Source organism: Sphingomonas aracearum (assembly GCF_003345355.1).
GTDB classification, from domain to species: domain Bacteria; phylum Pseudomonadota; class Alphaproteobacteria; order Sphingomonadales; family Sphingomonadaceae; genus Sphingomonas; species Sphingomonas aracearum.
Genome location: NZ_QQNB01000003.1, coordinates 55,031 through 107,517 on the forward strand (window position 1 = coordinate 55,031; position 52,487 = coordinate 107,517).

At 68.0% G+C, this 52,487-nt stretch carries 66 protein-coding genes (2 of these 66 running past the window's edge); 32 read left to right on the top strand and 34 right to left on the bottom strand.

Features of this window, described 5'->3' with window-relative positions; all coding sequences use genetic code 11:
* Positions 1-1,244, top strand: the end of a protein-coding gene (gene topA, locus DVW87_RS13155) for a type I DNA topoisomerase (protein ID WP_114688287.1). It extends 1,321 nt beyond the left edge of the window; the window shows 1,244 of its 2,565 coding nt (coding positions 1,322-2,565); the start codon falls outside the window, past its left edge; it ends in the stop codon at positions 1,242-1,244.
* Between the two features lie 4 nt (positions 1,245-1,248).
* Here the strand turns inward: topA and DVW87_RS13160 are convergent, their stop codons facing one another.
* The 4 genes from DVW87_RS13160 to DVW87_RS13175 form a co-directional block, all read right to left on the bottom strand.
* On the bottom strand, positions 1,249-2,781 hold the full coding sequence (locus DVW87_RS13160; protein WP_114688288.1) for a hypothetical protein: 1,533 nt from the start codon (positions 2,779-2,781) through the stop codon (positions 1,249-1,251).
* Positions 2,781-3,422, bottom strand: coding sequence for a methyltransferase domain-containing protein (locus tag DVW87_RS13165; RefSeq protein ID WP_114688739.1), 642 nt, complete (start codon positions 3,420-3,422; stop codon positions 2,781-2,783). The genes DVW87_RS13160 and DVW87_RS13165 overlap by 1 nt, the downstream gene beginning before the upstream one ends.
* Positions 3,419-4,360 (bottom strand): glycosyltransferase, encoded by a 942-nt coding sequence (locus tag DVW87_RS13170; protein ID WP_239017910.1) that lies wholly within the window; start codon positions 4,358-4,360, stop codon positions 3,419-3,421. The genes DVW87_RS13165 and DVW87_RS13170 overlap by 4 nt, the downstream gene beginning before the upstream one ends.
* 134 nt (positions 4,361-4,494) lie before the next feature.
* Complete coding sequence (locus DVW87_RS13175) at positions 4,495-4,791, bottom strand: hypothetical protein (protein WP_114688290.1); 297 nt, start codon at positions 4,789-4,791, stop codon at positions 4,495-4,497.
* Between the two features lie 131 nt (positions 4,792-4,922).
* On the opposite strand from DVW87_RS13175, the gene DVW87_RS13180 reads away from it, so the two are divergent.
* From DVW87_RS13180 to DVW87_RS13195, 4 genes are read left to right on the top strand one after another with little or no spacing between them, the layout of a single operon-like run.
* Positions 4,923-5,714, top strand: a complete 792-nt coding sequence (locus DVW87_RS13180) for a division plane positioning ATPase MipZ (protein WP_114688291.1) — start codon at positions 4,923-4,925, stop codon at positions 5,712-5,714.
* 12 nt (positions 5,715-5,726) lie between these two features.
* A complete protein-coding gene (locus DVW87_RS13185; RefSeq protein ID WP_114688292.1) occupies positions 5,727-5,984 on the top strand; it encodes a DnaJ domain-containing protein in 258 nt (85 codons plus the stop codon).
* A gap of 43 nt (positions 5,985-6,027) precedes the next feature.
* Complete coding sequence (gene pgmG, locus DVW87_RS13190) at positions 6,028-7,410, top strand: phosphoglucomutase/phosphomannomutase PgmG (protein WP_114688293.1); 1,383 nt, start codon at positions 6,028-6,030, stop codon at positions 7,408-7,410.
* A 31-nt stretch (positions 7,411-7,441) separates the two neighbouring features.
* Positions 7,442-7,903: a PH domain-containing protein gene (locus DVW87_RS13195; protein WP_114688294.1), complete on the top strand. Its 462-nt coding sequence runs from the start codon at positions 7,442-7,444 to the stop codon at positions 7,901-7,903.
* 20 nt (positions 7,904-7,923) lie between these two features.
* Here DVW87_RS13195 and DVW87_RS13200 read toward each other — a convergent pair whose 3' ends face one another.
* The gene (locus DVW87_RS13200; protein WP_114688295.1) at positions 7,924-8,736 is read right to left on the bottom strand and encodes a shikimate 5-dehydrogenase; all 813 of its coding nucleotides are present in this window, start codon (positions 8,734-8,736) and stop codon (positions 7,924-7,926) included.
* A 55-nt stretch (positions 8,737-8,791) separates the two neighbouring features.
* On the opposite strand from DVW87_RS13200, the gene DVW87_RS13205 reads away from it, so the two are divergent.
* The 4 genes from DVW87_RS13205 to DVW87_RS13220 all read left to right on the top strand — a co-directional run bounded on the left by DVW87_RS13205 (position 8,792) and on the right by DVW87_RS13220 (position 12,843).
* Positions 8,792-9,553 carry an exonuclease domain-containing protein gene (locus DVW87_RS13205; protein WP_114688296.1) on the top strand — a complete coding sequence of 254 codons (762 nt, stop codon included), beginning with the start codon at positions 8,792-8,794 and terminating at the stop codon, positions 9,551-9,553.
* A gap of 300 nt (positions 9,554-9,853) precedes the next feature.
* Positions 9,854-11,359, top strand: a complete 1,506-nt coding sequence (locus DVW87_RS13210) for a sensor histidine kinase (RefSeq protein WP_114688297.1) — start codon at positions 9,854-9,856, stop codon at positions 11,357-11,359.
* Positions 11,356-11,802: a response regulator gene (locus DVW87_RS13215; RefSeq protein WP_114688298.1), complete on the top strand. Its 447-nt coding sequence runs from the start codon at positions 11,356-11,358 to the stop codon at positions 11,800-11,802. The genes DVW87_RS13210 and DVW87_RS13215 overlap by 4 nt, the downstream gene beginning before the upstream one ends.
* Before the next feature lie 6 nt (positions 11,803-11,808).
* On the top strand, positions 11,809-12,843 hold the full coding sequence (locus tag DVW87_RS13220) for a sensor histidine kinase (RefSeq protein WP_114688299.1): 1,035 nt from the start codon (positions 11,809-11,811) through the stop codon (positions 12,841-12,843).
* Positions 12,844-12,883: 40 nt separating this feature from the next.
* Here the strand turns inward: DVW87_RS13220 and DVW87_RS13225 are convergent, their stop codons facing one another.
* From DVW87_RS13225 to DVW87_RS13240, 4 genes are all read right to left on the bottom strand, one after another.
* The gene (locus DVW87_RS13225) at positions 12,884-13,366 is read right to left on the bottom strand and encodes a DUF1440 domain-containing protein (protein WP_239017911.1); all 483 of its coding nucleotides are present in this window, start codon (positions 13,364-13,366) and stop codon (positions 12,884-12,886) included.
* Between the two features lie 31 nt (positions 13,367-13,397).
* A complete protein-coding gene (locus DVW87_RS13230; protein WP_220149828.1) occupies positions 13,398-14,150 on the bottom strand; it encodes a class I SAM-dependent methyltransferase in 753 nt (250 codons plus the stop codon).
* A 73-nt stretch (positions 14,151-14,223) separates the two neighbouring features.
* Entirely contained in the window at positions 14,224-15,342 is a 1,119-nt protein-coding gene (locus DVW87_RS13235) for a M14 family metallopeptidase (protein WP_114688300.1), read from the bottom strand.
* Positions 15,339-15,959, bottom strand: a complete 621-nt coding sequence (locus DVW87_RS13240) for a hypothetical protein (protein WP_114688742.1) — start codon at positions 15,957-15,959, stop codon at positions 15,339-15,341. The genes DVW87_RS13235 and DVW87_RS13240 overlap by 4 nt, the downstream gene beginning before the upstream one ends.
* Positions 15,960-16,116: 157 nt before the next feature.
* Here DVW87_RS13240 and ykgO point away from each other — a divergent pair, with 157 nt between their 5' ends.
* Positions 16,117-16,242 carry a type B 50S ribosomal protein L36 gene (gene ykgO, locus DVW87_RS13245; RefSeq protein WP_003046794.1) on the top strand — a complete coding sequence of 42 codons (126 nt, stop codon included), beginning with the start codon at positions 16,117-16,119 and terminating at the stop codon, positions 16,240-16,242.
* Between the two features lie 5 nt (positions 16,243-16,247).
* The gene (locus DVW87_RS13250) at positions 16,248-16,865 is read left to right on the top strand and encodes an HAD family hydrolase (protein WP_114688301.1); all 618 of its coding nucleotides are present in this window, start codon (positions 16,248-16,250) and stop codon (positions 16,863-16,865) included.
* Positions 16,866-17,087: 222 nt separating this feature from the next.
* On the opposite strand, the gene pyk is transcribed toward DVW87_RS13250, so the two are convergent.
* Entirely contained in the window at positions 17,088-18,560 is a 1,473-nt protein-coding gene (pyk, locus tag DVW87_RS13255) for a pyruvate kinase (RefSeq protein WP_114688302.1), read from the bottom strand.
* A gap of 76 nt (positions 18,561-18,636) precedes the next feature.
* Between pyk and DVW87_RS13260 the strand changes: the two genes are divergently transcribed.
* The 5 genes from DVW87_RS13260 to DVW87_RS13280 all read left to right on the top strand — a co-directional run bounded on the left by DVW87_RS13260 (position 18,637) and on the right by DVW87_RS13280 (position 21,290).
* Positions 18,637-19,026 (top strand): DUF1244 domain-containing protein, encoded by a 390-nt coding sequence (locus tag DVW87_RS13260; protein WP_114688303.1) that lies wholly within the window; start codon positions 18,637-18,639, stop codon positions 19,024-19,026.
* 155 nt (positions 19,027-19,181) lie between these two features.
* Positions 19,182-19,424, top strand: a complete 243-nt coding sequence (locus DVW87_RS13265) for a DUF2312 domain-containing protein (protein ID WP_220149832.1) — start codon at positions 19,182-19,184, stop codon at positions 19,422-19,424.
* Between the two features lie 44 nt (positions 19,425-19,468).
* Positions 19,469-19,741 (top strand): DUF1294 domain-containing protein, encoded by a 273-nt coding sequence (locus DVW87_RS13270; protein ID WP_114688305.1) that lies wholly within the window; start codon positions 19,469-19,471, stop codon positions 19,739-19,741.
* Positions 19,742-19,803: 62 nt separating this feature from the next.
* Positions 19,804-20,475: an HAD family hydrolase gene (locus DVW87_RS13275; RefSeq protein ID WP_114688306.1), complete on the top strand. Its 672-nt coding sequence runs from the start codon at positions 19,804-19,806 to the stop codon at positions 20,473-20,475.
* Between the two features lie 83 nt (positions 20,476-20,558).
* The gene (locus tag DVW87_RS13280; RefSeq protein ID WP_114688307.1) at positions 20,559-21,290 is read left to right on the top strand and encodes a TonB family protein; all 732 of its coding nucleotides are present in this window, start codon (positions 20,559-20,561) and stop codon (positions 21,288-21,290) included.
* Between the two features lie 3 nt (positions 21,291-21,293).
* Here DVW87_RS13280 and DVW87_RS13285 read toward each other — a convergent pair whose 3' ends face one another.
* A complete protein-coding gene (locus DVW87_RS13285; RefSeq protein ID WP_114688308.1) occupies positions 21,294-22,757 on the bottom strand; it encodes a helicase HerA domain-containing protein in 1,464 nt (487 codons plus the stop codon).
* A gap of 117 nt (positions 22,758-22,874) precedes the next feature.
* Here DVW87_RS13285 and DVW87_RS13290 point away from each other — a divergent pair, with 117 nt between their 5' ends.
* The 4 genes from DVW87_RS13290 to DVW87_RS13305 are packed head-to-tail and all read left to right on the top strand — an operon-like array spanning position 22,875 to position 25,476.
* Positions 22,875-23,618: a YebC/PmpR family DNA-binding transcriptional regulator gene (locus DVW87_RS13290; RefSeq protein WP_114688309.1), complete on the top strand. Its 744-nt coding sequence runs from the start codon at positions 22,875-22,877 to the stop codon at positions 23,616-23,618.
* A 1-nt stretch (position 23,619) separates the two neighbouring features.
* Entirely contained in the window at positions 23,620-24,135 is a 516-nt protein-coding gene (ruvC, locus tag DVW87_RS13295; protein WP_114688310.1) for a crossover junction endodeoxyribonuclease RuvC, read from the top strand.
* A 1-nt stretch (position 24,136) separates the two neighbouring features.
* Entirely contained in the window at positions 24,137-24,733 is a 597-nt protein-coding gene (gene ruvA / locus DVW87_RS13300; RefSeq protein WP_114688311.1) for a Holliday junction branch migration protein RuvA, read from the top strand.
* Positions 24,730-25,476: a ParA family protein gene (locus DVW87_RS13305; protein WP_114688312.1), complete on the top strand. Its 747-nt coding sequence runs from the start codon at positions 24,730-24,732 to the stop codon at positions 25,474-25,476. The genes ruvA and DVW87_RS13305 overlap by 4 nt, the downstream gene beginning before the upstream one ends.
* 15 nt (positions 25,477-25,491) lie before the next feature.
* Here the strand turns inward: DVW87_RS13305 and DVW87_RS13310 are convergent, their stop codons facing one another.
* The 10 genes from DVW87_RS13310 to DVW87_RS13355 form a co-directional block, all read right to left on the bottom strand.
* Positions 25,492-25,977: an MmcB family DNA repair protein gene (locus DVW87_RS13310; RefSeq protein WP_114688313.1), complete on the bottom strand. Its 486-nt coding sequence runs from the start codon at positions 25,975-25,977 to the stop codon at positions 25,492-25,494.
* Between the two features lie 57 nt (positions 25,978-26,034).
* Positions 26,035-26,712 (bottom strand): cell wall hydrolase, encoded by a 678-nt coding sequence (locus tag DVW87_RS13315; protein ID WP_114688314.1) that lies wholly within the window; start codon positions 26,710-26,712, stop codon positions 26,035-26,037.
* Between the two features lie 168 nt (positions 26,713-26,880).
* Entirely contained in the window at positions 26,881-27,213 is a 333-nt protein-coding gene (locus DVW87_RS13320) for a DUF1491 family protein (RefSeq protein WP_114688315.1), read from the bottom strand.
* A complete protein-coding gene (locus DVW87_RS13325; protein ID WP_114688316.1) occupies positions 27,210-27,665 on the bottom strand; it encodes a PTS sugar transporter subunit IIA in 456 nt (151 codons plus the stop codon). Before DVW87_RS13325 ends, DVW87_RS13320 begins: the two co-directional genes overlap by 4 nt.
* Positions 27,666-27,728: 63 nt before the next feature.
* The gene (gene hpf, locus DVW87_RS13330) at positions 27,729-28,331 is read right to left on the bottom strand and encodes a ribosome hibernation-promoting factor, HPF/YfiA family (RefSeq protein WP_114688317.1); all 603 of its coding nucleotides are present in this window, start codon (positions 28,329-28,331) and stop codon (positions 27,729-27,731) included.
* Positions 28,332-28,389: 58 nt separating this feature from the next.
* The gene (gene dnaQ / locus DVW87_RS13335) at positions 28,390-29,082 is read right to left on the bottom strand and encodes a DNA polymerase III subunit epsilon (RefSeq protein ID WP_114688318.1); all 693 of its coding nucleotides are present in this window, start codon (positions 29,080-29,082) and stop codon (positions 28,390-28,392) included.
* Positions 29,083-29,090: 8 nt separating this feature from the next.
* Positions 29,091-29,684, bottom strand: coding sequence for a dephospho-CoA kinase (coaE, locus tag DVW87_RS13340; protein WP_114688319.1), 594 nt, complete (start codon positions 29,682-29,684; stop codon positions 29,091-29,093).
* Positions 29,681-30,544 (bottom strand): shikimate dehydrogenase family protein, encoded by an 864-nt coding sequence (locus DVW87_RS13345; protein ID WP_114688320.1) that lies wholly within the window; start codon positions 30,542-30,544, stop codon positions 29,681-29,683. Before DVW87_RS13345 ends, coaE begins: the two co-directional genes overlap by 4 nt.
* Complete coding sequence (locus DVW87_RS13350; RefSeq protein WP_114688321.1) at positions 30,541-31,140, bottom strand: Maf family protein; 600 nt, start codon at positions 31,138-31,140, stop codon at positions 30,541-30,543. Before DVW87_RS13350 ends, DVW87_RS13345 begins: the two co-directional genes overlap by 4 nt.
* On the bottom strand, positions 31,137-31,952 hold the full coding sequence (locus DVW87_RS13355; RefSeq protein ID WP_114688322.1) for a pyruvate, water dikinase regulatory protein: 816 nt from the start codon (positions 31,950-31,952) through the stop codon (positions 31,137-31,139). The genes DVW87_RS13350 and DVW87_RS13355 overlap by 4 nt, the downstream gene beginning before the upstream one ends.
* 277 nt (positions 31,953-32,229) lie before the next feature.
* Between DVW87_RS13355 and hemE the strand changes: the two genes are divergently transcribed.
* The 4 genes from hemE to DVW87_RS13375 all read left to right on the top strand — a co-directional run bounded on the left by hemE (position 32,230) and on the right by DVW87_RS13375 (position 36,140).
* On the top strand, positions 32,230-33,285 hold the full coding sequence (hemE, locus tag DVW87_RS13360; RefSeq protein ID WP_114688323.1) for a uroporphyrinogen decarboxylase: 1,056 nt from the start codon (positions 32,230-32,232) through the stop codon (positions 33,283-33,285).
* Between the two features lie 12 nt (positions 33,286-33,297).
* Positions 33,298-33,747 carry a CopD family protein gene (locus DVW87_RS13365; protein WP_114688324.1) on the top strand — a complete coding sequence of 150 codons (450 nt, stop codon included), beginning with the start codon at positions 33,298-33,300 and terminating at the stop codon, positions 33,745-33,747.
* A 196-nt stretch (positions 33,748-33,943) separates the two neighbouring features.
* On the top strand, positions 33,944-35,200 hold the full coding sequence (gene rho, locus DVW87_RS13370) for a transcription termination factor Rho (protein WP_114688325.1): 1,257 nt from the start codon (positions 33,944-33,946) through the stop codon (positions 35,198-35,200).
* A gap of 208 nt (positions 35,201-35,408) precedes the next feature.
* Positions 35,409-36,140: a TerC family protein gene (locus tag DVW87_RS13375; protein WP_114688743.1), complete on the top strand. Its 732-nt coding sequence runs from the start codon at positions 35,409-35,411 to the stop codon at positions 36,138-36,140.
* A gap of 47 nt (positions 36,141-36,187) precedes the next feature.
* Here the strand turns inward: DVW87_RS13375 and DVW87_RS13380 are convergent, their stop codons facing one another.
* Positions 36,188-36,889 (bottom strand): dienelactone hydrolase family protein, encoded by a 702-nt coding sequence (locus DVW87_RS13380; RefSeq protein WP_114688326.1) that lies wholly within the window; start codon positions 36,887-36,889, stop codon positions 36,188-36,190.
* A gap of 137 nt (positions 36,890-37,026) precedes the next feature.
* Between DVW87_RS13380 and DVW87_RS13385 the strand changes: the two genes are divergently transcribed.
* Genes DVW87_RS13385 through DVW87_RS13410 form a run of 6 tightly spaced genes read left to right on the top strand, consistent with a single transcriptional unit; the run spans position 37,027 to position 42,717 of the window.
* Positions 37,027-37,263 carry a DUF6489 family protein gene (locus DVW87_RS13385; RefSeq protein WP_114688327.1) on the top strand — a complete coding sequence of 79 codons (237 nt, stop codon included), beginning with the start codon at positions 37,027-37,029 and terminating at the stop codon, positions 37,261-37,263.
* 7 nt (positions 37,264-37,270) lie between these two features.
* Positions 37,271-38,551 (top strand): tRNA uridine-5-carboxymethylaminomethyl(34) synthesis GTPase MnmE, encoded by a 1,281-nt coding sequence (mnmE, locus tag DVW87_RS13390; protein ID WP_114688328.1) that lies wholly within the window; start codon positions 37,271-37,273, stop codon positions 38,549-38,551.
* Positions 38,552-38,607: 56 nt separating this feature from the next.
* Entirely contained in the window at positions 38,608-40,425 is a 1,818-nt protein-coding gene (mnmG, locus tag DVW87_RS13395) for a tRNA uridine-5-carboxymethylaminomethyl(34) synthesis enzyme MnmG (protein ID WP_114688329.1), read from the top strand.
* Entirely contained in the window at positions 40,422-41,033 is a 612-nt protein-coding gene (gene rsmG / locus DVW87_RS13400) for a 16S rRNA (guanine(527)-N(7))-methyltransferase RsmG (RefSeq protein WP_114688330.1), read from the top strand. The genes mnmG and rsmG overlap by 4 nt, the downstream gene beginning before the upstream one ends.
* The gene (locus tag DVW87_RS13405; protein WP_114688331.1) at positions 41,030-41,815 is read left to right on the top strand and encodes a ParA family protein; all 786 of its coding nucleotides are present in this window, start codon (positions 41,030-41,032) and stop codon (positions 41,813-41,815) included. The genes rsmG and DVW87_RS13405 overlap by 4 nt, the downstream gene beginning before the upstream one ends.
* The gene (locus DVW87_RS13410; protein ID WP_114688332.1) at positions 41,812-42,717 is read left to right on the top strand and encodes a ParB/RepB/Spo0J family partition protein; all 906 of its coding nucleotides are present in this window, start codon (positions 41,812-41,814) and stop codon (positions 42,715-42,717) included. Before DVW87_RS13405 ends, DVW87_RS13410 begins: the two co-directional genes overlap by 4 nt.
* A gap of 13 nt (positions 42,718-42,730) precedes the next feature.
* On the opposite strand, the gene DVW87_RS13415 is transcribed toward DVW87_RS13410, so the two are convergent.
* The 6 genes from DVW87_RS13415 to DVW87_RS13440 are packed head-to-tail and all read right to left on the bottom strand — an operon-like array spanning position 42,731 to position 46,941.
* Positions 42,731-44,266, bottom strand: a complete 1,536-nt coding sequence (locus DVW87_RS13415; protein WP_114688333.1) for an ABC transporter permease/substrate-binding protein — start codon at positions 44,264-44,266, stop codon at positions 42,731-42,733.
* Entirely contained in the window at positions 44,263-45,021 is a 759-nt protein-coding gene (locus DVW87_RS13420) for an ATP-binding cassette domain-containing protein (protein ID WP_114688334.1), read from the bottom strand. The genes DVW87_RS13415 and DVW87_RS13420 overlap by 4 nt, the downstream gene beginning before the upstream one ends.
* A 54-nt stretch (positions 45,022-45,075) precedes the next feature.
* Entirely contained in the window at positions 45,076-45,342 is a 267-nt protein-coding gene (locus DVW87_RS13425; protein ID WP_114688335.1) for a hypothetical protein, read from the bottom strand.
* Positions 45,339-45,545 carry a type II toxin-antitoxin system antitoxin gene (locus DVW87_RS13430; RefSeq protein ID WP_114688336.1) on the bottom strand — a complete coding sequence of 69 codons (207 nt, stop codon included), beginning with the start codon at positions 45,543-45,545 and terminating at the stop codon, positions 45,339-45,341. Before DVW87_RS13430 ends, DVW87_RS13425 begins: the two co-directional genes overlap by 4 nt.
* A 1-nt stretch (position 45,546) precedes the next feature.
* A complete protein-coding gene (locus DVW87_RS13435) occupies positions 45,547-46,449 on the bottom strand; it encodes an SPFH domain-containing protein (RefSeq protein ID WP_114688337.1) in 903 nt (300 codons plus the stop codon).
* Between the two features lie 33 nt (positions 46,450-46,482).
* The gene (locus DVW87_RS13440) at positions 46,483-46,941 is read right to left on the bottom strand and encodes a MarR family winged helix-turn-helix transcriptional regulator (RefSeq protein ID WP_114688338.1); all 459 of its coding nucleotides are present in this window, start codon (positions 46,939-46,941) and stop codon (positions 46,483-46,485) included.
* A 126-nt stretch (positions 46,942-47,067) separates the two neighbouring features.
* On the opposite strand from DVW87_RS13440, the gene DVW87_RS13445 reads away from it, so the two are divergent.
* A complete protein-coding gene (locus DVW87_RS13445; protein WP_114688339.1) occupies positions 47,068-47,493 on the top strand; it encodes an organic hydroperoxide resistance protein in 426 nt (141 codons plus the stop codon).
* Between the two features lie 65 nt (positions 47,494-47,558).
* Here the strand turns inward: DVW87_RS13445 and pal are convergent, their stop codons facing one another.
* From pal to ybgC, 6 genes are all read right to left on the bottom strand, one after another.
* Complete coding sequence (pal, locus tag DVW87_RS13450) at positions 47,559-48,077, bottom strand: peptidoglycan-associated lipoprotein Pal (protein ID WP_114688340.1); 519 nt, start codon at positions 48,075-48,077, stop codon at positions 47,559-47,561.
* Positions 48,078-48,160: 83 nt separating this feature from the next.
* Positions 48,161-49,558, bottom strand: coding sequence for a Tol-Pal system beta propeller repeat protein TolB (gene tolB, locus DVW87_RS13455; protein WP_114688341.1), 1,398 nt, complete (start codon positions 49,556-49,558; stop codon positions 48,161-48,163).
* A 22-nt stretch (positions 49,559-49,580) separates the two neighbouring features.
* Positions 49,581-50,567 carry a cell envelope biogenesis protein TolA gene (locus DVW87_RS13460; protein ID WP_338056385.1) on the bottom strand — a complete coding sequence of 329 codons (987 nt, stop codon included), beginning with the start codon at positions 50,565-50,567 and terminating at the stop codon, positions 49,581-49,583.
* Position 50,568: 1 nt separating this feature from the next.
* A complete protein-coding gene (tolR, locus tag DVW87_RS13465) occupies positions 50,569-51,006 on the bottom strand; it encodes a protein TolR (RefSeq protein WP_114688342.1) in 438 nt (145 codons plus the stop codon).
* Positions 51,007-51,010: 4 nt separating this feature from the next.
* Complete coding sequence (tolQ, locus tag DVW87_RS13470) at positions 51,011-51,709, bottom strand: protein TolQ (protein ID WP_114688343.1); 699 nt, start codon at positions 51,707-51,709, stop codon at positions 51,011-51,013.
* A complete protein-coding gene (gene ybgC, locus DVW87_RS13475; RefSeq protein ID WP_114688344.1) occupies positions 51,706-52,188 on the bottom strand; it encodes a tol-pal system-associated acyl-CoA thioesterase in 483 nt (160 codons plus the stop codon). Before ybgC ends, tolQ begins: the two co-directional genes overlap by 4 nt.
* A gap of 98 nt (positions 52,189-52,286) precedes the next feature.
* On the opposite strand from ybgC, the gene DVW87_RS13480 reads away from it, so the two are divergent.
* On the top strand, positions 52,287-52,487 hold the beginning of the coding sequence (locus DVW87_RS13480) for a hypothetical protein (protein ID WP_114688345.1). It continues 228 nt past the right edge of the window; only the first 201 of its 429 coding nucleotides appear in the window; its start codon is at positions 52,287-52,289; the stop codon falls past the right edge of the window.

Sequence of the window (52,487 nt, forward strand, 5' to 3'; positions counted from 1 at the left end):
ACGCCGAACAGCATTTCACCCAGCCGCCGCCGCGCTTTTCCGAAGCCTCGCTGGTCAAGCGGCTGGAGGAGCTGGGCATCGGCCGGCCTTCCACCTACGCCTCGATCATCAAGACGCTGAAGGACCGCGCCTATGTGCGCGTGGAGAAGAACCGCTTCTTCGCCGAGGAAAGCGGACGGCTGGTGACGGCGTTCCTGGAGCGCTTCTTCGAGAAATATGTCGGCTACGATTTCACCGCCGAGCTGGAGGAGGAGCTGGACGACGTCTCCGGCGGCCGCGCCGAATGGCAGGCGGTGCTGGAGGCGTTCTGGCGCGACTTCAAGCCGCGCACGTCGGAGGTGATGGACTACAAGCCGAGCGAGGTGACCGAGCAGCTCGACACCTTCCTGGAGCCGTACCTGTTTCCGAAAAAAGCGGACGATTCGGACCCGCGGCTGTGCCCGCAATGCGGGGACGGGCGGCTGGCGCTGCGCGGCGGCAAGTTCGGCGCGTTCGTCGCCTGCTCCAATTATCCCGACTGCAAGTTCACCCGCCGCTTCGGCCAGCCCGGCAGCGACGGCGAGGCGGCGCAGGACGAGAGCCTGGGCAACGATCCCGAGACCGGCCTGCCGGTGGAGCGCAAGACCGGGCGCTTCGGGCCGTACATCCAGCTCGGCGAAGGCAAGGAAGCCAAGCGCGCCTCCATCCCCAAGGACGTGCTCGAGCTGGACCTGGAAATGGCGCTGAAGCTGCTCAGCCTGCCGCGCACCGTGGGCATGCATCCGGAGACGGGCAACCCGATCACCGCCTCGATCGGCCGCTATGGCCCGTATCTCGCGCATGACGGCAAATATGCGCGGCTCCAGTCCACCGCCGACGTGTTCGAGACGGGCATGAACGCGGCGGTCGTAAAGCTCGCCGAGGCTGCGGCCGGCGGCGGCCGGCCCCAGCGGGGTGCTGCCCGCGCGCCGCTCAAGGAACTGGGCAAGCACCCGCGCACGGAGGCCGAGATCAAGCTGATGGAGGGCCGCTACGGCCCGTACGTCACCGATGGCGAAACCAACGCCACGCTGCCCAAGTCGATCACGCCGGACCAGCTGACGCTGGAGGAAGCCGCGCAACTGATCGACGCGCGCGCCGCCGCCGCACCGGCCAAGGGCAAGAAGAAGGCCGCGCCGAAGAAAGCGGCCGCGAAGAAGGCGCCGGCCAAGACGGGCGCGAAGAAAGCTCCGGCGAAGAAGAAGGCGACGGCAGCGGCTGAATAACAACCTAAGGCCGCGATCCCCGCGCAGGGGGCAGGTGCAGCACGTAGTTGCCCACATGCTCCTTGCGCGGCAAGGTCGCGTCCATGGCGTCGGCGATCGCCGGGCTGAACTGCTCGTCGAACCATTTGTAGCCGCGGTCCCCATCGGACAACACGGCGGCGATATGGCCATCGCGGATCCGCTTCACCAGCGTGCGTTCGTCCCAAAGTCCGGCAAAGGCCAGCTCCCGGAAGATCGCAGGCTCCCACACGACACGATGTCCCGTACGCAGCAGGAGCACCATGTCGTTGGACAGGATCGGCTCATCGAGGGGGCGGACGAGTGCCGCCAGCCGCTCGCCTTGCGCTTGCGAGCGACGCAGCAGGCGCAGGTGATCGGGACCCATCCGGAGCGCAACGGCAAGCGTCAGCAGCAGGGGCACTGCCGCGAACAGCGCCGCCAGCACGGGGCGACGAAGCCGCGCCTGCTCGGCCCCGCGTAGCAGCACGGTCACGGCACTGCCGGACAGGATCGCCAGGGCAGCCTCCCATTGCATGTAATAGGCGCTGCTCGATCCGTACTTGGCCGTGGTGACAAGCGAAAGCGTCGCCAGCCCCGCAAAAGCGAGAACCATCGGCCGGGTCAGGTCGCGAGGAACCGGCTCCGCCCCCGCCCTCGATCCGGGCGCCATGCAGCACAGCGTGCCGGCAAGTCCCAGAGCGATCAGCGGACGGTCGTTCGCCCGGGTGGCCTCTACCAGGTTCGGCAGGAGCCGGGAGAAGTCGAAGCGGTTGATGTTGTAGAGAACGAGATGGTTCAGCACCGTGCTGTCGAAAAGCAGAACGAGCGAGACCAGCGCGCCGCCCCCGAGGAGGAGGCAGGTTGCCATGCCCCGCAGGGCGGTACCGGGTCGGTACAGGCCGAGAACAAGGAAGGCGGCAGCGGCGGTGACCACCGAATTCTGCTTGCAGAACACGGAAACCACGAAGCTCGCCGCGGCAAGGTAGATCAGCCGCGGGCGCTCCCCCGCCTGCACCGCCAGCCACAGGCCCAGCAGCGCAAAGAAGCAGGCGGCGGGATCGACCCGCATCAGGGGCGCCCAGTCCTGAACCCCGGCGCAGCCCAGAAAGCAGAACACGCTCGCACCCGTCGCGAGACGGGCGATGGTCACCGTCGCCTCGCGGCGGACCAGACGATGGCTCAAGGCGCCGACAAGGATCGCCGAGCCCAGGGTGGAGCAGAGGGACACCAGTCGGCCCGCGGCCAGGGCATCAATGCCGGTGGCGGCCACCGCCGCGGTGAGAAGGTGATAGGCGGGCGGGTAATGGTAGACGATGGCGGGAAAGCGATCGATCGGCCCATAAGCCTTGCCGGCGACAATGTCGGCCATCTGCTGCCAGACGATGCCTTCGTTATAGTCCAGGCCATAAGCGAGCGGGATGGCGCCCACGAACCAGCGCACCAGCATGATGGCAGGAAAGGCGGCCGCGAGCGCCAGCACCACGACATAGCCGCGCCCGATGGGCACGAAGCCGAACCGCGTCAGAAACGAGCCCATCAGCTGCGCCGCGGTTGCGCGACCAACAGCATCTGCTTGCCCATCGGCTTGACGGGACTGGCAAGATAGGCGGCGATCAGGAAGCCCCAGCTCGGCAGCCGCGACTTCACCGTCAGCGGCAGGAACCTCTTGCGCACCTCCACCACCTGCCAGCCGCAGGAGGCGAGCAGATCGGCCAGCGAGATGTGGGAATAGACCGCCACATGGGTGTAGTCGTCGAAATATTCCTTGTAGGCGTACCGGTAATTGGGCTGGAGCATGGTGAAGCTGCCCCGGTCGGAAAGCACGCGAGCCAGCGCCTCCAGCATGGTGACGAATTCCGCCTGGCTGAGATGCTCCACCAGGTTCGAGGCGAATGCGTAATCGACCGACTTCGCGGGCAAGGCAGCCAGGTCGCCCGCCGTTCCGACGATCGTCTCCACGCCGGGCGCTGCGTGGCGCGTGATCCCTTCCCACAAGTCCAGAGCGATCCGCCGCCTGGCTCGAACGGCGTTCACGAAGTCGCAATAGCCGGCGCCGAGATCCAGCACGGTGTCCTCGGCACCGATCCGGTGCCGGAAAAAATAGCGCCAGAGCGCACGCCAGACCGCGCCGCGCTTCGGATCCTCGGCCAGGCGGGTGTCGTGATAGGCGTCGCTCATGCCGCCCACCGCCAGTCCGTCAGGATACCGCGGATCATCCGCAGCCCCACCGTGAAGCCTCGCCAGTCGTTCACGTTGCCCCCTTTGCTGATGCCCACCCGCTGGTGGAACGTCACCGGACATTCCACCACCACCATGTTGAGCGCGAGCGCCGTGTCCAGCAGATGGGCGTTGAATTCCAGATTTATCGCCGGGTCGACCGCCGGCAGCAATCGGTGAAGCGCGGCGCGGTGGCACAGTTTATAGGTCGTGCCCACGTCCGTGAGTGTCGCGCGCCCCAGATGTTTGGCTTCCAGCAGCTTCGCGACGAACAGGTTGCCATAATACATGAATGTGCTGAGCTGCGTGCGGTATTGGCGCAGCGGCTCAACGATCCTGGTTCCGTTCACGATATCGCCATGACGTGCGTAGGCGATCAGCTTGTCGATATCGTAGGCGCGAAACGTGCGATCGCCTTCGCACAGGATGATCAGATCGGCGTCCGCCCACGCGGCCGCCTCGGACAGGCAACGATGGACACACCGCCCATAACCGGGCTGAAGCTCGTCAAACGTGATCGCTCCGGCTTCCGCCGCGAGGGGGTATGTCGCGTCTTTGCTGTTGTTGCTGACGACGATCACCCTCGCGACGGCGGGATGGGACAGGAAATCACGCACGCTTTCGGCGATGCTGTCTTCGTCGTCATAGGCCGTAAGCGCGACGGTCACCCGGCTGGGCGGCAGGGCCTCCTCGCGGATCGGGTGATCCGGCTTGCGATGGCGAAGGAGGTACAGGAGGTCTAGCAGGCAGAGCGCAAGACCCAGGACCAGCGGCACGCCACTATACCAGACCAGCCACTCGGCAAGCCGGTCGAGCTGCGCATGCCATGGCAGCAGGTAGCGCGGGACGAACAGAAGGACGCCGACGAGATAGGCTGCCAAACCGAAGGCGGCGACCACGATGCCGTACAACAGGTAGGGTGGATGGCTTCGCAACGGGCGCATGGCGCCCCGTAGCCCGGTTTCCGAGCAAGTCCACCTCTGCGGCGGCCCCGGCGTTCTTGCGCGACAGGCGGCCGGGCGGGTTCTCGGACTTACGCCGCCCTTGCCTGCGTGCTCGCGATCCAGGTGCGGGCGGCTTTCTGGGCGGTGGAGATCTCGCGCGCCGTCATGTCTTCGGCGATTTCCGCGCGGCACATCTGCGCCGCCTCGCTGCCGGCGACGGCGGCCAGGTTGAACCATTTGTGCGCTTCGATCAGGTCGATGTCGATGCCGGCCGCGCCGCTCGAATAGACCATGCCGAGGTCGTACAAGGCGTCCACATTGCCCCGCGCCGCATCGGCGAGGCGGCTGTCGATCAGAAACTGCGCGTTCTTGAAACTGCTTGCCATTGCATGGAACCCCTGTTCCCCCCTTTTCCCAGGAGGCACCTTGGGACCGCAGCTGCAAAGAAATGGTTAACGCGCATTCACGACGTTTGCGAAGGTTTGCCCCGGCAAACGCGCTCGGCTAAAGCCGGAACATGAGCCACCCGCACGTCATCGTCTTCGCCAACGAGAAGGGCGGCACCGGAAAATCCACGACGGCGGTGCACGTCGCCATCGCGCTGGCCGCCAAGGGCGCCAACGTCTCCTGCCTCGATCTCGACCATCGCCAGCGCACGCTGGGCCGGTATCTCGACAATCGCCGCGAGACGATGAAGCGGTCGGGCCGCGAGCTGCCCATGCCGCGCTACGAAACGCATGACGGCGAGACGGAGGCGGTGTTCAACGCCGCGCTGGAAAAGCTGACGCCCGGCGCCGACTTCCTGATCTTCGACACGCCGGGCCGCGACGATCCGTTCGGCCGCGCCGCGATCCTCAACGCCGATACGCTGGTCACGCCGATGAACGACAGCTTCGTCGATTTCGACCTGATCGGCCAGGTGGACCCCGAGACGTTCAAGGTCGCCCGGCCGAGCTTCTATTCGGAGCTGATCTGGGAATCGCGCAAGCGCCGCGCCAAGGCGGACGGCGGCACCATCGACTGGGTGGTGCTGCGCAACCGCGTGCAGCATATCGAGGCGCGCAACATGCGCCGCGTGTCGGAGGCGCTGGACCAGCTCGCCAAGCGGGTGGGCTTTCGCATCGTGCCGGGCCTGGGCGAGCGCGTGATCTACCGCGAGCTGTTCCCCAAGGGGCTGACCATGCTCGACGCCAAGGAGTTCGGCGAGATGGGCCTTTCCCATGTCGCCGCGCGGCAGGAATTGCGCGAGATGATGTCCGCTCTGGCGCTGCCGGAGCCGGGCATGCCGCTCTTCGCCACCGCTTCCTGATCCGGCCGGGCGGTGGCCAAGCTCCTCCTCATCGCCGGAATCCTTTATCTCGGCTGGTGGCTGCTCCTGCGGCCCCGCCCCAAGGCGAAGAGCATCAGCGAGGCGGAGGCGTGCGACATCCTCGGCGTGTCCCCGACGGCGGACGCCGCGGACGTGCGCGCCGCCCACCGCCGGCTCGTGTCCGCCGTGCACCCGGACCGCGGCGGCTCGGCGGGGCTGACGCGCCGGATCAATGCCGCGCGCGACGTGTTGTTGCGGGAGCGTAGCTGATCTCCGGCGCCCGACCGGAGGAAAACCGGTCGAGGAGCCCCGCATGACCCACCAGTTTCATCCGAGCGCGCTGCGCGAGTACGACATTCGCGGCATCGTCGGGAGCACGCTGGGCACGGCGGATGCCGAGGCGATCGGCCGCGGCTTCGCCACCGTGCTGCGCCGGGCGGGCGGCACCCGCGTGGCGGTGGGGCGCGACGGGCGCCTGTCCTCGCCCGAACTCGAAGCGGCGCTGGTGCGCGGGCTCACCGCCAGCGGCGTGGACGTGGTGCGGATCGGCCTGGGGCCCACCCCGATGCTATATTATGCCGAGGTTGTGCTGGAAGTGGATGGCGGCATCCAGATAACGGGCAGCCATAATCCCGCCGAGTATAACGGCTTCAAGATGGTGCTGCAGCACCAGCCGTTCTTCGGCGAGGACATCCAGAAGCTGGGCGCGATGGCGGCGGCGGGCGACTGGGAAGACGGCGCCGGCGCGGTGACCGATGCCGATATCGCCGATGACTATGTCGGCCGCCTGGTGGCCGGCTATGGCGGCGGCAGCTTCCGGATCGGCTGGGACATGGGCAACGGCGCCGCCGGCCCGGTCATCGAGAAGCTGGTTCAGCACTTGCCGGGTGAGCACCACCTGCTGTTCGCCGATGTGGACGGTAATTTCCCCAACCATCATCCCGACCCTACCGAGGAGGCGAACCTTGCCGACCTGAAGCGGCTTGTCGCGGAGAAGCGCCTCGATTTCGGACTGGCCTTTGACGGCGACGGGGACCGGATCGGCGCAATCGACGGCCAGGGCCGCGTGATCTGGGGCGATCAGCTTCTGTCCATTCTGGCGGCACCCGTGCTGAAGCAGCATCCCGGCGCGGCGATCATCGCCGACGTGAAGGCCAGCCAGGCCCTGTTCGACCGCATCGCCGAGCTCGGCGGCACCCCCGTCATGTGGAAGACCGGGCACAGCCTGATGAAGACGAGGATGAAGGAACTGGGCGCGCCGCTCGCCGGCGAGATGAGCGGCCACCTGTTCTTCGGCGGCGACTATTACGGCTTCGACGACGCGCCCTATGCCGCGGTGCAGCTGATCCGCGCGGTGCATGTCTCCGGCCGCTCTCTCGCCGAGCTGCGCGACGACATGCCCGAGCTGGCGAGCACGCCCGAGCTGCGCTTTCAGGTGGACGAGAGCCGCAAGTTCGCGGTGGTGGACGAGGTGCTCGAGCGGCTGGAGCGATCGGGCGCCGACGTGAACCGCATCGACGGGGCGCGCGTCACCACCGCCGACGGCTGGTGGCTGCTGCGCGCCTCCAACACGCAGGACGTGCTGGTGGCGCGCGCAGAGGCGAAGGACCAGGCGGCTCTGGAACGGCTGGTGGCGCAGATCGACGAACAGCTCGCCGCGTCCGGCATCCGGCGCGGAGCCCAGGCGGCGCATTGACAGGATCGGCGGCAGGCATAGTCTCCCCGCCATGATCCACGACGACACGCCCGAGCGCGAGCTCGACCGCTTTCGCGCCAGCACCACCAAGTGGCTGTTCGGCAGCTTCGCGGGCTGGCTTACGCTGCTGTTGTGCGGCGTGGGCGTCGGCTTCGTGCTGCTGGGGCTCCGCTGGCTGCGCAACACCAGCTCGGCCTATCACCTTACCGATCAGCGGCTGATCGTGCGGCAGGGCCTGTTCAACAAGTCGATCGACGAGATCGAGCTGTACCGCATCAAGGACGTGCGGGTGCGTTTCTCGCTCATCAACCAGCTGACGGGCATCGGCACCATCACCATCACCTCCAGCGATCGCACCGGCGACGGCGTTCTCGTGCTGCGCGACGTGCCGCTGGCGCCCGAGCGGCGCGAGGCGATCCGCCGGCTGGTGGACAAGGCGCGGCGCCTGCGCGGGGTGCGCGAACTGGACGTGGACCGCGACGTGGTGGCCTGACAGCGGCCGTGCTCCTCCGATCAGGGATTCGCCCGCGCGAAGGCAGCGGCTTCCTCCACCTGCGCCGCCGAGGGCGTGACGCCGGTATAGAGCACGAACTGCTGCAACGCCTGCAGCGTCGCCACCTCGGTTCCGGTGATGCGGCGCTTGCCGGCCTCCGCCGCCGCGCGGAGGAATGGTGTTTCGGGCGGATATTGCACAACATCGAAGGCGACCTCGCACCGGGCGATCATCTCTCCGGGGAACGCCAGCGCAGCCTCGTCGGCGCCGGTCATGCCGAGCGGCGTCACGTTGACCAATAGCGGCGCGGCCTCGCCCGGCTCGGCGCTCCAGCGATAGCCGTACAGGTCGGCCAGCGCCCTGCCCGCCTCCTCGTTGCGCGCGACGATCGTGCCGTTGGCGAAGCCGCTGTCGTGCAGCGCCGCCGCCACTGCCCTGGCCATGCCGCCCGACCCGCGCAGCACGAAGGGCATCGTGCGATCCAGATCGGCGACGAGATCCACCACCGCGCCGTAATCCGTGTTGTGCCCGGTCAGCACGCCATCGTCGTTGACGATCGTGTTCACGCTGTCGATCGCCGCCGCGCTGGGCGCCAGCCCGTCCAGCAGCGCGATCACCGCCTCCTTGAACGGCATGGAGATCGCGCATCCGCGGACGTTCAGCGCCCGGATGCCGCCGATCGCGGCCGGCAGGTCGGTGGTGGAAAAGCTCTTGTAGACGAAGTCCAGCCCGGTCGCCTCGTAAAGCCGGTTGTGGAAGCGGGTGCCGAAATTGCCGGGGCGCGCCGACAGGGACATGCACAGGCGCGTCTCGCGTCCGATCAGCGGCTTCATGGGGGCACCTCCAAGGGCTGGATTTGACAGGCTTTCGCGCCCACATACGGCCAACATGCCTCCCCCCAAACCCCAGATCGTCCGCGTTATCGACCTCGAGACCACCGGCAGCGCCCCGCCCGCGCACGGCGTGCTGGAAATCGGCTGGCAGGACGTCGCGCTGGGCGCGGACGGTCGCTGGGAGCTGGAAGGCGAGGGCGGGAACCTGATGGTCAACCCCGGCCGGCCCATCCCGCCGATCACCCAGGCGGTGCACCATATCCTCGACGAGCAGGTGGCGGACGCGCCTTATTGGCACGACGTGGCTCGCCGCGTGCTCGATCCCTATCCGAAGCGCCTGGCGCTGGCCGCGCATCGCGCCGATTTCGAGCAGCAGTTCTGCACGCCGCAGCTGTCCGGCGGCGCCGACTGGATCTGCACCTGGAAATGCGCGCTCAGGCTCTGGCCGGACAGCCCGGCCTTTTCGAACCAGGTGCTGCGCTATTGGCGCAAGCCGCACGGCATCGAGCATGAACGCGGACTGCCCGCGCACCGCGCCTTTCCGGACGCCTATGTCACCGCGTTCCACCTGCGCGACATGCTGAACGAGGCGAGCCTGGCGCAGCTGCTCGACTGGTCGCGCCAGCCCGGCCTGCTGCCCCGCGTCCGTTACGGCCCGGATCGCGGCAAGGACTGGCGCGAGATCGACGAGGAGAGCCTGGCCGGCTTCCTGACCGATCGCGACCCGGACGTGCGCTTCACCGCGGAAACGGAATATGCGCGTCGCCGCGGCGGCGGCGCGGTCGGACGCCCTAGCCTGCAAGGAAGCTTGCTCTAGCAACCGTCTTGCCGCTTGGGCGTGTACTCATAGCTGGCAACGGTCGGGACGGAGCCGATTTTGGCGCCAGGCCAGGAGCGAGGAGAGAGCGATGCACAAGCATCGTGATCGACGCGCGACGCCGCCTGGCGCCAAAAGCGGCCCGCCGCGCAGCGGTCGCCCGGGAAGGGCCGCCGAACAGCGTCGCTTGCTTGCGCGTAGCTGCAGCTACGCGTCTGCGCTACGCTCCTCGTCGGCGGCCCTTCCCGGGCGATCACGACCATTGCCAGCTATGAGTACACGCCCTAGGGCGCGGCGGTGATGATCGCGAGCAGGATCAAGCGTTTCGGCGTCGGGGAAGGTCTGGCCAACCGCTTTCTCGTCACGTGCATGGCGCTCGGCTTCGCCAGCGTCATCATCGCCGTGGTCGCCGCGGCCTGGATGACGACGCGCACGCAGGAGCTGTCGCGCTGGGTCAGCCACACCTACGAGGTGGAAATCGCCATCACCCAGGCGCTGAACGGGGTGGAGCAGGCCGAAGCCACCCGGCGCGGCTATCTGCTGACCGGACAGGAAATCTACCGCACCACCTATGTGCAGGCCGCCACCAAGGTCCAGCCCGCCTTGTGGCGCGTGCACTGGCTAAGCCGCGACAATCCGGAGCAGCAGCGCAACCTGGCCGCTCTCCGCCGCGAACTCAACGACCTGCAGCGGGTGCGCAACGCCAGCGTCGCCCTGATGGCCGCCGGCGACCGGCCCGCCGCGGTTCGGCTGTTCGCGGACGAGACCGGCGCCCGCCGCATGCGCCGCATCCGCGATCGCGCCGGTGCCATGGTGACCGCGGAGCGCGTGCTGCTCGATCGCCGGCGGGAGGAACAGGCGGCCAGCCTCCGCGCGTTCTACGTCACCCTTGGTATCGCAGGCGTGCTGCTGGTGCTCTCCGCCCTCGCCTCGCTGGCCACCGTGCTGCGCTACACCAGCGACCTCGGCACCTCGCGCGACCAGTTGCAGTCCTTGAACGACAGCCTGGAAACGCTGGTCGCCGAACGCACGGAGGACCTGACCCGCGCGAACGAGGAAATCCAGCGTTTCGCCTATATCGTCAGCCACGACCTGCGCTCGCCGCTCGTCAACGTGATGGGCTTCACCGCCGAACTCGATGCGGCGACCAGCGCGATCGGCGAACTGATCGACCGCGCGGAGGAACGCGCGCCGGACATCGTGACGGACGAAGCGCGCTTTGCCGCGCGCGAGGACCTGCCCGAGGCGATCGGCTTTATCCGCACGTCCACCCAGAAGATGGACCGGCTCATCAACGCGATCCTGAAGCTGTCCCGCGAGGGCCGCCGCGTGCTGCTGCGCGAAACGGTGGACGTGGCGGCGCTCGCCGACGGGATCGCGGCCTCGCTTCAGCACCGGCTGGACGAACAGGGCACCACCATCACCGTGCAGCGGCCCATGCCGGAGATGACCACCGATCGTCTGGCGCTCGAGCAGATCCTGTCCAACCTGATCGAGAATGCGGTGAAATACCTGCAACCGGGCCGACCGGGGCGCATTGTCGTGCGCGGCAGCGCCTGGGCCGGCCGCACGATCATCGAGGTGGAGGACAATGGCCGCGGCATCTCCGCCCATGACCACCAGCGCATCTTTGACCTGTTCCGGCGTTCCGGGCAGCAGGATCAGCCGGGCGAAGGCATTGGGCTCGCGCATGTGCGCGCGCTCGCCTATAGGCTCGGCGGCACGATCGACGTGCGTTCCGAATTCGGGCAGGGCTCCACCTTCCGGTTGAGCCTGCCGACCGTAATGAACGAGGAAGCCAGATGAACGACCACCGCTCCGTCAGCATCGTGATGATCGAGGATGACGAGGGCCATGCGCGCCTGATCGAGAAGAACATCCGGCGCGCGGGCATCCTGAACGACATCACGCATTTCACCGACGGCACCAGCGCGCTGGACTATCTGTTCAATGCCTCGGAAGGGCCGGCGCTGAACGGCCCTGCCCTGGTCCTTCTCGACCTCAACCTGCCGGACATGAGCGGCACGGACATCCTGGCGAGGATCAAGAGCGGCCCCGCTTCCCTGAAGCGCACCCCCGTCGTGGTGCTGACCACCACCGACGACAAGGTGGAGATCCAGCGCTGCTACGACCTGGGCTGCAACGTCTACATCACCAAGCCGGTGAACTACGAAAGCTTCGCGCAGGCGATCCGCCAGCTCGGGCTGTTCCTGTCGGTGATTCAGGTGCCGGATCCCGAGCAGGCCTGACCGCATATGCACGCCGGCGCGCGGATCCTCTACATCGACGACGACGCCGGCCTGGCACGGCTGGCGGCGCGCGTGCTGGGGCGCCGGGGCTATGCCGTGACCACCGCCAACAGCGGGGCCGAAGGGCTGAAAATAGCGGCGGCCGAACGGTTCGACCTGGTGGCCGTCGACCATTACATGCCGGAGATGGACGGGCTGGAGACGATGGCGCGGCTGCACGCGCTGCCGGAAGCGCCGCCTGTGGTCTATGTCACCGGTTCCGAGGAAAGCCGGGTGGCGGTGGCCGCGTTGAAGGCGGGGGCTGCCGATTACGTGGTCAAGACGATCGGCGACGACTTCTTCGACCTGCTGGTCTCCACCTTCGACCAGGTGCTCGATCGCAGCCGGCTGGAACGCGAGAAGAGCGCGGCCGAGGAACAGCTGCGCGCCGGCAACGAGCGGCTCGCCGCCCTGCTGCGCGAGGTGAACCACCGTGTTGCCAATTCGCTACAGATGGTGTCGGCCATGGTGCGGTTGCAGGCGGGCGCAACCAGCGACCCGGGCGCGCGCGACGCGCTGGAGGACACGCAGACGCGCATCGCCGCGATCGCACAGGTGCACCGGCGGCTCTACACGTCGGACGACGTGCAGCAGATCGACATGCGCGAATATCTCGCCGCGATGATCGAGGAACTGGGCGAAACCTGGTCCACCCCCGCTGCGCCGCGCACGCTGCGGCTCACCGCCGAGCCGATCCTGCTGGCGACCGACCGCGCCGTGTCGCTGGGCGTGATCGTCAACGAACTCGTCTCCAACGCCTGCAAATATGCCTATCCGGCGAGCGGCCCCGGCGAGGTGCGAGTGGCGCTGGGTGCGGAAGGCGACCGCTTCACGCTGGCGGTGGAGGATGACGGCTGCGGCATCGACCTGGACGCCGCACCGCGCGGGACGGGCGTGGGCACCAAGCTGATCCGCGCCATGGCGCAGAGCCTGCAAAGCGCGGTGCTGTACGACGCGCGGGAACAGGGCACCCGGGCGACGCTGACCGCAGCGCTGATCTGACAAATCCCCGCCCCGTCCGGGCGGCGCGCGGCAAGGCGGCTCAGAACAGCCAGTGCCAGATCAGGCGGCGCGAGGCCTCCAGCACGGCACCGAACACGGCATGGCTGGCCAGGCTATAGGCATGCACGTTGAGCGGCGTCGCCCAGGGCCAGGGCGCCCAGCCGAACAGCGGCACCAGCACGTCGTCCAGCACCACCGACACGACGATCCCGAACACCACGCCGAAGCCGATCGCGACATGCGGGTCCATCCACACGGTGTGCACGTAGAGGATGCCGAGCGCGATCCCGGTGAGATAGTGGACGAGCCGTCCGGCGTTCTGCCGGCGCCTTTGGGTCACCGGCTTGCCCGTCGTCACCTTGCTGGCGCTGTCGGCTGCGGCAGCGGTGGCAGTTTCGCTGCTCCCGGGGATGCCGAACGGCCTGGCGGCGAGCGCCTGGAACACATCCATGACGATCGAGGCCAGGATGCCGGCAGACGCGCCCAGCACGATCAGCAGCAGAAGCATTCCATGGTTGTTCACGGTCGATCCAACGCGTGGCCGGGGGAAGCGTTCAGCGCGGCCGGCGGAACTTGAACACGAACTGATCGGTGTGGCCGCGGATCGTGGGATCGAACACGTTCTTGCCGTGGTCGTCGGCCGGATTGGCGAGCACGCGGCTTTCGCCCACGAACTGGAAGCCGGCCTTCAGCACCTGTGCCTTGGCGGCCACGGGATCGATGCGGTGGGTGGTCGAGGTGGCGGCCAGCCCGCTCCCGGCCGTGGCGGCATGATCGATCAGGACATAGGTGCCGCCCGGCTTCAGCGCCTTGAACACGGCGGCGTTCAGCGCGGCGAGCCCCGCCTCCCCTGCCCCGTTGTTCGCCGCGTCATGATAGTTCTGCACCGTCCAGACGAGATCAACCGGCCGGTCCACGGTGAGGAGCGCGGGATCGACCGAAGGCGTCACATTGGCGAGGTTGCGCGCCTTCAGCGCCGGCAGGCTCTTTTCCGCATACTTGGCGCCCGCCTGCGGCCAGATCGCCAGCACGCGGCCACGCGGCCCGACGATGCCGCTGAAGATGCGCGTCCAGTATCCGCCGCCGGGGAGGAAATCGACCACCGTGTCGCCCGGCTTCACCCCCGAAAAGGCGAGCACCGCCGCCGCCTGGCGACGCGCGTCGTCCGCCGCCTGGTCGGCGCGGGCGGGCGCGGCGAGCGCGCTGCGGACATAGGCCGGAACGGCGGGCGTCGCGGCCGGCGCGATGGCGGCAACGACAAGCGCAGCGGGGACGGCAAAGGAGGCGGGACGCACGACACGCAGCATGGCAAGGCTCCTCGGTTCGGACTTCGGAATCGTTCTACCGCTTCCGGCAACGCTTGTCGAAACGCCCGACTGCTCAGAGCTCGTCGATATAGTCGGCCAGGACTTCCAGGCAGCTGTGCGCCAGCCCCTTGGAGCGTTCCGGCGACCAGCCGAACTCGGGATCGGGGTTCGGATCGTGATCCTTGAACGGCATCTCCAGCGTCATCGCCACCGCGCCGAAGCGCTGCGCCACCTGGTTGGTGGACATGGACAGGTTGGCCTTGCCCGGCGCCGACTTCGCATACCCCTGCTCGGTCTGGAAATCGGGCGTGTGCGCGGCGAGGCGCCGGCCGAATTCGTAGAACTTGTCGCCATAGGCATTGGACCAGCGCTCGATGCCTTCATAGCCGGCGAAGAAGTTGGCGGGGATGGCCTCGTCGCCATGCACGTCCATCGCGAAGACGACGCCGGTGCCGTCCATCGCATCGCGGACGCAGAGCACTTCCGGGCTGCGCTCGAGCGAGGGCTCGTGCCATTCGCGATTGAGGTTCACGCCCGCGGCATTGGTGCGCAGGTGCCCGCGAAAGGTGCCATCGGGATTCATGTTGGGCACGACGTGGAAAGTGCACTTCTCCCGCAGCGTCCGCGCGATCGGGTCGGCGGGGTCGGTGAGCCGTTCCAGCGCGCCTTCCATCCACCATTCGGCCATGCTCTCGCCGGGATGCTGCCGGGCATAAAGCCAGACGGGCTTCGGCCCCTCGCCGACCGTCAGGCAGTCGATCGCGCGCCCGTCGAGCGACCGGCCGAGCTCGCGGTGGATCACGCCCGGTGCGCGCGCGATGCGGGCGACCAGCGCCTCGTGCTGTTCCATCGTATAAGGCGCGAAATAGGCGAACCAGGCAAGGTCGCCCGACGGCTGGCAGCGGAACTCCAGCACGCCGTCCGCATAAGAGGTATCGATCTGCCGCCAGGCGACCCGGTCCTCGCTCATCCGCGCCTTGTAGCCGGGCCAGCCGAACGGGTAGGCCGAGCCGCCGGCATTGAGGATGCGCAGGGTCAGCGCCCTGCCCTTCGCGCCGGCAACGCGGAAATAGAACCACTGGTAGAAGTCGGACTGGTGGTCGCGCACGATCTCGAGGTCGAGGCGGTCGCCCTCGATCGCGACCACCCGGATGTTGCCGCCGTCGAACGCGGCGTTGACGCTGATGCTCATTTCACCTCGATAGTACGGCCCGACTCACCGGGAAAGCCGAGGAACAGCGCGTGGGCGAGGCGGCCGGCCGCAGCGCTCGCCTGTGCTTGCGGCGCGTTGACGTCCGCCGAGGTCTGCGCGCGGCCTTCCCACACCGCGGTGCCGTCCGACTGGCGGCGGATCTGCACGGCAAGCTCGGTGGTCACGATCTGGCGGCCGCGGCGCTCCTTGCCGATCGGCACGCCCACGCCGCCGCCAACGCCCACGCCGCTGCGCCGCCCGAACGAGGCGCCGCCCAGGCCCAGCCCCAGGCTGAAGGCCGGCGGGCGCGGCGGACCTTCGAGCACGCCGCGGTTGAACGAGACGACCGCAAGGTACTGCTCGCGAACATTGGGCACCGCTGCGGTATAGCCGTTGCGCAGCGCTTCCGTCTCGACGGCGGCGGCATAGGTCTTGAACTCGAGGCTCGGCGGGCCGCCGCCGGGCGCCGGCTCCACGCGGATCGTGCCGCGCTCGAACGGCTGGCCGGGATTCGCGATGTTGAAGCGGCTGACCTCCACCGGCCCGCTCGCACTTGTGGTGGTGCACGCCGCCAGTAGCGCCGCACCCGCCAGACCCGTCACTGCTCGCAGCTTCATGTTCATTCTCGTTCATGCCATCGTTGCGGGGATGTAACGCTCCACAAGCACGACGGGTTGCGTGCCCGCAAGGGCCTTTCCCTTGACTTGACCGATCGCCCTCACTAGGCGGGCGCCTTCCTGCAAACAGCACCAGATTTAGAAAAGCGAATCGATCATGAAGATCCGCAACAGCCTCAAGTCGCTCAAGGACCGGCATCGCGACAACCGCGTGATCCGCCGCCGCGGCCGCACCTATGTGATCAACAAGACCAACCGCCGCTTCAAGGCCCGCCAGGGCTGAACAGCATGCGGCCGACTGCCGTCGTCTTTGACGTCGGCAAGGTCCTGTTCGATTGGGACCCCAGGTTCCTGTACGAGCGCCTGATCGCCGACGATCGGGCGCTCGACGCGTTCCTGCGCGATGTCGTCACGCATGACTGGCACTTCCAGCACGATGCGGGCCGCCCCTTCGCCGAAACCTCGGCGGAGCTCGTCGCCGCGCATCCCGAGCACGAAGCGCTGATCCGCGTCTTTGCCGAGCGTTTCAACGAGACGATCCCCGGCCCGATCGCGGGCATGCACGAGCTGGTCGCCGAGCTGGACCAAGCCGGCGTGCCCCTGTTCGCGATCACCAACTTCTCGGGCGAGTTCTTCCCGCCGTTCCGCGCGGCCTGGCCGGCGCTGTTCGATCGCTTCCGCGACATCGTCGTTTCCGGGGACGAGAAGCTGGTGAAGCCCGACCCGGCGATCTTCCGCCTGGCGCTGGAGCGCTTCGGACTGGAGCCCCACGAAGCGGCGTTCCTCGACGACAATCCGGCGAACCACGCCGCCGCCGAGGCGATGGGCATCCACTCGCTGCTGTTCACGGGCGTGGAACAGGCGCGGGCCTGGCTGCGCGGGCTGGGGTTTCCGGTCCGCGGGTGAGCAGGTGTTGGTGCGTTGGAAGACCCGCCGCTCGCTGTAGCGCCGTTTCCGTTGCGCCCCCTTCTTACACTCCGTCATTTCGGCGCAGGCCGGAATCCACCGAGCCGCGGGCGCTCCATTCTCTCTCAGAACGCACACCTGGCCGCAGGGTGGATCCCGGCCTGCGCCGGGATGACGGGTGGAAGTGGAGAGCGCATCACTCCCAACGCCGTCGCCAGCCGCTCATTCCTCCGCCGCTTGCCCCTTGTAGCGCTCCAGCTCGTCGCCGGTGACGCGCACCACGTGCAGCACATTGGTGCTGCCCGGCGTGCGGAAGGGGACGCCGGCCATCAGGATCAGCCGGTCGCCCGCCCGGGCAAGGCCATGGCGCAGCGCCATGCGCTTCGACTTCGCCACCATCTCCTCGAACGACTCGACGTCGCGCGTGTGCACCGCATGCGCGCCCCATAGCAGGCCCAGGCGACGCGCCGTCTCCTGGCTGGGCGTGAGCACGAGGATCGGCACGCCCGGCCGCTCGCGCGCCACGCGCCGGGCGGTGGAGCCGGAGGTGGTGAAGCAGACAATGGCCGAGGCGGACACGGTGGCGGCGATCGTCTTGGCCGCTTCGGACAGCGCGTCGGCGGTGGTCGGATCGGAGCGGATCACGGTGAAGTGGATGCGATCGCCGTGCATCGGGTCGCCTTCCACCGACACGCCGATGGAGTTCATCATGGCCACCGATTCGATCGGCCACTTGCCCGCGGCGCTTTCCGCCGACAGCATGATCGCGTCCGCCCCGTCATAGATCGCGGTGGCAACGTCCGACACCTCCGCGCGCGTCGGCGAAGGCGACTCGATCATCGACTCGAGCATCTGCGTGGCGACGACCACCGGCTTGCCCTGGCGACGCGAGACCTCGACGATGCGCTTCTGCAAGGGCGGCACGGTTTGCGGCGGCAGCTCGACGCCGAGATCGCCGCGCGCGACCATCACGCCGTCGCAATTCTCGACGATCTCCTCCAGCCGGTCGATCGCCGCCGGCTTCTCAATCTTGGCTAGCAGCGCCGCCTTGCCGCCGATCAGCTTGCGCGCTTCGGCCAAGTCCTCCGGCCGCTGCACGAACGACAGCGCGATCCAGTCGACGCCCTGGTCCACCGCAAAGGCAAGGTCGCTGCGGTCCTTGTCGGTGAGCGCCGCCATCGGCACCACCACGTCGGGCACGTTGAGGCCCTTGTTGTTGGACAGCGGCCCGCCGACCTCGACATTGGTGACGATGCGCTCCGCATCATGTTCCAGCACGCGCAGCACGAGCTTGCCGTCGTCCAGCAGCAAGCGCGCGCCCGGCTCGATCGCGGCGAAGATCTCCGGATGCGGCAGCTCGACGCGGGTTTCGTCGCCGGGGGTGGCATTCCGGTCCAGCGTGAAGCTGCTGTCCGTGTTCAAGGTCACGCGGCCGGCGGCGAACTTGCCGACGCGCAGCTTGGGGCCCTGAAGATCGGCGAGGATCGTGGTCGGCCGGCCGGTTTCCTGCTCCAGCGCGCGGATCGCCTGGATCACGGGCGCCTTGGAAGCCTGGTCGCCATGGCTCATGTTGATGCGGAACGCGTCGGCGCCCGCGGCGGAAAGCTGCGCGATCATCTCCGCGCTGTTGCTCGCCGGGCCCAGCGTGGCGAGCACGCGGACCTTGCGCGGACGAGGATGGAAGGCCTTGGTCATGGGGAGGAGTCCTTGGCTTGTGCGCGGCCGGCTCTAATCGCTATCTCCCCGGGATCAACCCGGGAGCTGCACCGCCATGACGCTGAACGAGATAGACGACGCCGTCGCCGCCAAGGCATTCCGCCGCCTGGTGCGCCATCTGCGCCACCGGTCGGACGCCCAGAACGTGGACCTGATGGGCCTGTCCGGCTTCTGCCGCAACTGCCTCGGCGACTGGCTCAGCGAGGCGAGCGACGGCGCCGTGACCAGGGAGCAGGGCCGCGAGGCGGTCTATGGCATGCCGTACGGCGAATGGAAGGCGAACCACCAGCAGCCGGCGAGCGACGAGCAGGTCGCGCGGATGAACGCGTCGCTGGAGAAGAACCGGCCCGATCCGGGCGACATGGACGAGGAACTCGACGAGGCGCTGGACGAATCCTTCCCGGCCAGCGACCCGCCGGCGATCACCGAGCCGGGGCGCGGATGAGTCTTTGGGTTGAGACGCGAACGGTTAAGCATTAGAGCCGCCCGCCTGCCGGTGGCGGGAAACCGCTCCACCGGCACTCATTTCAGGATCGGGAAAGGGCAGCGGAGCGATCCGCGGCGGGGGTGAAGCATATGGCGGAAGAGCGTGGCGAAGGCATGGGCGGCGGTCATGTCGCGGCGGACGAGCTGCGGCTGCTGATCGAGCGGGCCGAGCGGCTGGAAGAAGAGAAAAAGGGCATCCAGGACGACATCAAGGACGTCTTCGCGGAAGCCAAGGGCCGCGGCTACGATCCGAAGGCGATGAAGAAGATCCTGTCCATCCGCAAGAAGAAGCGCGAGGAATATCAGGAGGAAGAGGCGATCCTGGAAACCTATCTCCAGGCGTTGGGGATGCTCTGAAGAGGCAAGAGCCTTTCGTAACCGGTCTGCGATAGGCTCGGTCCATGCCGGTCTTGCTGATGTTGATGCTGGCGGCGGTGAATGCCGCCACCATCGCGTGCTTCGCGATCGACAAGTCGCGTGCGGTTTCCGGTGGCTGGCGGTTGCGGGAGTCCACGCTCCTAGGCCTTGCCGCGCTTGGCGGCTCGCCCGGCGTTGTATGGGCGCGCCGCCACTATCGCCACAAGACACGCAAGCAACCGTTCGCCACCCAATTGGACGTCATTGCCATGGTGCATGTCGGCCTTGCAGGCGGGCTGCTGATCGCGCTTCTTTGACGATTGCGCGGGATCGTTCCCCCACGGCGCCGGTTCTCCCTGCCTCAAGACAGGAGGCAGGAATGCAAGACCAGGCGATCGAAGCGGTGTTGTTCGATCTCGACGGCACGCTGGTGGACAGCAACGAACTGCACGTCGCCGCCTGGGCACAGGTGTTCGAAGGCGCGGGCCACGCCATCCCGGCGGAGGTGATCCGCGGACAGATCGGCAAGGGTGGCGATAATCTGGTGCCCGCCTTGCTGCCCGACCTCGCCGAGGAGGCGCAGGAGGAACTCGCCGACGAGCATGGCCGCCTGTTCAAGCAGGCCTTTATCGACCGGGTGATCCCGTTTCCGGATGCCGCGGCGCTCCTCCGCCGTGTCCGGCAAACGGGCGCGAAGGTGGTGCTCGCCTCCTCTGCCAGCGGCGAGGAGCTCGATCACTATGTCGAATTGCTCGGCGTGGGCGATGTGATCTCCGCGACCACCAGCACGGACGACGTGGGTGCATCCAAGCCGGCGCCCGACATCTTCGCCGTCGCCCTGAAGAAGGCCGCCGTCGCGCCGGACCGCGCGGTGGCGGTGGGCGACACGCCGTATGACGCCGAATCGGCGGGCCGCGCCGGCGTGCGCACCGTGGGCGTGCTGTCCGGCGGCTTTGCCGAGTCCGCCCTGCGCGAGGCCGGCGCGGTGGCGATCTACCGCGATGTGGCGGAGCTGCTGGCGAGATTCGAGGAATCGTTGCTGGCAGGGTGACCGGCCGGGCCCCGGGGTGGGTGTTTGCCGTCGGGGCGATTAGCGGGCACCATCTCCCTCTGCGATCCCGGGGGTGATGTTCGATGCTGGCGCTTGCCTTGATAGCTGTCCTGCAAACCGGGGCCGCGAACGTTGAGACCGACTGCCTGGTCGAGCGATCCCCCGCCAGCAAGGAGGAACGCGAGATTTCCCGCGCCGGATGGGCGAGGACGACCAAGGCCGCGCGGGCATTCGGCGCGAGGATGCAGGTGCAGCCCGAAGCAACGGCGCTGCCGGCAGGGCTGGATGCCGCGTTCCGCTCCGGTTTCGTTGGCGTATCGTTCGTCCTTACCGCGGAGGGGCGGGTGCGTGATTGCACGGTTGCGGTTTCCAGCGGCATCCCCGCTCTGGATGACGCAAGCTGCGCCCTTCTCCTCAGGCATGGCGTGGCGCAGCCGAAGATGGTCGCCGGCGCGCCGGTGAACTCCAGCGTGCGCGTCGGCGTGCTGTGGCATCGCTCGCCGAACCCCGACGATCGCGCGCGCTGCGGCGGCAGCGGCGGTGCGGTGCCGGTGATCGGCCCCGACCTCTTTGCCACCCGCTATTTCGCCGGGCGACGTCTGCCTGACGGCAAGGCCGTGATGCTGCGCTTGGCCGTGTCGGCCGGGGGCATACCGGGCGAGTGCCGCGTCGTGGCCGCCACCGCCGCCCCTGAGTTCGGCGAGCGAGCGTGCCTCGCCGCGGTGGAGACGATGCGGTTCCTGCCAGCAGTCGACCAGCAGGGCCGCTTCGTGCCGGCGATCGCCACGCGCGTGGTGCATTTCACCCAACGCTGAGCGTCAGCCAGCCTCGCTCGCCGCGGTGGTCCAGCCGAGGCGCGGGATGGTGATGGAGCGCTTGCCAGACAGGTCGATGCGGGTGACGAACAGCTCGCGGTTCTCGATGTTGGCGATCAGCCGGCGGACGCGGCCCAGGCTGCTGGTGCCGTAGGTTTCCGCCAGTTGCGCGTCGGACGGGCACGGCTCGCCCTCCCGCGCGGCGCGGGCGACGAGCAGGAAGGCGCCGATCATGTCGTCCGGCAGGGTATCGGCCAGCGCCATCGCTTCGGCCCATTCGGGCGCGGCGACATCGAAGATGCCGGCACGCGCCGCGGACAGCCGGCGGGTGAAAGCGGGCAGGTCCAGCGGCGGCCTGGCGAGCCCGGCCATGCGGCAGCGGACGCCGAAGTCCTGGAAGAGCACGGAGGCGGGCCGGCTCGCCGCATCCGCATCGGCAACGATCGCGCGCAGCACCTCGGCGGTGATCGCCTCCACCTCGTCGTCCGACTTGTCGGGCAGGGGGGCGAGGCCGGGTTGCGGCGCCGGGCGCTCGATCGTGCCGAGCAGTTCGTCCGCGGGCACGCGGCGCGGGCGGCTTTCGAAGTTCATCGGCAGCGTCGGCGCCTCCTCCGGCGGGGGCGCGAAGATCAGTTCTGCCAAATTCTCCGCCGGCGCGGTTGGTAGCGGGGTGAGCTTGGGACTGCCGCTGCGCGCGGAGGTTTCCACCGCGCCGATGCGCACGGTCAGCGGGCGGCGCGACACCGCGGGGCCGAGCGCCAGGAAGGTGCCGCGCGCCAGGTCGCGGATCGCCTCGGCCTGGCGGCGCTCCATGCCGAGCAGGTCCGCCGCGCGTGCCATGTCGATGTCGAGAAAGGTGCGGCCCATCAGGAAATTGGATGCCTCCGCCGCGACGTTCTTAGCGAGCTTGGCCAGCCGCTGGGTGGCGATCACGCCGGCCAGCCCGCGCTTGCGGCCGCGGCACATCAGGTTGGTCATCGCCGACAGCGAGGCGCGGCGCACTTCCTCCGCCACTTCGCCGCCCGTTGTCGGCGCGAACAGTTGCGCCTCGTCCACCACGACGAGCGCAGGATACCAATGCTCGCGCGGCGCATCGAACAGCGCCGACAGGAACGCGGCGGCGCAGCGCATCTGGCCCTCCGCCTCCAGCCCTTCGAGGCTGAGCACGACGGACGCGCGATGTTCGCGCAGGCGCGCGGCGATGCGGCCGATCTCCGGCACCGAATAGTCGGAGGCCTCCACCACCACATGGCCATAGGCCTGCGACAGGGTGACAAAATCACCTTCGGGATCGATCACCACCTGCTGCACCTGCCCCGCCGAACGCTCCAGCAGGCGGCGCAGGAGGTGCGACTTTCCGGACCCCGAATTGCCCTGCACGAGCAGGCGGGTGGCGAGCAGTTCCTCGAGATCCATGGTCACGGGGCTGCCGCGCTCGTCGGCCCCCATGTCTACGCTGACGGTCATCGCCGAGGCGTTTGGCCGATGGAGGGGCAGGGGAGCAAGAGCGACGTGGCTCGGTCTGGCGAAAATGGGCCAAGCGCCCTAAAGGCTTGACCACGATCCGTCACAACAGAGCGACCCATGGCAGGCCATTCCAAGTTCAAGAACATCATGCATCGCAAGGGCGCGCAGGACAAGAAGCGCTCCGGCATGTTCTCCAAGCTCTCGCGAGAGATCACCGTGGCGGCCAAGATGGGCCTGCCCGATCCGGACATGAACCCGCGCCTGCGCGCCGCGGTGAACGCCGCCAAGGCGCAGTCCATGCCCAAGGACAACATCCAGCGCGCGATCGACAAGGCGGCCCGCGGCGACACCGAGAATTACGAAGAGATCCGCTACGAAGGCTTCGGCCCGGGCGGCGTGTCGCTCATCATCGAGGCCCTGTCCGACAATCGCAACCGCACCGCCACCAACGTGCGCACCGCCGTGTCCAAGAACGGCGGAAACCTGGGCGCCTCCGGCTCGGTGAGCCATGGCTTCGACCGCATGGGCCTGATCAGCTATCCGGCGAGCGCCGGCGATGCGGAAAAGGTGTTCGAGGCGGCGCTGGAGGCCGGCGCGGAGGACGTGACGTCCAGCGAGGACGGCCACGAGATCTGGACCTCCAACGAATCGCTGCACGAAGTGGTGACGGCGATCACCCCGGTGCTGGGCGAGCCGGAAGGCGCCAAGCTCGCCTGGCGGCCGCAAACGATGGTCGAGGTGGGCGAGGACGATGCGGCGACTTTGTTCAAGCTGATCGACGCGCTCGACGACGACGACGACGTGCAGACCGTGTGGGGCAATTACGAGGTATCCGACGCGGTGATGGAGAAGCTGGGCTGAGATGGTCATTCTCGGCCTCGATCCGGGCCTTGGCACCACCGGCTGGGGCCTGATCCATGCCGAGGGCAATCGCCTGCGCCATGTCGCCAACGGCCAGATCAAGACCGAGACGACCATGCCGCTGCCGCGCCGCCTCGCCAATCTCTTCGACGCGCTGGGCGAGGTGATCCGCACCGAGCGGCCGGAAACGGCAGCGGCGGAGGAGGTACTGGGCAACAGCAACGCACAATCGACGCTGAAGCTCGGCCAGGCGCGCGGCGTGGTGCTGCTCGCCGCCGCCACCGCCGGGCTGGTGATCGGGGAATACCATCCCAGTGTCGTGAAAAAGGCGGTGGTCGGCACGGGCGGTGCCGAGAAGCGCCAGATCCAGGCGATGGTGGGCCACCTGCTGCCGGGGGTGAAGCTCGCCGGGCCGGACGCCGCCGACGCGCTGGCGGTGGCGATCACGCATGCGCACCATCTCGCCAGTCGTGACGGCATGATGCGCCGCGCGACGGTGATGGCGGGCGGGCGCTGACATGATCGCGCACCTGAAGGGCAGACTGGAAGCGACCGGCATCGACCATGCGGTGATCGACGTCGGCGGCGTCGGTTATCTGGTGGGCGCCTCGTCCAAGACGCTGGCGGCGATCGGCGCGGTGGGTGAGGCGGTCATGCTGCACACCGAAATGCTGGTAGCGGAGGATTTCATCCGACTCGTCGGCTTCGCCTCCGCCGCCGAGCGCGACTGGTTTCGGCTGCTCACGGCGGTGCAGGGCGTCGGCGCACGGGTGGCCCTGGCGATTCTGTCGATCCTCGAACCGGCGGAGCTGAACCGTGCGGTGGCCGCGCAGGACAAGGCGATGGTCGCCCGCGCCAGCGGCGTGGGGCCCAAGCTTGCCGAACGGATCGTGCGCGAGCTGAAGGACAAGGTGGGCGCGGTGGCGCTCGGCCCGGCGGCCCTGGCGACGGCGATTCCCGCCGGTGCCGCGCAGGACGCGGTGTCGGCGCTGCTCAACCTCGGCTTCCGCCCGGCCGAAGCGTCCGCCGCGGTGGCCGCCGCCGAGGAGGAGCTCGGCCCCGCCGCGACGCTGGACGCGCTCGTCCGACTGGCGTTGCGCAAGGCGGCTAAATGAGCGCGCGCATCCTTGCGGTCTACAGCCTGAAGGGCGGGGTGGGGAAAACCACGCTGGCGGTGAACCTGGCCTGGGCGGCGGCCGCGTTGTCCAGCCGGCGGACCCTGTTGTGGGATCTGGACGGGCAGGCGGCGGCCTCCTGGATCCTGGGACATGAAGTGCTGGGCAGCGAGGCGCAGGCGAGCATCCGCGGCACCGCCGATCCGCGCCGGCTGATCCGGCCGACGGCGGTGGAGCGGCTGGACCTGCTGCCGGCGGACCCGTCGCTTCATGGGCTGGACTCGGCCTTTCGCGAACTCGACAAGAAGAAGCGGCTGGCCCGGATCGCGGACGGGCTGGCGGGGGATTACGACCGCATCGTCATCGATTGCCCGCCGGGTTTGTCCGACACCGCCGACCAGATCATGCGCGCGGCGGACCTGGTGGTGGTGCCGGTGATCCCATCGGCCTTGTCGCGCCGCGCGCTGGACGCGATCGCCGCGCATGTCGCCAGGAAGAAGGGTCCGAAAGTCACCCTGGCGCCGGTCTTCTCGATGGTCGACCGCCGGCGCGCGCTGCACCGCGAGGCGCTGGAACGGCATCCGGAGTGGCCGAGCGTGCCGATGGCGAGCGCGTTCGAGGCGATGACCGAGCGGCGCGCGCCGCTGGGTGCCTTCGCGCCGCGCGGATCGACCGGCGTCGAGGCGATACACAGCCTGTGGTCGCGGGTGGAACGTGCGCTGGTGCAGGTCCGGCGCGAGTAGACCGCCGGCCTCCGGCTAGAGCAGGGCGTCGGGATCGAGCTGGCCGAGGAGCCGCCGGGCGGCGCGGCGCGCAAAGGCGAGCGTGCATCGCTTGCGGGCAGGAGCGGGCAGGGGGTGCGTATGCGCTTCCCGTACGACGACGGCGTCATAGCGATCGGCGAGCAGGATGCCGGTGCGATCGGGAAGGAAGCCGGGCCGGTCGAGCGGGGACAGGTCGAACCCGGCCGGCAGCGCCCAGAAGAAACGGTCGCAATGGTCGAGATAATCGGTCCACTTGCCGTCGCCTATCAGGTCGGCGCGGGACACCTTGATCTCGACGATCACGATCTGCCCCCGCGCGTCGATCGCCATGAGGTCCGACCGGCGACCGCCTTCCAGCGGCACTTCGGACATGGCGATGCAATCGTGGCGCAGCAAAAGGCGCGTGACGCCGCGGGCCACGTCGGCGGCGCACAGCGTTTCCAGCGCGGGATCGGAACAGGCGGGCGGCGTTTCCAGCATCCACCCGCTGTTAGAACAAGCCGGGAACGGGGGAAAGCCCCCGCTCGGGCTTTCCGATCAGCGGTAGAAGGTGTGGTTGCCGATCGAGGCGACCTTCACGGCGCGGAAGCCGGGCGCGGCGCGGCGGGCGTGGAAGTACAGCGCATCCTCGGCGGGGCTGTTCCATGCGTCGGCAAGCGCGACCTGGGCGACGGCGACGGCGGTGCGGTAGTTGGGGCTATCGGCGATCGCCGGGATCGCGCCACCGCGCACAAAGGAGAACTGGCCGCGCTGCGTCACCACCTGGCACACGCCGGCGGGAAAGCGGCCGGACTTGCTGCGGTTGATGATGACCTCAGCAACGGCGAGCTGACCGGCAAGGGGCTCGCCCTTGGATTCGAAGTAGATCGCGCCGGCGAGGCAGTTGAGGTCGTCGCTCATCGCGGCGGGGGCGTCCTGCGCCTCCACGGCGGCGGACAGGCTGGCATAGGCGAAAGTGGCGGGCGCCGTGGCGGCAAACGCGGCGTCCTGCGCCGGGTGGCCCGGGCCTTCATGCGCTGGAAGCTGTTGAACGATCTCGGAAACGGGAGCGAACGTCACGCCCTGCACCTGTGGTGCGGTGGGAACCGAACCCGTCGCGGGGACGTTGGTGGTTCGGTCGGTCTCGAAGGCGAAGCCCGGCGTGCTGATGCCGGCGATGCCCAGGAGCCCAAGGGAGACGGCCGCAAAGGTAACGGCCCGCTGGAAGAAAGACATTCAACATTTCGACATGCGGTTGGCGTGCGGACGCGGGCGAGCGAAATCGCTTTCGAACCCCGGCCGGACATACCCCCCGACTGCGTAACCGACCGGATCGCACCCGGCGCGGCACAACGCGCTCATCAGATGATGTGGCTATTTCGCACCCGCGAACCGGGGTCAACGTTACAGCAGCGTTTCAGCGACGAGTCGTTTCGCCGACGGGACGATGAGTTCCAGCACCCACAGATCCGGATCGCTCCGCCGTCGCTTCTGCCAATAGGTGCTCACCTCGTCAGCAGACGCCGGATGTTGTGGTCCCGATTCGACCAGGGCGGCGCGGCCGGTTGCATCCAGCCCGCGTTCGAGCAGGCGAACCGTGCCGTGCTCCTCCGCGATCACCAGGATCGCGCCGGCCTGTGCGTCGCCCCGCGCCAGCACCACGCCCAGACCGCCGGCATCGTTCGCCTGTCGCAGCAGCGCCGATACCAGCATGCCGCTGGGCAGGCGGTCGCTCACGCCGAGCCTGCCGTCAGCAACGCATAAAGCGCATCGTTCGAGCCGGCCCCGCGCAGCTTGGCGAGGAACGCCTGGTCGCGCAGCGTGCGGGACACCCGGGCCAGCGCCTTGAGATGCTCCGCCCCGGCCTCCTGCGGCGAAACCAGCACGAACACGAGGTCCACCGGCAGATCATCCACCGCCTGAAAGTCGATCGGCTGGGCCAGGCGGGCGAACAGGCCGATCACCTTCGGCAGGGTCGCCAGCTTGCCGTGCGGAATCGCCACGCCGGCGCCGAAGCCGGTGGAGCCGATCTTCTCCCGCGCGGCGAGCGTGTCCGCCACCGCCTTGGCTTCCAGCCCGTGCGCCCCGGCCAGCGTGGCAGCGACCGCGGCGAACAAGGCCTTCTTGTTGGTCGCCGGCACGCCCGCCACCACGGTGGCGGGGGTCAGCAGGTCGGCGAGGTCGGTCACGAGAGCCTTTCACGGGAGAGGAGGCGCCCTTACGCCTTCCCTCCCGCGAGCGCAAAACGAAGCTTATCCGGCCGTCGCACGCTGCGGCTCGACCCAGCCGATCGTGCCGTCGCCGCGGCGATAGACCATGTTGTAGGCGCCGGTGCCGCTGTTCTTGAACAGCAGGGCGGTGGTATGGCGCAGGTCCAGCATCATCACCGCATCCGACACGGACGCATCGGGCACGTCGACGCGGGTTTCCGCGACGATCGGCATGTGCTCGGCGGCTTCCTCCTCGTCGGCATCGGACGACTGGAAGACGGTGTAGCCGGCTTCGGCAAAGCCGTCATAGCCGCCGGCCTCCGCCGCGCCGGCGATGGCGGCGGCGTTGCGATCCTTCAGCCGGCGCATGTAGCGGCGCAGCTGCTTCTCGATCTTGTCGGCGACGCCGTCGAAGGCTCCATGGGCGTCCATGCCGTCATTGCTGGCCTTCAGCACGAGGCCCTGCATGACGTGCGCGACGATCGCCACGGTGAAGCCATTGTCGTGCGGCCCCTTGCCGAAGGTAACATCGGCCGAAATCGTGCGGGAGAAGTATTTGTCGGCGATCGCCTGGAGCCGAGCGGTGACATGATCCTTGAGCGCGTCGCCGGTGGCGACCTGATGACCCGAGATACGAATGTCCATGCGCTTTTCTCCTTCTTGGCTTTGCGGACCGCCGGTTCTTCCGGTCGGCCGCTCCGCGTCAGGACGCGGGCGGCCCCCAGAGTGGATCGGCGATCTTGGAGAGGAACGCGGCGTGGCGCTGAAGTTCCGCCTGTGTTGCGGTAAAATGACGCGGCGGTCGCACGGGACGCGGCGCGGCGGCGGCGATGGCGATCGTGGACGCCTCCGAAACGGCCTCCGCCACCAGGCCCAGGCCGATCTGCCGGCCGCCGGTCAGCTCCACATAGACCTGCGCCAAGAGCTGTGCATCGAGCAGCGCGCCGTGGAGAACGCGGTGGCTGCGGTCCACGCCGTACCGGCTGCACAGCGCATCCAGGCTGTGCTTGGCGCCCGGATGGCGGGTGCGCGCCATCACCAACGTATCCACCATGCGCGCGAGATCGATGCAGGGCTGGCCGCACCGCTCCAGCTCGCCGTTGAGGAAGCCGAAGTCGAAGGTGGCGTTGTGCGCGATCAGCGGCGCATCGCCCAGAAACTCGAGCAGGTCGGCCACGCCGTGCGCGAACAGCGGCTTGTCGGCGAGAAACGCATCGGACAGGCCGTGAACCGCGAACGCGCCGGGCGGCATGACGCGCTCCGGGCAGAAATAGGCGTGGAACGTGCGCCCGGTCTCGACGCGGTTGAACAGCTCCACGCAGCCGATCTCCACCAGCCGGTCGCCATCGGCGAAGCTGAAGCCGGTAGTCTCGGTATCGAAGACGATTTCGCGCATTCGCGACGTTATCGCCCCGCGGGCGGCATCAGGCAAGCGATCACCGCGTCCACCGCGGCGCGCGTTTCCGGGAGACTGCCGCCGGTGGGAATCACGAAATCGGCGCGCGCCCGCTTCTCGACGTCGGGCATCTGGCGGGCAAGGATCGCCTCGAACCGCGCCGCCGTCATGCCGGGGCGGGCGAGGACACGCGCGCGCTGCTGCTCCGGTGCGGCGGAAACCACGGCGACCTTGTCCACGCCTGCCGCGCCGCCCGTCTCGAACAGGAGCGGAATGTCGAACAGCACCAGCGGCGCATCGGCATGCTGCGCCAGAAAGGCGGCCCGCTCCTGCGCGACGGCGGGGTGGACCAGTGCCTCCAGCCGTCGCAGCGCCGCGGTGTCGCCCAGCACTGCCTCGCCCAGCGCGGTGCGGTTGACTCCCCCGGACCCGGTTGTGTCCGGGAACAGCGCCTCGATCTCGGCGACCAGCCTGCCGCCCGGGCCTTGCAGGCGGTGAACGGCGGCATCGGCATCGAACACGGGCACGCCCTTGTCCGCAAACATCGTGGCGACGGTGGACTTGCCCATGCCGATCGAGCCGGTGAGGCCGAGCCGGATCATGCGAGCAGGCGCTCGCGCAGTTCGGGATCGCGCTCCCGCGGGGGCTCGGCGTCGAAGAAGTGCGTGAACGCGGCCGCCGCCTGCCCGATCAACATGTCCAGCCCACCGATCGTCCGCAGCCCGCGGGCGCGCGCCTGCGCGAGGAGTGAGGTCTCGAGGGGGGCGTAGACCATGTCGAACACGATCGTGTCCGGATAGTAAGGCGAGAGGTCGATCGGCACCGGCGGCTTGCCTTCCATCCCCATCGGCGAGGCATTGAGGACGATGTGGCTGTAGCGCTGTTCGTCGGCACCGTCATCCGGGTTGCGCGCGGGGCCGAGCTGGTCGAGCCCATGCCCGAACGCCTCGGGGAGCCCGAACGTGTCGGCAAGTTCCATGGCCCTACTCATGTCCCGGCTGAAGAACTCGATCTCGCCCCGCCGGGCCATCGCCACGCCCGCTGCACGCGCGGCGCCACCCGTGCCGATGATCTGCGCATAGGTCGCGACATGGCGCGGATAGCCGCCGATGCGGTTCTCGGGCCGGTCGAGCGGCTCGCCGATGCCGACCACATCGGTGTTGTAGCCGAGGAGGGTGTCGCCCCGGCGCACGATCGTGTTCACCGCGCCGACGGCCCGCGCGGTTTCGTCCAGTTCGTCCACCAGCGGCAGCACGGCCGTCTTGTGCGGCATGGTGACGTTGCAGCCGCGCCAGTCGGGATCGCTGCGCCGTTCTGCGAGATATCCGGCCAGCGCTTCGGGGGTGACATGAGCACGCCGATAGTCGGCATCGAGCCCGAGCGCCTCGATCCAGAAGCCGTGGATCACCGGCGACTTGGACTGGGCGATCGGATCGCCGATCACTTCGGCGTAAGGGATCATGCCGGCATCACCTCGCGGGTGCGCAGATAATCGAGGATCTGGAGCAGCGGCATGCCGAGGATGGTGAACTGGCTGCCGTCGATCCGCGCGAAGAGCTGCACGCCCGGCCCTTCGATGCGGAAGCAGCCGACACAGCCGGCGATCTCCGGCCATTCCGCGTCGAGATAGCTCTCGATAAAGGCAGGCGACAGCGGACGCACCCACAGCCGTGCCTGGTCGACATGGCGCCAGACGGGCGCGCCGCCTTCCGCGATCACCGCGGCGCTGAACAGGTCGATGCGCGTGCCCGACATGGCGGCAAGATGCGTGGCGGCATGCTCGCGGGAGTCCGGCTTGTCGAGGATCGTGCCGTCCGCCAGCACGACGATGCTGTCGCCGCCGAGCGTCAGCGCGCCGGGCACCCGCGCGGAAACCTTGCGCGCCTTCAACTCGGCAAGCGCATCGGCGAAGTCGCGCGGCGCAACACGGTCGGCGCGCAACGCCTCCTTGGCCGCGTCCTCGTCCACGCCGGCCGACACCGCCTCGAACGGCACACCGGCGGCCAGCAGCATCGCCTTGCGCGAGGCGCTTTGCGAGGCGAGGATCAGCCGGCTCATTCGTCTCCGTCCCGGTCCGTGACCAGCGCGATCACCGCCGCGGCGGTTTCCTCGATCGAGCGGCGGGTGACGTCGATCACCGGCCAGCCATTGTCGGCGAACATGCGCCGGGCATAGGCCACCTCGCGGCTGACCGCCTCGTGATCGACATAGTCGGTGGCCGGCGCCTGGTTCAGGCTGAGCAGGCGGTTGCGGCGGACCTGGATCAGCCGGTCCGCGCTGGTGGTGAGGCCCACCACCAGCGGTCGCTTGAGCTCGAACAGGATCGGCGGCGGCGGGCTTTCCACCACGATGGGGATGTTGGCCGTCTTGAAACCACGATTGGCCAGATAGATGCTGGTCGGCGTCTTGGACGATCGCGACACGCCCGCGAGCACGATGTCGGCCTGCTCCCAATCCTCCGACGCGATCCCGTCGTCATGCGCCATGCTCCACTGGATTGCATCGACGCGCGCGAAATAGCGGTCGTCCAGCACGTGCTGGCGACCGGCGCGGGCCTTGGCCTGCTGGCCGAGCAGGGCGGACACGGCATCCACCACCGGATCGAGCGCGGCGACGGCGGGAAGGCCAAGCGCCATGCACCGCGTCTCCAGCCGCCGCCGGCTTTCCGCATTCACCAGCGTAAAGAGAACCAGCCCGGGGTTCTGCGCGATCTCCTGAAGGATGCGCTCCAAATGCGCTTCGGTGCGGATCATCGGCCAGAAATGCCGAACGGGCTCCACATCGTCGTAGAGCGCGAGCACCGCTTTCGCGATGTTCTCCAGCGTCTCGCCGGTGGAGTCCGACAGGAGGTGGACGTGAAGCCGCCTCATGAGGGGAAACGGGGCGGAACTGTGGACAACATCGGGACGGGAGGTAGCGCAACCCGGACCTCCCGCCAACCGGTGGAAAAGCCCCGATCTGTCCACACGCGCATCCCCAGGCGAACAACTTGTCCACCGCCTGTGGATAATGTGGACGCGCCGATCGAATCCGCGGCGTTCCGCGGCCTTCGCCGGGTCAAGCTGTTGGCATTTCGGGGGCGATTGCCTAAGCCACAGCACCCACGCGCCAACTCCCTCCTCATCCTTTTCAAGATTCTAGATTCTTATGAAGAATGGCTCTGCCCGACCTGTGAACAACGCGACGAAGCCGCTTCTGTCGGTGCTCGGCGGGGCAAAGCCCGCGGTGCCGCCGGTGTGGCTCATGCGGCAGGCGGGGCGCTATCTGCCGGAATATCGCGCGCTGCGGGCGGAAAAGGGCGGCTTTCTCGCGCTGGCGACCGATCCGGTGGCGGCGGCGGAGGTCACGCTCCAGCCGATCCGGCGGTTCGGCTTCGACGGGGCGATCCTGTTCTCCGACATCCTGATGGTGCCCTGGGCGCTGGGACAGGATCTCAGCTTCGGCGCGGGCGAGGGGCCGCGTCTGGCCCCTCCGCTGGTCGATGCCGCGCTGGCGAGCCTCCAGCAGGCTCCTGAGCGGCTCCAGCCGGTGTACGAGACGGTGCGGCAGGTCGCAGGTGCCCTGCCGTCGCAGACAACCTTTCTGGGCTTTGCTGGGAGCCCCTGGACGGTGGCGACGTACATGGTGGCCGGGCAGGGCAGCCGCGACCAGGGCGAGACGCGCGGATACGCCTATCGCGATCCGCAGGCTTTCGGCGAGATCGTCGCGGCGATCGAGGCGATGACGGTGGATTATCTCTCGGCGCAGATCGCAGCGGGCGTGGAAGCGGTGCAGCTGTTCGACAGCTGGGCCGGCAGCCTTTCCCCAGCGCAATTCGAGCAGTGGGTGATCGCGCCCAATGCGCGGATCGTGGCGGCGCTGAAGGCGCGGCATCCCGATGCCCCGGTGATCGGCTTTCCCAAAGGCGCGGGCGGGAAGCTGCCTGCCTATGCCCGCGAAACCGGGGTGGACGCGGTCGGCCTGGACGAGACGGTGGACCCGGCCTGGGCGGATGCGGTGCTGCCCTCCGGCATGCCGGTGCAGGGCAATCTCGACCCGCTGGCGCTGATGGCGGGCGGCGCGGCGCTGGACAACGGCATCGACAGGGTGCTTGCCGCCTTTGCCGAGCGGCCGCATATCTTCAACCTGGGGCACGGCATCGGCCAGCATACGCCCATCGCGCATGTCGAGCAGCTGCTGCGGCGCGTGCGGGGCCAGGATTGAGGTCGTACGGTGATGTGGGAGAAGATGCAGGTGGCCTATCTCTGGTTCAAGGCGGCGCATCTGATCTTCGTCATCTTCTGGATGGCGGGGCTGTTCATGCTGCCCCGTTATCTAGTCTACCACCAGGAAGCGCTTGCCGCGGGACGCGCTGACGAGGCCGCCGAATGGGTGAGCCGCGAGACGAAGCTGCGGCACATCATCCTGACGCCCGCCATGGTCCTGGTGTGGCTCCTTGGCCTGCTGATCGCCACCCTGGGCCAGCATTGGGGCGAGGGATGGCTGCACGCCAAGCTGGTGCTGGTGCTGGTGCTCAGCGGCTATCACGGCTGGGCGGTGGGCTATGCCAGGAAGCTCGCCGCCGGAAAGCCGACGCTGACCGGACGGCGGCTGCGCATGATCAACGAGGTGCCGGCAATCGGGCTGGCGCTGATCGTGATCCTGGTGATCGTGCGGCCGTTCTAGCCTTGCCCCCGCTCCTTTGAGGAAGGGAGCGCCAGAGGTGCGACGGGCGCTTGACTTGCCTCCGGCCGCACCCTAGCTCCCTTGCGTGTCGGCAGCGGGTTCTCCGCGGCCACGACCCCTCCCTCCAGCACTTGTCGCGACGTCCATCCGCAGACGATTTGCTATCTCCCCCGCCTTTCAGCGCCCGGACTCCTCCATGCACCTCAAAGAACTCAAGAAAACCTCCCCGGCAGACCTCGTCGCCATGGCGGAGGAGCTCGGCGTCGAAAGCGCCTCCACGCTGCGCAAGCAGGACCTGCTGTTCGCCATCCTCAAGGCACAGGCCGAGCAGGGCGACCAGATCATGGGCGAGGGCACGATCGAGGTGCTGCCGGACGGCTTCGGCTTCCTGCGCAGCCCCGAGGCCAATTATCTCGCCGGCCCCGACGACATCTATGTTTCGCCCAACCAGGTCCGCAAGTTCGGCCTGCGCACCGGTGACACGGTGGAAGGCGAGATCCGCGAGCCCAAGGACGGTGAGCGCTATTTCGCGCTGACCAAGCTCATCTCGGTCAATTTCGACGATCCTTCCGCCGTCCGCCACCGTGTCAATTTCGACAACCTGACGCCGCTCTATCCCGAGCAGAAGCTGACGCTGGACCCGTACGATCCGACGCAGAAGGACAAGTCGGCGCGCGTGATCGACATCGTCTCGCCGCAGGGCAAGGGCCAGCGCACGTTGATCGTCGCGCCGCCGCGCGTCGGCAAGACGGTGATGCTGCAGAACATCGCCAAGGCGATCACCGACAATCATCCCGAGGTGTTCCTCCTCGTCCTGCTGATCGACGAGCGGCCGGAGGAAGTGACCGACATGCAGCGCTCGGTGAAGGGCGAGGTCGTCTCCTCCACCTTCGACGAGCCGGCGACCCGGCACGTGCAGGTCGCCGAGATGGTGATCGAGAAGGCCAAGCGCCTGGTGGAGCACAAGAAGGACGTGGTGATCCTGCTCGACTCGATCACCCGCCTGGGCCGTGCCTACAACACGGTGGTACCGTCGTCGGGCAAGGTGCTGACCGGTGGTGTCGACGCCAACGCGCTGCAGCGTCCGAAGCGCTTCTTCGGTGCGGCGCGCAACATCGAGGAGGGCGGCTCGCTGTCGATCATCGCGACCGCGCTGATCGATACCGGCAGCCGCATGGACGAAGTGATCTTCGAAGAGTTCAAGGGCACCGGCAATTCCGAGATCGTGCTGGATCGCAAGGTGGCGGACAAGCGCATCTTCCCGGCGCTGGACGTGGGCAAGAGCGGCACCCGCAAGGAGGAGCTGCTGGTGGACAAGTCCAAGCTGTCGAAGATGTGGGTGCTGCGTCGCATCCTGATGCAGATGGGCACGATCGACGCGATGGAGTTCCTGCTCGACAAGATGAAGGACTCCAAGACCAACGAGGATTTCTTCGACAGCATGAACCAGTAGCCGAATGCGGCCTGCCGCAAGCTGCGGCAGGCCGCATCGGGTCGGCCGGCGCAAAGCGACCGACGTGATGGGCGTGAGGCTTCTGCCTCGCGCCCTTCTCGCATCCGCTCCGCCCGCAACGCTTCGTTACAAGCGCAATAGGCAGCTTTCGGACCCATCGTCCGTCTTGGAGGTTTCCGCAGGGCCTGCGACCTTCTAAGCGATGTTCATGCTCTCGACCCTTCTCGCCGCCGCTGCCGCCGCCCCGCAGGGCCCCGGCTCGCTTGCCGATATCTGGCACCACATCGTCGCGGACTTTTCCAACCTGTCCGATCCTGCCGCGCTGGCGGCGTTCGGTTCGGTGCTGATGATCGATCTGGTGCTAGCGGGCGACAATGCCATCGTGGTGGGCGCGCTGGCGGCTGGTCTGCCCGCGGATCAACGCAAGAAGGTGATCCTGATCGGCATCGGCGCGGCGCTGGTGCTGCGCATCCTGTTCGCGCTGGCGGTTACCTGGCTGATGGGCATCGTCGGGCTGATCTTCGCCGGCGGGTTGCTGCTGCTGTGGGTAAGCTGGAAATTCTGGCGCGAGATCCGGGCGGGCGGGCACAATGCCGGCTCGGAGGATATCGTCGGGGACGAGCAATCCGGATTGAAGCCGGCGCGCAGCTTTGCCAGCGCGGCCTGGGCGGTTGCCGTGGCGGACGTATCGATGAGCCTCGACAACGTGCTGGCGGTGGCGGGCGCCGCGCGCGAGCATCCGGGCATCCTGGTGATCGGCCTTCTGCTGTCGGTCGCGCTGATGGGCCTGGCGGCGAACCTGATCGCGCGGATCATCGATCGCTATCGCTGGATCGCCTATGTCGGGCTGGCCGTGATTGTCTTTGTCGCCGGCAAGATGATCTACGAGGGTTGGGTGGGCTCCGAAGGGACGCAGGGCCTCGCCAGCCTGTTCGGCTGAGAGGCGGAGGGCCGCGCCACAGGCGTGCGGCCCTCGCCGGCTGCACCCTAGCCGAGATGTTCGGCGAAGAAGGCGGCGGTGCGGCTGTCCGCCAGTTGCGCGCTTTCTTCCGAGCGACGCTGCCCGAACTCGGTGGCGAAGCCGTGATCCTCGCCGGGATAATCGTACAGCGTGACCTTCGGATGGTCGTCCAGGCCCGCGTGCATCCGGGCCTGCGCGGCCTTGTCGACGAAGTGATCCTCCTCCGGAATGTGGAGCAGCAGCGGATTGGCGATGGCATGCTTCTCGTCCAGCAGCCCGTCGATCCCGACCCCGTAATAGCCGACGGTTGCGTCGGCATCGGTGCGGGCAGCCGTCATGTACGCCAGTCGGCCACCCAGGCAGTAGCCGACCACGCCGACCTTGCCGCCACTCGGCAGCGCGCCACGGGCAAAGCGGATCGTCGCCTCGACATCGGCGATGCCGAGCTGCTGGTCGAACGGCTCGATCATCGACAGCCCCTTCTGGAACTGCTCGGGGATGTCTGGATCAAGATCGAGGCCCGGCTCGATGCGCCAGAACAGATCGGGCGCCAGGGCCAGATAGCCTTTTTCCGCCCATTGATCGCAGCGGCGGCGGATGCCCGAATTTACGCCGAACACCTCCTGGATGACGATGATCGCGGCCTTGGGCGTGCCGGCAGGGTCGGCCCGATAGGCGGAAAAGTGGCCGCTTCCGTCCAAGGCGGGAATGTCGATCGTCGCGGTCATCGGCGTCTCCTTTGCGCTGGCCCCTTGCACGGATCGCGGCAGCGGGGCCGGCGTTGTCAGCCGGGCCGCAGCAAGGGCATAAGGGGCAAAACGCGCTATGCCTTTCCGGCCGGCGCCGCTCAAGCTGGAGATGCCCGGTGAAGATCAATGTCGAATTCGACTGCACCCCGGAGGAAGCGCGCCGGGTGGTGGGGCTCCCCGATCTCACCCCGCTGCACGACAAGTATATCTCGACCATGATGAACGCGATGGACGGAAAGGCCGCGCCGGAGATGATCGAACAGATGATGAAGACCTGGGGTCCGATGGGTGAGGCAGGCTTTGCCATGTTCCGCAAATTGTTCGAGGCGGGTACCTCCAAGACGGGCGGCTGAGGCGGGCGTGAGCGACACGATCTACGCCGTCTCGAGCGGGCAGCCGCCGGCGGCCATCGCCGTTATCCGGATCAGCGGCCGGCAGGCGATCGTGGCGGCGGCGGCGCTGTGCGGCGATCTCCCCGCGCCGCGCCGCGCGGGCGTGCGGGTACTACGCCGCGCCGACGGCGCGCCTCTGGACGAAGCGCTCGTGCTGCTGTTCCCGGGGCCACGTACCGCCACCGGCGAGGATCTGGTCGAGTTGCAGGTGCATGGCGGCCGCGCGGTGATCGCGGCGGTGCTGTCCGCACTGGGCGAGCAGCCGGGATTGCGTCAGGCGAATGCCGGGGAATTCACCAGGCGTGCCCTGCTCAATGGCCGGCTCGACCTGACCCAGGCCGAAGGGCTGGGCGATCTGCTGATGGCGGAGACGGAGGCGCAGCGCCGGGCTGCGCAACAGGCGAGCGAAGGCGGGGTGCGCCGCCAGGTCGAGGCCTGGGGGGAAAGACTGCTCGCCCTTTCGGGACAAGTCGAAGCATTGATCGACCATTCCGACGAAGGCGATGTCGATGCGCATGCGTTGCAGCCGGTACGGGAGGCGATCCGGGCGCTCGCGAGCGAACTGGGGCAAGCTGCTGCGCAACCACCGGTCGAAGGCCTGCGCGACGGCGTGCGCGTGGTGCTGGCCGGGCCGCCGAATGCAGGCAAGTCGAGCCTGCTCAACGCATTGATCGGCCGCGAGGCGGCGATCGTCTCGGCACAACCGGGTACTACCCGTGACCGGATCGAAGCGGGTGTGGTACGGGCCGGCACTGCCTGGCTGCTGACGGATACCGCCGGCCTGCGCGCGGAAACGGCCGATCCCATCGAGGCGCAAGGCGTGGTTCTGGCGGATGCCGCGATGCGCGCTGCTGATCTGGTGATATGGTTGGGCGACGATCCACCTCCAGTGAAGGCGCTGTGGGTACACGCGCGCGCCGATATGCCGGAGCGCACGATCACTCCGGTCGGCCCCGACCTGGCGGTGTCCGCGCGGAACGGGACCGGGCTCGAGGCGTTATGGGGGGAACTCGAGGGACGCGCACATGCGCTGACCCCGGCATTGGACCGGCCTGCCTTCAATCAGCGACAACGCGATCTTCTCCACTCGGCGGTGGACGCGATTGCCCGTGCCGGTGACACGAGCGACATCCTGATCGTCGCGGAAGAGCTGCGTGTGGGCCGCTTGGCCTTTGATCGGATTACCGGACGGGCAGATGTCGAGGCCGTATTGGACGCGCTGTTCGGTCAGTTCTGCATCGGCAAATAACTGCGTTCCACGTGGAACATTTTGACCCCTGTTCGTGGAGGGCGTAGGGCGCTGGCATGACGTTTGACGTAGTGGTAATCGGTGGCGGTCATGCCGGCACCGAGGCGGCCGCCGCCGCGGCTCGGCGCGGCGCGAGGACGGCGCTGGTCAGTTTCGACGCTGCTCGAATCGGAGAAATGTCGTGCAACCCGGCCATCGGCGGGGTCGGCAAGGGGCATCTTGTTCGCGAAGTAGATGCCTTCGATGGTCTGATCGGCCGCGCTGCAGATGCTGCGGCGATCCACCACCGCATGCTCAATCGCAGCAAGGGCGTTGCCGTCCATGGCCCGCGCGTGCAGGCGGATCGGGTGCTCTACAAGGCGGCGATCCAGGAATCGCTGCGCCGCCAGAACAACCTGACCGTCGTAGCCGGTGAGGCTTACGAGCTTCTGCTCCACCCCGGCAGCGTGGCAGGCGTCGTTCTGGATGACGGCACGAAACTGCGCGCAACCGCCGTCGTGCTGGCAACCGGCACCTTCCTGGGCGGGCGATTGTTCCGCGGCGAAGAGCGGCTGACCGGCGGGCGGATCGGAGAGGCGGCGTCCGTGCCGCTGGCGGCGCAGATCCGGTCGCTTGGACTGCCGATGGGTCGCCTGAAGACAGGTACGCCTCCCCGGCTGGATGGGCGGACCATCGATTGGGCCAGGCTCGAACGCCAGGAAAGCGACGTCGAGCCTTGGTTCATGTCCCCGATGACGAGGACGCGGCGCCTACCGCAACTACACTGTGCGGTGTCGCGGACGACCGCGCAGACGCACGAGATCATCCGTTCGGGGCTGGATCGCTCGCCGCTGTTCGGGGGCGACATCCAGGGCTCCGGGCCGCGCTATTGCCCCTCGATCGAAGACAAGGTGTTCCGTTTCGCGGATCGCGACAGCCATCAGGTGTTCCTCGAACCGGAGGGGCTGGATACGCACCTGATCTACCCGAACGGCATTTCCACGTCGCTGCCGACCGATGTTCAGGCAGCGATGATCGCGAGCATGCCGGGGCTCGAACACGCCGTCATTACCGAACCGGGCTATGCCGTCGAATATGATTATCTGGATCCGCGGGCCCTGTCTTCCCAGCTCGCACTGGCGGCGATACCCGGCCTGTTCTGCGCCGGTCAGATCAACGGAACGACAGGGTATGAAGAGGCGGCGGCGCAGGGCCTGATTGCGGGGCTGAACGCCGCTGCTCACGCCCTCGGGGTCGATGCGGTCGTTCTGGATCGGGCGTCGAGCTATCTCGGGGTGATGGTCGACGATCTCGTTCTGCAGGGTGTCACCGAGCCGTATCGCATGCTCACCGCCCGGGCGGAGTATCGGCTTCGGCTACGCGCGGACAATGCCGAAACGCGGCTGGGGCCGATCGCGGCAGCGGCCGGGTGCCTGTCGCCGGAGCGATCCGAACACCAGGCCAGGCGCGAGCAGCAGCGACAGCAGGCCACGCGGCGCCTCGACGATCTGCAAGCGGGGCCGCCCCATCTCGGCTTGCCGGAGCGGCGAAGCGCCGCAGCGTGGCTACGGGTCGATGGCGTAACCCTCGCCGATGTCGCGCCCGATCTTCTTGGGACGGGGGATGCGGACGTCCTGGCCGAGGTGGTGGAGGACGCCCGCTACGCACCTTATTTGGAGCGGCAAGCCAGGGAGATCGCCGAGCTGCGGGAGAATGATGCGATCCGTCTGCCGGACGCCTTTAAATTCGGCGCGGTACCCGGTCTCTCCAACGAGATGATCGAGCGACTGACCCGAGCATCGCCGCAGACCCTCGGAGAAGCAGGACGCATCCGCGGCGTTACGGCGGCGGCGCTTTCCGCTATCCTGCTCCAGGCACGGCGCCTCGCGCGATGACCGAAGAGGAAGCGAAGAACTGGCTGGAGGAGCATTTCGGCGTCGAAGCGGTGGCGCGGTTGGAACCCATCGTTGCCGCCGTGCTGGCGGAAAATGCCCGGCAGAACTTGATTGCCCCATCAACGGTGGATCACATCTGGGAGCGGCATGTCGTGGACTCGGCGCAGCTCATCCTCCTGACCGATCGGGATGCGCGATCCTGGCTCGATATCGGGACGGGCGCGGGTTTTCCGGGCATGATCGTGGCCGCGCTCTGTGCTATGCCCGTGACCATGGTCGAGCCCCGCCGCCGTCGCGCCGATTTCCTGGATAGCCTGTCCCGCGCCCTGCGCTTCGAGCACGCACAGGTGCGCGCGTCGAAGATCGAGACGGTCGAGGGGCAGTTCGACATCATTTCCGCCCGGGCGGTGGCCAGCGTCGATACGTTGTTCGTGTCGGCCAGCGGTGCTGCGCATGGCGGGACACGGTGGGTACTGCCGAAGGGGCGTGCCTGGTCTGACGAACTCGACGTGGCTCGACGGTATTGGCGAGGAACGTTCCACGTGGAACAAAGTGTCACCAGTCCAGAAGCTCGCATCATCGTGGCCCAAGGGGTGTCGCGCGCATGAACATCATTACCGTTGCCAACCAGAAGGGCGGGGTCGGCAAGACCACCACGGCAATCAATCTGGGCACCGCGCTGGCTGCCGTGGGACAGCGCGTGTTGATCGTTGACCTCGATCCGCAGGGAAATGCGTCCACCGGCTTGGGCCTCAGCCAGTCGGCGCGCGCGCGGTCGACCTATGACGTGCTCTGTGGCGAGACGCCGGTGGTCGATGCTGCCGTCGCCACGGGCGTGCCGCGGCTGGAAGTCGTTCCCGCCACGGTGGACCTTTCCGGCGCGGAGATCGAGCTGGTCGAATATGCGGAGCGGACCCACCGGCTGGATCGGGCGCTGCGGCGGGTACCCGCAGGGCGCTGGGACGCTGTGCTGATCGATTGTCCCCCATCGCTCGGGCTGCTGACGCTGAACGCTATGGTGGCATCGGACGCGCTGCTGGTGCCGCTGCAATGCGAGTTCTTCGCGCTGGAGGGGTTGAGCCAGCTGCTCAACACGGTTGAACGCATCCGTGAGCGGTTCAACCCTGGCCTCTCGATCCTTGGGGTGGTGCTCACCATGTATGATCGGCGCAACCGGCTGACCGACCAGGTCTCGGCGGACGTGCGCGCGGTGCTGGGTGGGGTAGTGTTCGAGACGGTTATCCCGCGCAACGTGCGGCTTTCGGAAGCGCCGAGTCACGGGCTGCCGGCGTTGATCTACGATCATCGCTGCTCCGGCTCCCAAGCGTATATCTCCCTGGCGCGTGAGATGATCCCGCGCCTTGCTCCTCTCTCGACGCAGGCCGCATGACTGATCCGCTTCCCGTTCGCGCCAAGCCCCGGGGTGGTCTCGGCCGAGGCCTCAACGCGCTGCTGGGCGAAGTCTCGCGCGAGGAGCCGGTCGCGCCCGGGGAGGCGCCGTCCTCCGGTGTGCGGATGCTGCCGGTCGGAGCGCTTGCCCCGCACCCCGATCAGCCCCGCCGCCATTTCGCGGAAGCCGCGCTGGAAGAGCTTGCCTCCTCCATCGCCAGCCGCGGGCTGATCCAGCCGATCGTCGTGCGTCCGCATGGCAAGGGGTATCAGATCGTTGCCGGCGAGCGCCGCTGGCGCGCCGCCCAGCGCGCACGGCTGCACGAAGTTCCCGCCATCGTGCGTGACTTCAACGATGCCGAAACGCTGGAAGTCGCGCTGCTGGAGAATATCCAGCGCCAGGACCTCAATGCCATCGAAGAGGCCGAAGCCTATCAGCGCTTGATCGCGGAGTTCGACCACACGCAGGAGGCGCTGGCCAAGATCGTCCACAAGTCCCGCAGCCATGTGGCGAACCTGTTGCGACTGCTGGAACTACCCGCAACCGTGCAGGCGCGCGTGAGCGACGGCACGTTGACCATGGGTCATGCCCGCGCTTTGGTCGGGGCCGACGACGCCGAGGCGCTGGCGGACCAGGTGGTCGCAAAGGGCCTGTCGGTTCGCGACACGGAGCGCCTGGTCCGTTCGGTGAAGGCGGAGGTCACGCAGCGGGGCAGCGGCGGCGGAAGTGCGGGGGGCGAGGGCTCTGCCGACATCGCGGCACTGGAGCACCAGCTCGCCGATCTGCTCGGGCTGCCGGTGAAGATCAGCTTCGGGGCGAAGGGCGGTGCCGTGTCGCTGTCCTATTCCACCTTGGACCAGCTGGACATGATCTGTCAGCGTCTGTCCGGCGATCGTCTCTAGGCCGCGAATTCGATCACTCGAGGCCGATACGCCGCGCAAGCCACCGTGCGGCAGCATCGGGGCTCTGCTTGGCTGCATCGCGGTCGACCCGGTAATTGGCCTCCTGCATCGCGGAGAGGCTGATGCGACGGGCAAGAGGAGCAAGGGCGTCGGTCAGCCGCGTGTCGCCGGCATGCGCACCGTCGACCAGCAGCAGCGCATCGTAGCCGGGAATGGCGCCGCGTGGATCCGTCAGCAGGGTGAGGCGATCGGCGGCGATGCGCCCATCCGACGAAAAGGCGGAGATCACATCCGCGCGACCGCTACCCAAGGCACGATAGAGGAACGTCGGCGCATAGGGCTGGGTGGTCGCGAAACGCAGGCCGTAGCTATCGCGGACGTCGCGCCATTCCGGCCGGTCGAGGAACTCCAGATCGCTGCCAAGGGTCAGTCGAGGCGCCACTCGGGTGAGGTCGGCGAGGCTCGCGACGCCAAGCGACCGGGCCCGCGCCGGCTGCATCGCAAAGGCATAGGCGTTCTCGAAGCCGAGCGGCGCCAGCAGGCGAACGCCGTTCTGGCGACGCGCCCAGTCGCCGATCGCCGCGATCATGGCGGCGCGGGGCAGGCGATCGTGGCGACGCATCTCGCTGCCCCACAAGGTACCCGCATAATCGACATAAAGATCGACATCGCCGGACTGCAATGCGGAGAAGATCACTGCCGAGCCGAGCCCCTCGCGATATTCGACCCTATAGCCCGCCCTCTCCAGCCGATGGCCGATCAGGCGCGCCAGGATGAACTGTTCGGAAAAGTTCTTCGCGCCGATGACGATGGTGCGCTCGCCCCGCGGCCACAAGGCAACTGCCGACAGCAGGAGCGCGGCCACGATCACGACCGCGGCAGTCAGCGCCGGGCGCCGCTTCCGATGTCGCAAGCCATGCTCCACCCACCCGAGAAGCCCGTCCATGGTCATCGCCAGCGCGGCTGCGGCTAGGCAGCCGGCCAGCACCAAAGCCCAATCCTGCGTCTGCAATCCCGCAAAGATCAGGTCGCCGAGGCTCGCCTGGCCCACGGTGGTGGCCAGCGTTGCGGCACCCACCGTCCATACGGCGGCGGTGCGGATGCCGGCCATCAGCATCGGGAGGGCGAGCGGCGCCTCCACCAGGCGCAGCTTCTGCCACGAGGTCATGCCCATGCCCTCCGCGGCTTCGATCACCGCGGGATCGAGCCCGGCCAGCCCGGTTACCCCGTTTCGCAGGATCGGCAGCACCGCATAGAGCGTCAGCGCGAGCAGGGACGGCAGAAAGCCGAGCGCCGGCAGACGGCCGCCGACGGTTGCGGAAAAAAGCAGCAGCAGGGGGTAGAACAAGGCCAGCAGGGCCAAAGCAGGGATCGTCTGCACCAGGCCGGCCAGGGCCAGGGCGAGGCGGCCGATAGCCGGCCGTCGGACGGATACGAGGATCAGGGGCAGGCTGAACGCCAGTCCAAGGGCGATGGCGGCGGCAGAGAGGAGGAAATGCTGAGCCAGCAGCAGCGGCACACGACCAAGCGCGGCCTCGAACCCGCTCATGCCTCCCGATCCAGCGCCATCAGTCGTCGCATCTGCTCGCGCGGGACGGCGACAAGCGCTTCCGCCTCCGGTCCCGCCTTGCCGGCCAACAGGTCGGCCGGTGTCGCGTCGGCGACGATGCCGCCTTTCGCCATCACCAGAACGCGGCTGGCGAGAAGCAGCGCCTCCGCCATGTCATGGGTGACCATGATCGTGGTGAGGCCAAGCCGTTCGTGCAGGTCGCGCACCTTGCGACCGAGCGCGTCGCGCGTGATCGGGTCGAGGGCGCCGAACGGTTCGTCCATGAGCAGAAGGCGAGGTCCGGGCGCAAGCGCACGGGCGACCCCGACCCGTTGCTGCTGTCCGCCGGAAAGCTCCGCAGGCAGGCGAGTGGCGATGCCGTGCGGCAGATCGACCAGGTCGAGCATCTCGGCTACGCGGGCCGGGTCCGGCCGTCCGGCGAGTTCCAGGCCGATGCCGATGTTGCGACCCACGGTGAGGTGAGGGAACAAGCCGATATTCTGAAAGACATAGCCGATGCTCCGCCGCAGCAGCGCCGATGGTTGTGCGGCCACGTCCACCCCGTCCAGCAGCACGCGCCCGGCGCTTGGCGGAACGAGGCGGTTGATCGTCTTCAGGAGGGTGGACTTGCCCGAACCGGAACTGCCGACCAGGGCGATGAAGCTGCCGGACGCAATCTCCAGCGACACGGAACGCACTGCCGCCGCTTCACCGTAAAGCTTGGAGACGGCATCAAAGGTGATTGCAGGCGGCATGCAGCCATTGTGCATGACTGCCCGTGAAGATCAAACGCCCGGGACCTGTCAGGTTCAGCGCCCGGGGTCGCCCCAGCGCCAGCGCCACGCGCCGTCCGTCTTGCGCCACGCAACGAACGCCAGCAGGGCGACCAGCGCGATCACCGACATGGTCCTGGCCGGACCGTCCTCAAGCCTGTGGGCCAGCGCGACGATCGCGGCCGCGCCGCCAAGCGTCAGGAGCCAGCCTTCCCACGTCACCGGCGTCGCCCCCCAGCCGAACAGGCGCGGAGCGAACCAGTATCCGGGCCGGACACGCGCCCATTGCTGCCGATCGCTCATGATGCGTCCTCCTTGGGTGGTCGGCCGCGGCGGGCCGGTTGCGGCGCTTCCAGCTTCACGCCCCGTCGTGCCAGCGCCTCGCGCAACAGGCACTCGACCTGCGCATTCACGCTGCGCAGGTCGCCGGCCGCCGCCCGCTCGATCGCCGCATAGAGCGCGGGATCGAGGCGCAGCGGAAAGGCCTTTTTCGGTGGGGCAGCCACGTTACTGGTACAGCGAGCCTGCGTTCACCACCGGCTGAGTGTCCCGATCGCCGCACAGCACGACCATCAGGTTGGAAACCATGGCGGCACGGCGCTCGTCGTCCAGTTCGACCACGCTGCGCGCGGAAAGCTGGTCGAGCGCCATTTCCACCATGCCCACGGCGCCCTCGGCCAGGGTGGCGCGAGCGGCGACCACGGCCGCGGCCTGTTGCCGGCGCAGCATCGCCCCGGCGATTTCGGGCGCATAGGCCAGGTGGGTGAAGCCGCATTCGTCCACGGTGATGCCGGCCACCGCCAGCCGGGCGATCAGCTCCTCGCGCAACTCGCCGCCGACCCGATCGTGGTTGCCGCGGAGAGTCACCTCGTGATGCTCGTAATCGTCATACGGGTAGCGCGCGCCGATGGTGCGAACCGCCGCTTCGATCTGCACGAGCACGAACGCCCGGTAGTCATCCACGTCGAACAGTGCCTGCGCCGTGTCCACCACGCGCCAGACGACCTGTGCGGCGATCTCGATCGGGTTGCCGCGCAGATCGTTCACCTTCAGCCGCTCGGAGATCATGTTGTTGGCCCGCACGGAGATCTTGCGGCGCAGAAGAAACGGGATCACCCAGCGCAGCCCGGTGGTGCGGTCGGTGCCCTTGTAGCTGCCGAACAGCGTAAGCGCAGCAGCCTGGTTCGGCTGCAGCATGTAGAAGCCCGCAGCGACAAAGGCGAAAAGGAGCCCGCCGGCGATCATGAGGCCGACGCCGAGACCGGGGGAGAACTTCACCCGGAAAAGGCCGACCGCGACCAGGCCCAGCCCCGCCAGGGCGACCAGCAACATCACATAGCCGCTTTGCATTGCCCCGGCGCGCTCCCGCGATTGCGTCAGCGCCACGTTCCTCCCGTTCGACTCGGACATACCTGCCTCCATAAACATGATATCACATTTATATCAGGCAGCGGCCGGGTCAAGCCCTTCCGGACGCGCCAGGGCATCCCTCAGCCGCTGCACGTCCGCGTTGAGCCGGGCAAGGCTCGAGACGTCGAACCCCGCCCGTTCCAGCAGCATTTCGCCGAGACAGCCACAACGCTCGCGCAGGTCCGTTCCTGCGTCGGTCAGACGCACGCGGACCTGTCGTTCGTCGGCGGGGTTGCGCGCACGGGTGACCAGCCCTGCCGCTTCCATCCGCTTCACCAAGGGCGTGACGGTACTCGATTCGAGACCCAGGCGTTCGCCGATCGCGCCGATGGAGCGGCCCTCGGGTGCCTCCCACAAGGTATGGAGGACGAGATATTGCGGATAGGTGAGGCCGAGCCGATCGAGCAGTGGCTTGTAGGCACGGCCGACCGCCATGCTGGCGGCGTAGAGCGAGAAACAGAGCTGTTCGTCGAGAGGGCGAGGGGCAGGCATGGATCGGACATAGCAGCAAATCGTTATCGCGATAAGGTTTCTGCTGGACAGCCGGCGAACCCGCTCGTAGCTGTGCTTTTATCGCGACAAACAATCGCGTGACAACGTTGCAGAAAGGTCCCGCTCATGTCCGTTGATGTCAAATACAGCACCCGCGCCACTGCCACCGGCGGCCGTGACGGCAGCGCCCGTTCCGAAGACGGCGCGCTGGACCTCAAGCTTTCCACCCCACGCGAGCTGGGCGGGGCAGGCGGCGAGGGCACCAATCCGGAGCAGCTGTTCGCGGCGGGCTATTCGGCTTGCTTCATCGGCGCGCTGAAGGCGGCCGGCCAACAGCTGAAGGTGAAAGTGCCGCAGGACGTATCGGTGACGGCGACGGTGGGCATCGGCCCGCGCTCCGGAGGCGGTTTCGGCATCACTGCCGATCTTCAGGTCAGCCTGCCCGGCGTGGAGCGCGCGGACGCGGAGAAGCTGGTCGAGGCTGCGCACCAGATCTGCCCCTATTCGAACGCGACCCGGAACAACGTGGATGTCGGCCTGACGATCGCCTGACCGCTGCACAGGAAAACGCCGCCGGAAGGATGCTCCCGGCGGCGTTTCCCTGCTGGCTGCTGCCCTCAGTTGAGGACGATGGTCACCGCGCGACGGTTCTGCGCGTAGCTCTCCTCATCGGAGCCAAGCGCCACGGGGCGTTCCTTGCCATAGCTGATGGTGGAAATCCGCGCTGGCGAGATGCCGCGTGTCGCCAGATAGTTCTTCGCCGAGTTCGCACGGCGATCGCCCAGGCCGAGATTGTACTCGCGCGTGCCGCGCTCGTCCGCGTGTCCTTCGATCGTGATGTTCACGTTGGGATAGCGCTGCAGCCACGTCGCCTGGCTGTCCAGGATCGTGCGCGCCTGCGGATCGATGTCGTAGCTGTCGAGCGCGAACAGCACGGTGGTGCTGGTCACGGAGCGCTCGAAATCGGCACGGCTGCCCGGCACGATCTGCCCGCCGGTATTGGCGCCGGCATTGGGATCCACCTGGCCCGGCGGCGGGCCGGGCGGCGGCGGGATGTCCTTGACCTTCTTGGGTCCGCACGCCGAGAGGGCGAGAGCTGCGGCGACGACGACAAGGCTGGGCGTCAGTCTTTTCATCGGGGGCTTCTCCTTCTTGTTGATCTTCAGGTGCCGCCCCCGGACTGGCTTCTGTCTGCGCCAGAGCCGGAGGCGGAGTCAAGTTAGGGCCGGAGCGGACCCCACGCCGGGTCGGAGCCGTCGAGCGGCGTGCGGATGCGGTTCTCCACCTTGCCGGTCAGGTCCACCTGCCACACGTCCGCCTTGCCCGAGCCGCCCTGGGTGGCGCGGTAGAAGGTGACAACACGGCCGTTGGGCGACCAGCTCGGCCCCTCGTCATGCCAGCTGTCGGTGAGCAGCCGTTCGCCGCCGCCGGAGGGCGACATCACGCCGATGCGGAAGCCGCCGCCGATCTTGGTGAAGGCGATCAGGTCGCCGCGCGGGCTCCACACCGGCGTGGCGTAGCGGCCGCCGCCGAAGCTGATCCGCTGCGGATTGGAGCCATCGGCGTTCATCACGTAGATCTGCTGCGTGCCCGAACGATCGGACTCGAACACGATGCGCGAGCCGTCCGGCGAATAGCTGCCCCCGGTATCGATCGCCGGGGAGTTGGTCAGCCGCTGCGGCGAGCCCCCGCCGGCGGGGATGCGGTAGATGTCGGTGTTGCCGTTCACCGCCATGGAGAACAGCACATAACGGCTGTCGGGCGAGAAACGCGGCGCGAAGCTGATGTTGACGTTCTGCACCAGCAGCCGCTGCCGCCCCGAGCCGACATCGTAGATGTAGATCGCTGGCTTGTTGTTGATGTACGACATGTACGCGATCGTCTGCTGGTTGGGCGCGAAGCGCGGCGTCAGCACGATCGACTGGCCGTTGGTCAGGAAACGATGGTTCTCGCCGTCCTGGTCCATGATGGCCAGGCGCTTGATGCGCTTGCCCTTGGGGCCCGTCTCCGAGACGTAGATGATGCGGCTGTCGAAATAGGGGCCTTCGCCGGTCAGCTTGGAATAAACGAGGTCGGCGCACTTATGGCCTGCGCGCCGCCATTCGTTGGGCGAGAACTGCCAGCCGCCGCGGGTCAGCTCGGTGCGGCTGAACGTGTCGTAGAGGTAGCAGCCGACCGACAGCGAGCCATCGCCGTTGGCGCGCACGAAGCCCTGCACCAGCGCCTGCGAGCCGGCGCCCGCCCAATATTCGAACTGCGGCTGCTGCACTTCGCCGAACGCGATCGCGCGGACGCTCTGTGCCGGGCGGAACAGGCCGGAATTCTGCAGGTCGTTCTTGACGATGCCGGCGAGCTTCTGGCCGACTTCCTCCGTGCTGCCGGCCGGCGTGTTCACCGACTGGTTGGTGGGAAAGGGCGGCACGGCGATCGTTTGCGGCGCGGAAACGCCGCCGACCACGTCCACCACCAGCCCGCCCTGCTGGTCCTGCGGCGCGGCCTGGCCGGGCTGGACTGCGGGCGCGGGCGCGGGCGGCGGCGCGACCTGCGCGAGCGCGGCGGCGGAGCCGAGCAGCAGGGCGGCGATGCCAAGAAGCCTCGGGGCGAATGTGCGAACCATCTCTCTTCCTCTCGTCCCTGCGTCAGCCCGGGAGCTTGTAGGTCATGCGGAAATCGTTCCAGCCGTTGGGAACGTCGTACAACTCCTGCGGCAGGCCGCGAAGCGGCGCGCAACCGACAAACGCGTTGATCGCGTTGCGGTTGACCGCATCGACATACCGCTCGTTCGCGTCGGTCACGCCGCGCGGTGCACCGGCGATGGTCGGGCGGCCTGCCAGCGATCCGTCGCGATTGATGCGCAGGCGCAGCGTGACGACGATGTCGGACGCGCCGGGGCCGGGGTTTACCTGGCGATCGGCACAGGGCTGCACCTGCCGCTTGATGGCCGAGCCGATGCTGGCGGCGGCGCTGGCGCTCATCTTCGCCGCCATCGGCTTTTGCGAGGTGGAGGTCGACGGATCGGCGCTGAGCCCCTGGAGGAAGTTGGCGCCCAGCCGCGAGCCGCGCGGCTTCGGCTTGGCTGCGGCTTGCGGATTGTTGCCGGTCGACTTCGCCGTGCCCGGCTTGCTGGCCGCCGTTGCCGCAGGCTTGGCAGGAGCGGCATTGCGCGCCGGAGCGGGCTTGGCGGCCGGCCGCGGCGGCGTCTTTGCCTCTGCCGGCTTGGCAGCGGTCTTCTGTGGCGGCTTGGGCGGTGCCTTGGGGGCAGGCTTCGGCGCGGGAGCGGCCTTGGGCTGCGGCACGGGCTTGGGCTGCGGTGCCGGCTCCGGCCTGGGCTCGGGTGGCGCAGGCTTTGGCTGTGGCGCCGGCTCGGGCTGCGCGACCGCCTCCGCGGCGGGTGGCGGCGCGTCTTCCGGCGGCCCTGCCACGGGTGCGCGCGATTGCGCAGGCTGTTCGGCGGGCTCCGGTGCGGCAGCCTCCAGGGCGACGTCCTCCACCAGCGAGACGTCGATCGGCTGCTGTTTGGGCTGCGGCTTCGGCGGCGACAGGAAGCTCAGGGACAAGAGGCCGAACATGACGAGGTGGCCGACCACGGCCACGCCGAACCCCGTCCTTTCGGCGCGATCCATCATGTCAGCGACCGCCCTCGTCACCATTGGTGACCAGCGCGATCCGGTTCAGCCCGGCGCGGTTGAGTTCGCCCATCACCTTGGCGACGCGGCCATAGCCGAGCTCGCGATCGGCCCGCAGGAAGATCTGCGGTGGCTGGTCCGCCGGTGCCCTGGCAGCGATTGCCGCCAAAGCGTCAGGCAGTGCGTCCTCGCTGATCTCGTCCTTGTCGAGGAAGATGCGGCCGCCGGAATCCAGGCTGATCTGGATCGGCTCTTTGTCCTGGTCCAGGCTCTTGGCGCGGCTGTCCGGCAGGTTCACCGGCACGCCGGCGGTGAGCAAAGGTGCCGTCACCATGAAGATGATGAGCAGCACCAGCATCACGTCCACCAGCGGCGTGACGTTGATCTCCGCCATCGGCGCACGGCGCCCGCGGCGGGAAGAGGGGAGGTGCATCGCCATGGGCTCAGCGGCGCCCTTCCAGCTCGAGCTGGCGCGACAGGGTGGAGTGGAAGCCGTCGGCGAAGCGGTTCAGCCGCGCCTCGATCCGGTTGATCGAATGGCTCAGGCGATTGTACGCGATCACCGCCGGGATGGCGGCGAACAGACCGATCGCGGTGGCGAACAGCGCCTCGGCGATGCCCGGGGCGACCACGGCCAGCGACGTGTTCTGCTGCTGCGCGATGCCGGTGAAGCTGCGCATGATGCCCCACACGGTGCCGAACAGGCCGACGAACGGCGCCACCGAGCCGACCGTCGCCAACACGTTCAGCTTGTCCGACAGCTTGTCCACCTCCGCTGCCGCGGCGGCAGCCATGGCGGTCGCCAGGCGCTCGCGCGTGCCGTCGCGATCGACATTGCCGCCCGCGGTGGAGCGGCGCCATTCGGTGACGCCGGCGGCGAACACGCGCGCGATCGGCAGGTCGCTCTCGCCATGCACCTTGTAGAAGGCGTCGATATCGTCCGCCTTCCAGAAATCGCGCTCGAACTTCTCGACGGATTTGCGGATGCGGCCGAACTTCAGCCACGAGCCGATGATGATCGCCCAGGTCCAAATGCTGGCGAGCAGCAGCCCGGCCATCACGATCTTCACGACGATGTCGGCCTGCAGGAACAAGGCGATCGGCGACAAGGACACGGCGTCGGTGTTGAGAACGGGGGTCATTGGCCTTCGGTTACTCCCTGGTGGTCCGGCGCGCGGGCGAGCCCGTGATAGATGTCGAGCCAGGCGGCAGGTTGCCGGCGCGGCCGCCCGGAGGGGCTGACGAGCGCGGCGGTGACCTCGGCTTCGACGAGAACTTCCGCACCGCGCCTGACTGTCTGCTGAATATCGACCGACGCCGCGCGAACCTCGATCAACTCGGACACGACCAGCAGCGCATCGTCCAGCCGCGCCGGACGCCTGAACCGCAAGGCCATCGCGCTGACCGCATAGGCGCCTTCGCCCGCGTCGTGGAACGCCCGCTGGTCGATGCCGGCCAGCCGCAGCATGTCCGACCGGGCGCGCTCCATGTAGCGCAGATAGTTGGCATGGTAGACGACGCCGGAAAGATCGGTGTCCTCGAAATAGATACGGATCGGAAAACGGTGCTCGCGGCCAACGAAACGGCCTGTCGCAGGGCTGTCGGACGCGCGGCTCTCCATGACGGCCTGTTAACCCAACCGGACTCGCGAAGAAACCCGCTTGCATCGACTGTAACCCATAGGTTACCTGTCACCTACAGGTTACAGGAGGCGAGTCGATGATGGCGTCGGGCGGATCGGTGATCGACAAGGCGGAGAGGGTGTCGCGACGGCGGGCGGCGATCTTCTATCTGCTTGCCGGCGTGCTGGTGCTGAGCGTGCTGACGGCGGGGGAGGTGGGCGAGCGACCGCTCCGGCTGCTTCCGTGGCTGTGCATGGTGGCGCTGGGGGCGACCAACCTCTGGACGGTGGGCGTGGTC

Excerpts from the sequence above, each read along its gene's own strand:
- DVW87_RS13290 (WP_114688309.1), top strand. The coding sequence starts at position 22,875 with ATGGCAGGCCATTCCAAGTTCAAGAACATCATGCATCGCAAGGGCGCG.
- DVW87_RS13250 (WP_114688301.1), top strand. The coding sequence starts at position 16,248 with ATGCGGCCGACTGCCGTCGTCTTTGACGTCGGCAAGGTCCTGTTCGAT.
- DVW87_RS13230 (WP_220149828.1), bottom strand. The coding sequence starts at position 14,150 with ATGCTGCGTGTCGTGCGTCCCGCCTCCTTTGCCGTCCCCGCTGCGCTT.
- DVW87_RS13275 (WP_114688306.1), top strand. The coding sequence starts at position 19,804 with ATGCAAGACCAGGCGATCGAAGCGGTGTTGTTCGATCTCGACGGCACG.
- hemE (WP_114688323.1), top strand. The coding sequence starts at position 32,230 with ATGAAGAATGGCTCTGCCCGACCTGTGAACAACGCGACGAAGCCGCTT.
- DVW87_RS13310 (WP_114688313.1), bottom strand. The coding sequence starts at position 25,977 with ATGCTGGAAACGCCGCCCGCCTGTTCCGATCCCGCGCTGGAAACGCTG.
- DVW87_RS13180 (WP_114688291.1), top strand. The coding sequence starts at position 4,923 with ATGAGCCACCCGCACGTCATCGTCTTCGCCAACGAGAAGGGCGGCACC.
- DVW87_RS13425 (WP_114688335.1), bottom strand. The coding sequence starts at position 45,342 with ATGAGCGATCGGCAGCAATGGGCGCGTGTCCGGCCCGGATACTGGTTC.
- DVW87_RS13305 (WP_114688312.1), top strand. The coding sequence starts at position 24,730 with ATGAGCGCGCGCATCCTTGCGGTCTACAGCCTGAAGGGCGGGGTGGGG.
- pal (WP_114688340.1), bottom strand. The coding sequence starts at position 48,077 with ATGAAAAGACTGACGCCCAGCCTTGTCGTCGTCGCCGCAGCTCTCGCC.
- DVW87_RS13240 (WP_114688742.1), bottom strand. The coding sequence starts at position 15,959 with ATGAAGCTGCGAGCAGTGACGGGTCTGGCGGGTGCGGCGCTACTGGCG.
- DVW87_RS13440 (WP_114688338.1), bottom strand. The coding sequence starts at position 46,941 with ATGCCTGCCCCTCGCCCTCTCGACGAACAGCTCTGTTTCTCGCTCTAC.
- ruvC (WP_114688310.1), top strand. The coding sequence starts at position 23,620 with ATGGTCATTCTCGGCCTCGATCCGGGCCTTGGCACCACCGGCTGGGGC.
- pgmG (WP_114688293.1), top strand. The coding sequence starts at position 6,028 with ATGACCCACCAGTTTCATCCGAGCGCGCTGCGCGAGTACGACATTCGC.
- ruvA (WP_114688311.1), top strand. The coding sequence starts at position 24,137 with ATGATCGCGCACCTGAAGGGCAGACTGGAAGCGACCGGCATCGACCAT.
- DVW87_RS13160 (WP_114688288.1), bottom strand. The coding sequence starts at position 2,781 with ATGGGCTCGTTTCTGACGCGGTTCGGCTTCGTGCCCATCGGGCGCGGC.
- coaE (WP_114688319.1), bottom strand. The coding sequence starts at position 29,684 with ATGATCCGGCTCGGCCTCACCGGCTCGATCGGCATGGGCAAGTCCACC.
- DVW87_RS13280 (WP_114688307.1), top strand. The coding sequence starts at position 20,559 with ATGCTGGCGCTTGCCTTGATAGCTGTCCTGCAAACCGGGGCCGCGAAC.
- DVW87_RS13265 (WP_220149832.1), top strand. The coding sequence starts at position 19,182 with ATGGGCGGCGGTCATGTCGCGGCGGACGAGCTGCGGCTGCTGATCGAG.
- DVW87_RS13350 (WP_114688321.1), bottom strand. The coding sequence starts at position 31,140 with ATGAGCCGGCTGATCCTCGCCTCGCAAAGCGCCTCGCGCAAGGCGATG.
- DVW87_RS13365 (WP_114688324.1), top strand. The coding sequence starts at position 33,298 with ATGTGGGAGAAGATGCAGGTGGCCTATCTCTGGTTCAAGGCGGCGCAT.
- DVW87_RS13215 (WP_114688298.1), top strand. The coding sequence starts at position 11,356 with ATGAACGACCACCGCTCCGTCAGCATCGTGATGATCGAGGATGACGAG.
- DVW87_RS13445 (WP_114688339.1), top strand. The coding sequence starts at position 47,068 with ATGTCCGTTGATGTCAAATACAGCACCCGCGCCACTGCCACCGGCGGC.
- DVW87_RS13460 (WP_338056385.1), bottom strand. The coding sequence starts at position 50,567 with ATGATGGATCGCGCCGAAAGGACGGGGTTCGGCGTGGCCGTGGTCGGC.
- rsmG (WP_114688330.1), top strand. The coding sequence starts at position 40,422 with ATGACCGAAGAGGAAGCGAAGAACTGGCTGGAGGAGCATTTCGGCGTC.
- DVW87_RS13420 (WP_114688334.1), bottom strand. The coding sequence starts at position 45,021 with ATGCCGCCTGCAATCACCTTTGATGCCGTCTCCAAGCTTTACGGTGAA.
- mnmG (WP_114688329.1), top strand. The coding sequence starts at position 38,608 with ATGACGTTTGACGTAGTGGTAATCGGTGGCGGTCATGCCGGCACCGAG.
- tolR (WP_114688342.1), bottom strand. The coding sequence starts at position 51,006 with ATGGCGATGCACCTCCCCTCTTCCCGCCGCGGGCGCCGTGCGCCGATG.
- DVW87_RS13165 (WP_114688739.1), bottom strand. The coding sequence starts at position 3,422 with ATGAGCGACGCCTATCACGACACCCGCCTGGCCGAGGATCCGAAGCGC.
- DVW87_RS13345 (WP_114688320.1), bottom strand. The coding sequence starts at position 30,544 with ATGATCCCTTACGCCGAAGTGATCGGCGATCCGATCGCCCAGTCCAAG.
- DVW87_RS13285 (WP_114688308.1), bottom strand. The coding sequence starts at position 22,757 with ATGACCGTCAGCGTAGACATGGGGGCCGACGAGCGCGGCAGCCCCGTG.
- DVW87_RS13380 (WP_114688326.1), bottom strand. The coding sequence starts at position 36,889 with ATGACCGCGACGATCGACATTCCCGCCTTGGACGGAAGCGGCCACTTT.
- DVW87_RS13200 (WP_114688295.1), bottom strand. The coding sequence starts at position 8,736 with ATGAAGCCGCTGATCGGACGCGAGACGCGCCTGTGCATGTCCCTGTCG.
- ybgC (WP_114688344.1), bottom strand. The coding sequence starts at position 52,188 with ATGGAGAGCCGCGCGTCCGACAGCCCTGCGACAGGCCGTTTCGTTGGC.
- DVW87_RS13270 (WP_114688305.1), top strand. The coding sequence starts at position 19,469 with ATGCCGGTCTTGCTGATGTTGATGCTGGCGGCGGTGAATGCCGCCACC.
- rho (WP_114688325.1), top strand. The coding sequence starts at position 33,944 with ATGCACCTCAAAGAACTCAAGAAAACCTCCCCGGCAGACCTCGTCGCC.
- DVW87_RS13205 (WP_114688296.1), top strand. The coding sequence starts at position 8,792 with ATGCCTCCCCCCAAACCCCAGATCGTCCGCGTTATCGACCTCGAGACC.
- DVW87_RS13175 (WP_114688290.1), bottom strand. The coding sequence starts at position 4,791 with ATGGCAAGCAGTTTCAAGAACGCGCAGTTTCTGATCGACAGCCGCCTC.
- pyk (WP_114688302.1), bottom strand. The coding sequence starts at position 18,560 with ATGACCAAGGCCTTCCATCCTCGTCCGCGCAAGGTCCGCGTGCTCGCC.
- DVW87_RS13375 (WP_114688743.1), top strand. The coding sequence starts at position 35,409 with ATGCTCTCGACCCTTCTCGCCGCCGCTGCCGCCGCCCCGCAGGGCCCC.
- DVW87_RS13195 (WP_114688294.1), top strand. The coding sequence starts at position 7,442 with ATGATCCACGACGACACGCCCGAGCGCGAGCTCGACCGCTTTCGCGCC.
- DVW87_RS13315 (WP_114688314.1), bottom strand. The coding sequence starts at position 26,712 with ATGTCTTTCTTCCAGCGGGCCGTTACCTTTGCGGCCGTCTCCCTTGGG.
- DVW87_RS13415 (WP_114688333.1), bottom strand. The coding sequence starts at position 44,266 with ATGAGCGGGTTCGAGGCCGCGCTTGGTCGTGTGCCGCTGCTGCTGGCT.
- DVW87_RS13235 (WP_114688300.1), bottom strand. The coding sequence starts at position 15,342 with ATGAGCATCAGCGTCAACGCCGCGTTCGACGGCGGCAACATCCGGGTG.
- DVW87_RS13405 (WP_114688331.1), top strand. The coding sequence starts at position 41,030 with ATGAACATCATTACCGTTGCCAACCAGAAGGGCGGGGTCGGCAAGACC.
- tolB (WP_114688341.1), bottom strand. The coding sequence starts at position 49,558 with ATGGTTCGCACATTCGCCCCGAGGCTTCTTGGCATCGCCGCCCTGCTG.
- hpf (WP_114688317.1), bottom strand. The coding sequence starts at position 28,331 with ATGGACATTCGTATCTCGGGTCATCAGGTCGCCACCGGCGACGCGCTC.
- DVW87_RS13220 (WP_114688299.1), top strand. The coding sequence starts at position 11,809 with ATGCACGCCGGCGCGCGGATCCTCTACATCGACGACGACGCCGGCCTG.
- tolQ (WP_114688343.1), bottom strand. The coding sequence starts at position 51,709 with ATGACCCCCGTTCTCAACACCGACGCCGTGTCCTTGTCGCCGATCGCC.
- DVW87_RS13410 (WP_114688332.1), top strand. The coding sequence starts at position 41,812 with ATGACTGATCCGCTTCCCGTTCGCGCCAAGCCCCGGGGTGGTCTCGGC.
- DVW87_RS13355 (WP_114688322.1), bottom strand. The coding sequence starts at position 31,952 with ATGAGGCGGCTTCACGTCCACCTCCTGTCGGACTCCACCGGCGAGACG.
- ykgO (WP_003046794.1), top strand. The coding sequence starts at position 16,117 with ATGAAGATCCGCAACAGCCTCAAGTCGCTCAAGGACCGGCATCGCGAC.
- DVW87_RS13260 (WP_114688303.1), top strand. The coding sequence starts at position 18,637 with ATGACGCTGAACGAGATAGACGACGCCGTCGCCGCCAAGGCATTCCGC.
- DVW87_RS13210 (WP_114688297.1), top strand. The coding sequence starts at position 9,854 with ATGATCGCGAGCAGGATCAAGCGTTTCGGCGTCGGGGAAGGTCTGGCC.
- dnaQ (WP_114688318.1), bottom strand. The coding sequence starts at position 29,082 with ATGCGCGAAATCGTCTTCGATACCGAGACTACCGGCTTCAGCTTCGCC.
- DVW87_RS13435 (WP_114688337.1), bottom strand. The coding sequence starts at position 46,449 with ATGTCCGAGTCGAACGGGAGGAACGTGGCGCTGACGCAATCGCGGGAG.